At 71.7% G+C, this 55,233-nt stretch carries 58 protein-coding genes and 1 pseudogene (1 of these 59 running past the window's edge); 28 read left to right on the top strand and 31 right to left on the bottom strand.

The window, feature by feature from the left end; all coding sequences use genetic code 11:
• Positions 1-98: 98 nt before the first annotated feature.
• The 3 genes from IT780_RS07535 to IT780_RS07545 all read right to left on the bottom strand — a co-directional run bounded on the left by IT780_RS07535 (position 99) and on the right by IT780_RS07545 (position 2,209).
• Complete coding sequence (locus tag IT780_RS07535; RefSeq protein WP_199510654.1) at positions 99-752, bottom strand: fasciclin domain-containing protein; 654 nt, start codon at positions 750-752, stop codon at positions 99-101.
• A 107-nt stretch (positions 753-859) separates the two neighbouring features.
• Positions 860-1,474, bottom strand: coding sequence for an alpha-ketoglutarate-dependent dioxygenase AlkB (locus tag IT780_RS07540; protein ID WP_199510821.1), 615 nt, complete (start codon positions 1,472-1,474; stop codon positions 860-862).
• A gap of 63 nt (positions 1,475-1,537) precedes the next feature.
• Positions 1,538-2,209: a phosphotransferase family protein gene (locus IT780_RS07545; protein ID WP_199510655.1), complete on the bottom strand. Its 672-nt coding sequence runs from the start codon at positions 2,207-2,209 to the stop codon at positions 1,538-1,540.
• 261 nt (positions 2,210-2,470) lie between these two features.
• Between IT780_RS07545 and IT780_RS07550 the strand changes: the two genes are divergently transcribed.
• A complete protein-coding gene (locus IT780_RS07550; protein ID WP_233412287.1) occupies positions 2,471-2,890 on the top strand; it encodes a GNAT family N-acetyltransferase in 420 nt (139 codons plus the stop codon).
• A gap of 111 nt (positions 2,891-3,001) precedes the next feature.
• On the opposite strand, the gene IT780_RS07555 is transcribed toward IT780_RS07550, so the two are convergent.
• From IT780_RS07555 to IT780_RS07595, 9 genes are all read right to left on the bottom strand, one after another.
• Entirely contained in the window at positions 3,002-4,042 is a 1,041-nt protein-coding gene (locus tag IT780_RS07555) for a succinate dehydrogenase/fumarate reductase iron-sulfur subunit (protein ID WP_199510656.1), read from the bottom strand.
• Positions 4,042-5,952, bottom strand: a complete 1,911-nt coding sequence (locus tag IT780_RS07560) for a fumarate reductase/succinate dehydrogenase flavoprotein subunit (RefSeq protein WP_199510657.1) — start codon at positions 5,950-5,952, stop codon at positions 4,042-4,044. Before IT780_RS07560 ends, IT780_RS07555 begins: the two co-directional genes overlap by 1 nt.
• A 15-nt stretch (positions 5,953-5,967) precedes the next feature.
• Positions 5,968-6,774 carry a succinate dehydrogenase subunit SdhC gene (gene sdhC, locus IT780_RS07565; RefSeq protein ID WP_199510658.1) on the bottom strand — a complete coding sequence of 269 codons (807 nt, stop codon included), beginning with the start codon at positions 6,772-6,774 and terminating at the stop codon, positions 5,968-5,970.
• 221 nt (positions 6,775-6,995) lie between these two features.
• Complete coding sequence (locus IT780_RS07570; protein WP_199510659.1) at positions 6,996-7,469, bottom strand: hypothetical protein; 474 nt, start codon at positions 7,467-7,469, stop codon at positions 6,996-6,998.
• Positions 7,470-8,097: 628 nt separating this feature from the next.
• Positions 8,098-9,474 (bottom strand): TldD/PmbA family protein, encoded by a 1,377-nt coding sequence (locus IT780_RS07575; protein WP_199510660.1) that lies wholly within the window; start codon positions 9,472-9,474, stop codon positions 8,098-8,100.
• 8 nt (positions 9,475-9,482) lie between these two features.
• Positions 9,483-10,919 carry a TldD/PmbA family protein gene (locus tag IT780_RS07580; protein WP_199510823.1) on the bottom strand — a complete coding sequence of 479 codons (1,437 nt, stop codon included), beginning with the start codon at positions 10,917-10,919 and terminating at the stop codon, positions 9,483-9,485.
• A gap of 99 nt (positions 10,920-11,018) precedes the next feature.
• Entirely contained in the window at positions 11,019-11,573 is a 555-nt protein-coding gene (locus IT780_RS07585) for a Uma2 family endonuclease (protein ID WP_199510661.1), read from the bottom strand.
• Between the two features lie 39 nt (positions 11,574-11,612).
• Positions 11,613-12,131, bottom strand: a complete 519-nt coding sequence (locus IT780_RS07590) for a Uma2 family endonuclease (RefSeq protein WP_199510662.1) — start codon at positions 12,129-12,131, stop codon at positions 11,613-11,615.
• Positions 12,128-13,876: a prolyl oligopeptidase family serine peptidase gene (locus IT780_RS07595; RefSeq protein WP_233412289.1), complete on the bottom strand. Its 1,749-nt coding sequence runs from the start codon at positions 13,874-13,876 to the stop codon at positions 12,128-12,130. The genes IT780_RS07590 and IT780_RS07595 overlap by 4 nt, the downstream gene beginning before the upstream one ends.
• Before the next feature lie 105 nt (positions 13,877-13,981).
• Here IT780_RS07595 and mshB point away from each other — a divergent pair, with 105 nt between their 5' ends.
• The 5 genes from mshB (at position 13,982) to IT780_RS07620 (ending at position 19,049) form a co-directional block, all read left to right on the top strand.
• Positions 13,982-14,830 (top strand): N-acetyl-1-D-myo-inositol-2-amino-2-deoxy-alpha-D-glucopyranoside deacetylase, encoded by an 849-nt coding sequence (gene mshB / locus IT780_RS07600; protein ID WP_199510824.1) that lies wholly within the window; start codon positions 13,982-13,984, stop codon positions 14,828-14,830.
• Positions 14,827-15,270: a hypothetical protein gene (locus IT780_RS07605; protein WP_199510664.1), complete on the top strand. Its 444-nt coding sequence runs from the start codon at positions 14,827-14,829 to the stop codon at positions 15,268-15,270. Before mshB ends, IT780_RS07605 begins: the two co-directional genes overlap by 4 nt.
• Before the next feature lie 83 nt (positions 15,271-15,353).
• Entirely contained in the window at positions 15,354-17,090 is a 1,737-nt protein-coding gene (locus IT780_RS07610; protein ID WP_199510665.1) for a VanW family protein, read from the top strand.
• Between the two features lie 18 nt (positions 17,091-17,108).
• Positions 17,109-17,573 (top strand): hypothetical protein, encoded by a 465-nt coding sequence (locus tag IT780_RS07615; RefSeq protein ID WP_199510666.1) that lies wholly within the window; start codon positions 17,109-17,111, stop codon positions 17,571-17,573.
• A 498-nt stretch (positions 17,574-18,071) separates the two neighbouring features.
• The gene (locus IT780_RS07620) at positions 18,072-19,049 is read left to right on the top strand and encodes a hypothetical protein (RefSeq protein ID WP_199510667.1); all 978 of its coding nucleotides are present in this window, start codon (positions 18,072-18,074) and stop codon (positions 19,047-19,049) included.
• A 1-nt stretch (position 19,050) separates the two neighbouring features.
• Here IT780_RS07620 and IT780_RS07625 read toward each other — a convergent pair whose 3' ends face one another.
• From IT780_RS07625 to IT780_RS07645, 5 genes are all read right to left on the bottom strand, one after another.
• Positions 19,051-20,664 carry an FAD-dependent oxidoreductase gene (locus IT780_RS07625; protein WP_233412477.1) on the bottom strand — a complete coding sequence of 538 codons (1,614 nt, stop codon included), beginning with the start codon at positions 20,662-20,664 and terminating at the stop codon, positions 19,051-19,053.
• A 51-nt stretch (positions 20,665-20,715) separates the two neighbouring features.
• Positions 20,716-21,477, bottom strand: a complete 762-nt coding sequence (locus IT780_RS07630) for a sulfite exporter TauE/SafE family protein (protein WP_199510669.1) — start codon at positions 21,475-21,477, stop codon at positions 20,716-20,718.
• Between the two features lie 31 nt (positions 21,478-21,508).
• Complete coding sequence (locus tag IT780_RS07635) at positions 21,509-22,066, bottom strand: rhodanese-like domain-containing protein (RefSeq protein WP_199510670.1); 558 nt, start codon at positions 22,064-22,066, stop codon at positions 21,509-21,511.
• Between the two features lie 17 nt (positions 22,067-22,083).
• Entirely contained in the window at positions 22,084-23,478 is a 1,395-nt protein-coding gene (locus tag IT780_RS07640) for an MBL fold metallo-hydrolase (RefSeq protein ID WP_307831081.1), read from the bottom strand.
• 107 nt (positions 23,479-23,585) lie between these two features.
• Positions 23,586-23,849, bottom strand: coding sequence for a metal-sensitive transcriptional regulator (locus IT780_RS07645; RefSeq protein WP_199510826.1), 264 nt, complete (start codon positions 23,847-23,849; stop codon positions 23,586-23,588).
• Positions 23,850-23,960: 111 nt separating this feature from the next.
• Between IT780_RS07645 and IT780_RS07650 the strand changes: the two genes are divergently transcribed.
• Both IT780_RS07650 and IT780_RS07655 read left to right on the top strand, forming a co-directional pair.
• Positions 23,961-24,587: an RNA polymerase sigma factor gene (locus IT780_RS07650; protein ID WP_199510671.1), complete on the top strand. Its 627-nt coding sequence runs from the start codon at positions 23,961-23,963 to the stop codon at positions 24,585-24,587.
• Positions 24,584-25,582 carry a CU044_5270 family protein gene (locus tag IT780_RS07655; protein ID WP_199510672.1) on the top strand — a complete coding sequence of 333 codons (999 nt, stop codon included), beginning with the start codon at positions 24,584-24,586 and terminating at the stop codon, positions 25,580-25,582. Before IT780_RS07650 ends, IT780_RS07655 begins: the two co-directional genes overlap by 4 nt.
• Positions 25,583-25,588: 6 nt before the next feature.
• On the opposite strand, the gene IT780_RS07660 is transcribed toward IT780_RS07655, so the two are convergent.
• On the bottom strand, positions 25,589-26,551 hold the full coding sequence (locus IT780_RS07660) for a GNAT family N-acetyltransferase (protein ID WP_199510673.1): 963 nt from the start codon (positions 26,549-26,551) through the stop codon (positions 25,589-25,591).
• A gap of 154 nt (positions 26,552-26,705) precedes the next feature.
• Between IT780_RS07660 and fdxA the strand changes: the two genes are divergently transcribed.
• The 6 genes from fdxA to IT780_RS07685 all read left to right on the top strand — a co-directional run bounded on the left by fdxA (position 26,706) and on the right by IT780_RS07685 (position 32,764).
• Positions 26,706-27,032, top strand: coding sequence for a ferredoxin (gene fdxA, locus IT780_RS41680; protein ID WP_106127678.1), 327 nt, complete (start codon positions 26,706-26,708; stop codon positions 27,030-27,032).
• Positions 27,033-27,034: 2 nt separating this feature from the next.
• On the top strand, positions 27,035-28,123 hold the full coding sequence (gene dapC, locus IT780_RS07665) for a succinyldiaminopimelate transaminase (RefSeq protein ID WP_372443628.1): 1,089 nt from the start codon (positions 27,035-27,037) through the stop codon (positions 28,121-28,123).
• A 99-nt stretch (positions 28,124-28,222) separates the two neighbouring features.
• A complete protein-coding gene (locus IT780_RS07670; protein WP_199510675.1) occupies positions 28,223-28,648 on the top strand; it encodes a hypothetical protein in 426 nt (141 codons plus the stop codon).
• The gene (locus IT780_RS07675) at positions 28,645-30,177 is read left to right on the top strand and encodes a hypothetical protein (protein ID WP_199510676.1); all 1,533 of its coding nucleotides are present in this window, start codon (positions 28,645-28,647) and stop codon (positions 30,175-30,177) included. Before IT780_RS07670 ends, IT780_RS07675 begins: the two co-directional genes overlap by 4 nt.
• 620 nt (positions 30,178-30,797) lie before the next feature.
• Positions 30,798-31,862: a type VII secretion-associated serine protease mycosin gene (gene mycP, locus IT780_RS07680; protein ID WP_199510677.1), complete on the top strand. Its 1,065-nt coding sequence runs from the start codon at positions 30,798-30,800 to the stop codon at positions 31,860-31,862.
• Between the two features lie 302 nt (positions 31,863-32,164).
• The gene (locus IT780_RS07685; RefSeq protein WP_199510678.1) at positions 32,165-32,764 is read left to right on the top strand and encodes a DUF5753 domain-containing protein; all 600 of its coding nucleotides are present in this window, start codon (positions 32,165-32,167) and stop codon (positions 32,762-32,764) included.
• Between the two features lie 8 nt (positions 32,765-32,772).
• Here the strand turns inward: IT780_RS07685 and IT780_RS07690 are convergent, their stop codons facing one another.
• Complete coding sequence (locus tag IT780_RS07690; RefSeq protein WP_199510679.1) at positions 32,773-33,015, bottom strand: DUF397 domain-containing protein; 243 nt, start codon at positions 33,013-33,015, stop codon at positions 32,773-32,775.
• A gap of 237 nt (positions 33,016-33,252) precedes the next feature.
• Here IT780_RS07690 and IT780_RS07695 point away from each other — a divergent pair, with 237 nt between their 5' ends.
• Positions 33,253-34,161 (top strand): helix-turn-helix domain-containing protein, encoded by a 909-nt coding sequence (locus tag IT780_RS07695; protein WP_199510680.1) that lies wholly within the window; start codon positions 33,253-33,255, stop codon positions 34,159-34,161.
• 46 nt (positions 34,162-34,207) lie between these two features.
• Here the strand turns inward: IT780_RS07695 and IT780_RS07700 are convergent, their stop codons facing one another.
• The 5 genes from IT780_RS07700 to IT780_RS07720 all read right to left on the bottom strand — a co-directional run bounded on the left by IT780_RS07700 (position 34,208) and on the right by IT780_RS07720 (position 37,955).
• On the bottom strand, positions 34,208-34,654 hold the full coding sequence (locus IT780_RS07700; RefSeq protein ID WP_199510681.1) for a DUF6232 family protein: 447 nt from the start codon (positions 34,652-34,654) through the stop codon (positions 34,208-34,210).
• A 212-nt stretch (positions 34,655-34,866) separates the two neighbouring features.
• Positions 34,867-35,655: a hypothetical protein gene (locus IT780_RS07705; RefSeq protein WP_199510682.1), complete on the bottom strand. Its 789-nt coding sequence runs from the start codon at positions 35,653-35,655 to the stop codon at positions 34,867-34,869.
• Positions 35,652-36,224, bottom strand: coding sequence for an RNA polymerase sigma factor (locus IT780_RS07710; protein WP_199510683.1), 573 nt, complete (start codon positions 36,222-36,224; stop codon positions 35,652-35,654). Before IT780_RS07710 ends, IT780_RS07705 begins: the two co-directional genes overlap by 4 nt.
• On the bottom strand, positions 36,221-37,330 hold the full coding sequence (locus IT780_RS07715) for an acyltransferase family protein (RefSeq protein ID WP_199510684.1): 1,110 nt from the start codon (positions 37,328-37,330) through the stop codon (positions 36,221-36,223). The genes IT780_RS07710 and IT780_RS07715 overlap by 4 nt, the downstream gene beginning before the upstream one ends.
• A 70-nt stretch (positions 37,331-37,400) precedes the next feature.
• Entirely contained in the window at positions 37,401-37,955 is a 555-nt protein-coding gene (locus IT780_RS07720) for a DUF2087 domain-containing protein (protein WP_199510685.1), read from the bottom strand.
• 193 nt (positions 37,956-38,148) lie between these two features.
• On the opposite strand from IT780_RS07720, the gene IT780_RS07725 reads away from it, so the two are divergent.
• From IT780_RS07725 to IT780_RS07750, 6 genes and pseudogenes are all read left to right on the top strand, one after another.
• Positions 38,149-38,295 (top strand): hypothetical protein, encoded by a 147-nt coding sequence (locus IT780_RS07725; protein WP_199510686.1) that lies wholly within the window; start codon positions 38,149-38,151, stop codon positions 38,293-38,295.
• Between the two features lie 219 nt (positions 38,296-38,514).
• Positions 38,515-38,670, top strand: a pseudogene (locus IT780_RS07730) (ArsR family transcriptional regulator); the annotation flags it as partial.
• Between the two features lie 73 nt (positions 38,671-38,743).
• A complete protein-coding gene (locus IT780_RS07735; protein ID WP_199510687.1) occupies positions 38,744-40,771 on the top strand; it encodes a M6 family metalloprotease domain-containing protein in 2,028 nt (675 codons plus the stop codon).
• A 60-nt stretch (positions 40,772-40,831) separates the two neighbouring features.
• Positions 40,832-41,350 (top strand): SigE family RNA polymerase sigma factor, encoded by a 519-nt coding sequence (locus tag IT780_RS07740; protein ID WP_199510688.1) that lies wholly within the window; start codon positions 40,832-40,834, stop codon positions 41,348-41,350.
• The gene (locus tag IT780_RS07745; RefSeq protein WP_199510689.1) at positions 41,347-42,036 is read left to right on the top strand and encodes a hypothetical protein; all 690 of its coding nucleotides are present in this window, start codon (positions 41,347-41,349) and stop codon (positions 42,034-42,036) included. Before IT780_RS07740 ends, IT780_RS07745 begins: the two co-directional genes overlap by 4 nt.
• Complete coding sequence (locus IT780_RS07750) at positions 42,033-43,115, top strand: amidoligase family protein (RefSeq protein ID WP_199510690.1); 1,083 nt, start codon at positions 42,033-42,035, stop codon at positions 43,113-43,115. Before IT780_RS07745 ends, IT780_RS07750 begins: the two co-directional genes overlap by 4 nt.
• On the opposite strand, the gene IT780_RS07755 is transcribed toward IT780_RS07750, so the two are convergent.
• Entirely contained in the window at positions 43,105-43,710 is a 606-nt protein-coding gene (locus IT780_RS07755) for a class I SAM-dependent methyltransferase (protein ID WP_199510691.1), read from the bottom strand. The genes IT780_RS07750 and IT780_RS07755 overlap by 11 nt on opposite strands.
• Before the next feature lie 135 nt (positions 43,711-43,845).
• On the opposite strand from IT780_RS07755, the gene IT780_RS07760 reads away from it, so the two are divergent.
• On the top strand, positions 43,846-45,288 hold the full coding sequence (locus IT780_RS07760) for an Ig-like domain-containing protein (protein WP_199510692.1): 1,443 nt from the start codon (positions 43,846-43,848) through the stop codon (positions 45,286-45,288).
• Here IT780_RS07760 and IT780_RS07765 read toward each other — a convergent pair.
• Positions 45,258-46,043 carry a hypothetical protein gene (locus IT780_RS07765; protein ID WP_199510693.1) on the bottom strand — a complete coding sequence of 262 codons (786 nt, stop codon included), beginning with the start codon at positions 46,041-46,043 and terminating at the stop codon, positions 45,258-45,260. The two genes, IT780_RS07760 and IT780_RS07765, sit on opposite strands and share 31 nt — an antisense overlap.
• 64 nt (positions 46,044-46,107) lie before the next feature.
• Positions 46,108-47,712, bottom strand: coding sequence for a serine/threonine protein kinase (locus tag IT780_RS07770; RefSeq protein ID WP_199510694.1), 1,605 nt, complete (start codon positions 47,710-47,712; stop codon positions 46,108-46,110).
• 186 nt (positions 47,713-47,898) lie between these two features.
• On the opposite strand from IT780_RS07770, the gene IT780_RS07775 reads away from it, so the two are divergent.
• Positions 47,899-48,675, top strand: coding sequence for a pectate lyase (locus tag IT780_RS07775; protein WP_307831082.1), 777 nt, complete (start codon positions 47,899-47,901; stop codon positions 48,673-48,675).
• Here the strand turns inward: IT780_RS07775 and IT780_RS07780 are convergent.
• Positions 48,668-49,546, bottom strand: a complete 879-nt coding sequence (locus IT780_RS07780) for an NmrA family NAD(P)-binding protein (RefSeq protein WP_199510696.1) — start codon at positions 49,544-49,546, stop codon at positions 48,668-48,670. The genes IT780_RS07775 and IT780_RS07780 overlap by 8 nt on opposite strands.
• Positions 49,547-49,615: 69 nt before the next feature.
• Here IT780_RS07780 and IT780_RS07785 point away from each other — a divergent pair, with 69 nt between their 5' ends.
• A complete protein-coding gene (locus IT780_RS07785; protein WP_199510697.1) occupies positions 49,616-50,509 on the top strand; it encodes a LysR family transcriptional regulator in 894 nt (297 codons plus the stop codon).
• Here the strand turns inward: IT780_RS07785 and IT780_RS07790 are convergent.
• The gene (locus IT780_RS07790; RefSeq protein WP_199510698.1) at positions 50,486-51,415 is read right to left on the bottom strand and encodes a TPM domain-containing protein; all 930 of its coding nucleotides are present in this window, start codon (positions 51,413-51,415) and stop codon (positions 50,486-50,488) included. The genes IT780_RS07785 and IT780_RS07790 overlap by 24 nt on opposite strands.
• Positions 51,416-51,465: 50 nt before the next feature.
• On the opposite strand from IT780_RS07790, the gene IT780_RS07795 reads away from it, so the two are divergent.
• Positions 51,466-52,455, top strand: a complete 990-nt coding sequence (locus tag IT780_RS07795) for a phosphotransferase (protein ID WP_199510699.1) — start codon at positions 51,466-51,468, stop codon at positions 52,453-52,455.
• 9 nt (positions 52,456-52,464) lie between these two features.
• On the opposite strand, the gene IT780_RS07800 is transcribed toward IT780_RS07795, so the two are convergent.
• Both IT780_RS07800 and IT780_RS07805 read right to left on the bottom strand, forming a co-directional pair.
• Positions 52,465-53,055, bottom strand: a complete 591-nt coding sequence (locus IT780_RS07800; RefSeq protein ID WP_199510700.1) for a GNAT family N-acetyltransferase — start codon at positions 53,053-53,055, stop codon at positions 52,465-52,467.
• Complete coding sequence (locus IT780_RS07805; protein ID WP_199510701.1) at positions 53,052-54,086, bottom strand: Glu/Leu/Phe/Val dehydrogenase dimerization domain-containing protein; 1,035 nt, start codon at positions 54,084-54,086, stop codon at positions 53,052-53,054. Before IT780_RS07805 ends, IT780_RS07800 begins: the two co-directional genes overlap by 4 nt.
• Before the next feature lie 69 nt (positions 54,087-54,155).
• On the opposite strand from IT780_RS07805, the gene IT780_RS07810 reads away from it, so the two are divergent.
• The 3 genes from IT780_RS07810 to IT780_RS07820 form a co-directional block, all read left to right on the top strand.
• Positions 54,156-54,623 (top strand): Lrp/AsnC family transcriptional regulator, encoded by a 468-nt coding sequence (locus tag IT780_RS07810; RefSeq protein WP_233412291.1) that lies wholly within the window; start codon positions 54,156-54,158, stop codon positions 54,621-54,623.
• Positions 54,624-54,688: 65 nt separating this feature from the next.
• Entirely contained in the window at positions 54,689-55,207 is a 519-nt protein-coding gene (locus IT780_RS07815) for a SigE family RNA polymerase sigma factor (RefSeq protein WP_199510702.1), read from the top strand.
• Between the two features lies 1 nt (position 55,208).
• Positions 55,209-55,233, top strand: the start of a protein-coding gene (locus IT780_RS07820) for a LytR C-terminal domain-containing protein (RefSeq protein WP_199510703.1). It continues 578 nt past the right edge of the window; the window shows 25 of its 603 coding nt (coding positions 1-25); its start codon is at positions 55,209-55,211; the stop codon falls past the right edge of the window.

Raw genomic sequence — 55,233 nt, forward strand, 5'->3', positions numbered from 1 at the left:
GGGGGCGCGGGGGGGGGCCCCCCCGGGGGGGGGGGGGGGGGCGGGGGCGGGGGGGGGGCCCCCCCCCCCGCCCCCCCCCACCACGAAGGAAGCGCTCGTTACGGCAGGTCGGAGGGGCGCAGCACCCGGTCGATGGCGTGCGCGATCTGCTTGTTGCCCTTGTTGATGTCGTACTTCACCACGCGCGGGTCGCGGTCCGAGCGGTCCGCGTCCACCAGGCGGATGTACCGGGGGCCGTACCAGCAGCGGGTGACGTCCACAGTGACCTTGCCGCCGCCGGCCGTGGTCAGCTTCGCGCCGTCGGACTTCAGGGCCGCCTTGCGGTCGATCGTCGCGCCCGGCACCACGTGGTAGAGCAGCACCGCCTCGACCGTGTCGATGCCCAGGCCCGCGACGGCCGTGAAGGCCTGCTTCTCGCTCGGCAGCTTGCGGCTGTTCGTGATGTCGGCGACGAGCTTCTGGAAGGCCGCGTCGGTCGGCACGAACGCGGTCAGCGCCACCTTGCCGTCGGTGAGCACCTTGACCGGGCTGGCGGGCTTGGCGTCCAGCACGGCGAGCACCGCGGCGGTGAGGACGTCGAAGTCGCGGCTGTTGCGGTCGAAGCCGCTCGTGTCCTTGGTCAGGACCGCGGCCAGCGACCGCGTGCCGGTCTTGCCGGAGGCGGAGGCGCCGGCGGCGCCCACCGCGGTGACCGCCAGCACGGCAGCGGTGGCGGTGGCGGCGGTACGAGCGAGCAGTCTTGCCACGTTCATCTGCGCACATCCTTCGTCGGTGAAGTCGTGGACCCGTGATCGGCGGGGTGCCGTCACCCGGGTCTTCGCTACGACCGGCCGGGATGGATGCAGCTTTCTCCAAGCTTCTACGCGACGTTGATCGGGCGGAACTGCACGCTCACCCGCGGGCCCACCGGCTTGGCCGTCTTCGGGATCGCGTGCTCCCATGTGCGCTGGCAGGAACCGCCCATCACGATCAGATCCCCGTGGCCCTGCGGGAACCGCAGCGTCTCCGCGCCGCCCGCCCGCGGCCGGAGCATCAGGTTGCGAGGCGAGCCGAACGACACGATCGCCACCATGGTGTCCTCGCGCGACGAGCGGCCCAGGGTGTCGCCGTGCCACGCGACGCTGTCACGGCCGTCACGATACAGGCACATGCCGGCGGTCACGAACGGCTCGCCCAGCTCGGCGCGGTAGTGGGCGGACAGGGCCTCGCGCGCCTCGGTGAGCGCCGGATGCGGCAGCTGCTCGTCGCGCCCGTACCAGCGCAGCAGCCGCGGGACATCGACCACCCCGTCGTACATCTGGCGGCGCTCGGCACGCCAGTCGACCTCGGTCAGCAGCGTCCGGAAGACGTCGTCGGAGCCGTGCACCCAGCCGGGCAGCACGTCCACCCACGCGCCGGCGGTCAACCGGTGCCGGACCAGGCGGCCGGGCAGCGGATCGACGGTCGGGCCGGCCCCGCCCATGAGGTCGAGCATCGACGGCTGATAAGCACCCACGGCGGCCACTCTACGCCGGCTTTAGAACTCGTGTACGACAGCTCAGGCCGCCAACGCCCGATCGAGCTCGGGGAGGACGGACTGCAGCCATCGCAACTCGCGGGCGTGGTGCTCCAGGACATCGGCGGCCTGCGAGGGCGTCACGGGCGCGTGCTGCACACGTCCGGCCGCGAGCACCCGGCACCGCTGCAGGGCGGGAAGGACGGCCGGTGGACCGGTCAGCCCGTACGCGTCCACGAACAGCCGGAGCCGGGCCGCGATGTCCGGTACGGGATCGAATCCCGCCTCCCGTAACTGCGCGGGCGGGGCCAACGGAACGAACTCCCATGCCGCCGCAGCGAGGTCCACCACGGGGTCGACCGGGCCGGCCGCATCCCAGTCGATGAACGCCACCGGCACACCACCCTGATAGACCGTGTTCCAGGGGCCGAGATCACCGTGCGAGACGATCTCCCCGACGCGAGGCGGGCAGGGGTGGAACCGGTACCCGGTGTCGGCCGGCCGGTAACCACGCGCGGCCTCGTGAAGCTGTCGGACCAGCCCCGCGGCCGCAACCAGGGCGGCCTCGGACCGGGCGAAGGGTGGCAGCCGATGCCCACGCCCGGGCTGCCACTGCGGATCGGCCGGCACGTCTCCTTCGAGGAACGTGAGAACCTCGCGGCTCCCATCAACGCCGAGGAACCGGGGCGCACCGGCGAATCCGGCGGCCTCCAAGTGCCGTAGATACTCATGAACGGCCCCGGACCACGAACCCATCGGCCGCAGGAGTTGCCCACCGCGGCGGACGATGCCCTGCGTCATCCTTCCCGCGGGAAGCGGAGTCTCCGCATGCACCCACCAAGTATGGGCGGGTTGGGATCGACCGCGGCTCACGCGCTTGTCCGTGGCCGGACGCCGCTCTGGCGTGCCGCTATCAGGCCTGGGGGCCGAACACCTACGAGCAGACGATCCTCGCCGACGACGGAGAATCCTTCCATGATCGTGCGAAGGGGCGGGGAGGCCGACATGGCGGCGCTCGCCGGACTACGTGACATCGGCGAGGGCGGGCTCGCGGCGTTCGCCGGCTGGGTGGCGGCCCATGCGGAGACGCACCTGCCGTTCGTCGCCGAGGTCGACGGGCAGGTGATCGGTGCGGCCTGGCTGCTCGTCGCCGAACGGGTGCCCGGTGGCGCGGCGACGAGCCGCTGGTACGGCGACATCCAGTCGGTCATGGTGCGTGAGGGGCACCGCAACCGCGGCGTCGGTGCCGCGCTGATGGCGGCGATCCTGAACGAGGCGAGGGCCCGCGGGCTGGAGCATGTGACTGTCCACTCGGGGCGTCGCGCGGTGGATTTCTACCTGCGGAACGGCTTCGGTCAGCACCGCCAGATGCTGATCTGGGAGCCAGGGGAGTAGGCGCGCCCGGGTGCCGCATGCCGCGAGTCGCCGACGGGGTGATGCGGTTGTCGGCGGGTGGATCCGTACCGGAAAAGGAGAGGGACCCGCCGGAAAGCGGGTCCCTCGCGATCAGTCCTTGCCCGGTTCGGGGTGGTTGTAGGTCACGTTGGGCAGCGGGAACTGCTGGTCGTCGCCGAAGGGCGACGGGCCACCCGGCCGTTCCGCGAGCAGCTCGGCGACGTCGAGCCTGCCGTCCGGGTTGAGCGCCGGCGCGGTGGGCAGCGGGGCGCCCGACTTGCCGAGCCCGGCCGCGACGCCCGTGACGCCTTCCGACGTGCTCGGCGCCATCGACTGCCCGGATCCGCCGGTGCTGTTGCCGTGCGAGCCGTGGCCGTGCGAGCCGTGGCCGTTGGAGTCGTCCAGCTGGTCGCGCCGGAAGATCTTGCGGCCGAGCCAGACCAGCGGGTCGTAGCGGCGGTCCACCACCCGTTCCTTCATCGGGATGATGGCGTTGTCCGTGATCTTGATGTGCTCCGGGCAGACCTCGGTGCAGCACTTGGTGATGTTGCAGTAGCCGAGGCCCTGGCTGGCCTGCGCGTACTCCTTGCGGTCCGTACGGTCGTCCAGCGGGTGCATGTCCAGCTCGGCCGCGCGGATGAAGAAGCGCGGGCCGCTGAACGCCTTCTTGTTCTCCTCGTGGTCACGCACGACGTGGCAGGTGTTCTGGCAGAGGAAGCACTCGATGCACTTGCGGAACTCCTGCGAGCGCTCGACGTCCACCTGCTTCATCCGGTAGTCGCCGGGCGCGACGCCCTTCGGCGGCGCGAACGCGGGCGTCTCGCGGGCCTTCTCGTAGTTGAAGGACACGTCGGTCACCAGGTCGCGGATCACCGGGAAGGTGCGCAGCGGCGTGATGGTGACGGTCTCGTTCTCCTCGAACGTCGACATCCGCGTCATGCAGCTCAGCCGCGGCTTGCCGTTGATCTCCATCGAGCAGGAGCCGCACTTGCCGGCCTTGCAGTTCCAGCGGCACGCCAGGTCCGGCGCCTCGGTGGCCTGCAGCCGGTGGATGGCGTCGAGCACGACCTCGCCCTCGTTGACCTCCACCTGGAAGTCGCGGATCTCGCCGCCGGACGAGTCGCCCCGCCAGATCCGGAAGTGGCGCTTCATCAGTTGGCCTCCGTCGTGATCGCGTCGAACTCGGCGAGCTCCTCATCGGTCAGGTACTTGCTGAGCTCACTGCGCTTGAAGAGCCCGAGGAGCTCGTCGCGCATCTTCGGCAGCGGCTTGCGCTCCAGATGCACGTCGCCCGCCTCGTCCAGCGAGCAGACCAGGTTCACCTTGCGCCACTCCGGGCTCATCTTCGGGAAGTCCTCGCGGGTGTGACCGCCGCGGGACTCCTCGCGCTCGAGCGCGGCCTTCGCCGTGCACTCCGAGACGACGAGCATGTTGCGCAGGTCCAGGGCCAGGTGCCAGCCCGGGTTGTACTGCCGGCCGCCGGCCGCGCCGACGTTCGCCACGCGCACCTTCAGCTCCTGCAGCCGCTTCAGCGCGTCGGTCAGCTCCGCCTCGCGGCGGATGATGCCGACCAGGTCACCCATGACGGCCTGCAGGTCCTGCTGCAACGTGTACGGGTTCTCGCCGTTCTCCCGGCTCAGCGGCGCGAGCGCGGTGTCGACCGCGGCCTCCACGTCCGCGGTGGCCACCTTCGGGCGCTTGGGCAGCGCGTCGGTGTACGCGGCCGCGTGCTCACCCGCGCGCTTGCCGAACACCAGCAGGTCGGACAGCGAGTTGCCGCCCAGCCGGTTGGAGCCGTGCATGCCGCCGGACACCTCGCCGGCCGCGAACAGGCCCTCGACGTGGCCGAACGCGGCACCCGAGTCGGGGTCCACCTCGACGCCGCCCATCACGTAGTGACAGGTCGGTCCGACCTCCATCGGCTCCTTGGTGATGTCGACGTCGGCCAGCTCCTTGAACTGGTGGTACATCGACGGGAGCCGCCGGGTGATCGTCTCGGCCGGCATGCGCGTGGAGACGTCGAGGAACACGCCGCCGGACTTCGTGCCGCGGCCGGCCTTGACCTCGCTGTTGATGGCGCGGGCCACCTCGTCGCGGGGCAGCAGCTCGGGCGGGCGCCGGTTGTTGTCCGGGTCGGTGTACCAGCGGTCCGCCTCCTCCTCGGTGTCGGCGTACTGGTGCCGGAACACGTCGGGGACGTAGTCGAACATGAACCGCTTGCCGTCGGAGTTGCGCAGCACACCACCGTCGCCGCGGACCGACTCGGTGACCAGGATGCCCTTGACGGACGGCGGCCAGACCATGCCGGTCGGGTGGAACTGCAGGAACTCCATGTTGATCAGCGTCGCCCCGGCGCGCAGCGCCAGCGCGTGCCCGTCACCGGTGTACTCCCAGGAGTTGGAGGTCACCTTGTACGACCGCCCGACGCCGCCGGTGGCCAGCACGACCGCGGGCGCCTCCAGCAGGATGAACTCGCCGGTCTCGCGGTAGTAGCCGAACGCGCCGGCGATGCGGTCGCCCTCGAGCAGCAGCTCCGTGATCGTCGTCTCGGCGAACACCCGGATCCGCGAGTCGTAGCTCCCGGTCTCGGCGAAGTCCTCCTGCTGCAGCGACACGATCTTCTGCTGCAGCGTACGGATCAGCTCCAGGCCCGTACGGTCGCCGACGTGCGCGAGGCGGGGGTACTCATGGCCGCCGAAGTTGCGCTGAGAGATCTTGCCGTCCTTCGTACGGTCGAACAGCGCCCCGTACGTCTCCAGCTCCCAGATCCGCTCCGGGGCCTCCTTGGCGTGCAGCTCCGCCATCCGGAAGTTGTTCAGGAACTTGCCGCCGCGCATGGTGTCACCGAAGTGCACCATCCAGTTGTCGCGGCTGTTCACGTTGCCCATCGCCGCCGCGGCGCCGCCCTCGGCCATGACCGTGTGCGCCTTGCCGAACAGCGACTTCGAGATGATCGCGGTCTTCTTGCCGGCCAGCCGGGCCTCGATGGCGGCCCGCAGCCCGGCGCCGCCCGCGCCGATGACGACGACGTCGTAGTGGTGTCGTTCGATTCGCGTAGTCATGTGTCTGGGGGCCCTCTAGTTGATGAAGCGCAGGTCGGAGAACCAGCCGGCCGACACCGCCATGACGTAGAAGTCGGTCAGGGCGAGCGTGCCGAGGGTGATCCAGGCGAGCTGCATGTGCTTTGCGTTCAACTTCGACACGAAGACCCAGAAGCGGTAGCGCACCGGGTGCTTGGAGAAGTGCTTCAGCCGCCCGGCGACGATGTGCCGGCACGAGTGGCAGGACACCGTGTACGCCCACAGCATCACCACGTTGATCACCAGCACGATGTTGCCCAGCCCGAACCCGAACTTCTCCCCGGACTGGAACGCCACGACCGCGTCCCAGGTGTTGATCACGGAGATGATCGCGGCGGCGTAGAACGCGTACCGGTGGACGTTCTGGAAGATCAGCGGGAACCGCGTCTCACCGGTGTACTTCTTGTGCCCGTCCGGCACGGCGCAGGCCGGCGGCGACAGCCAGAAGGCGCGGTAGTACGCCTTCCGGTAGTAGTAACAGGTGAGCCGGAAGAGCAAGAGGAACGGAAGGGTCAACGCGGCTTCCGGGATGAGCCAGAAGGACGGCAGCGGCGTGCCGAACTCCGCGGACCCCTCGACGCACCGGTCGGTGAGACAGGGCGAGTAGAACGGGGTCAGATAGTGATACTGGTCGACGTAGTACCACTTGTGCATGAACACGCGGACAGTGGCGTAGATCACCCACGCACTGAGCCCTACGAAGGTCACCAGCGGCGGAATCCACCACCGGTCCGTCCGCAACGTCCTCGCCGCGATGGCGGCGCGAGCACGCCCCGCATCCGGCCTCGTTGCCGTCGTCGTCATTGACTGCTCTCCCTGACAGTGCTGTTGGACCTGCTCTGCCGGCGGGCGCCCGTGAACGTGATTGCTCCGGGGATGCGCGTCCGCAATGTGTGGCACACGTTACAACGAAGGTCAGGTCGATGCCGCGTAAGGGAAGGCTTAGGGCCTGAGGTCCGTTTCCGGGCGGTGACCGGGCCTGCTCACGGGTGTGGCCCGGCCGGTGGCCGGGCCCGGCTTCCCGGTTACAGGTCGGGTGCGGCCAGGCGGCGGAGCGGTCCGGCGCAGGCTTCCGGGGAACTGCGGGCCAGCTCGTCGGCCACGGCCCGGCCGTCGCCGGTCCGGGGAGCGACGAAGAACGCGGGGGTACGCGACTTCGCCTGCGCATCCAACCCTTCGGCATACGCGGTACGCGCATCCACCAACTCTCGCCACCCGTCGGCGGCCCGGCGGTCCCGCACCTGCGTCACGTAGATCCGAGCGGCGGCATTCTCGTCCCGTACGGCCGTTGCCCGGGCCTGCGGCGACGTGGTGGCACCGGGCGGGGTGAGCCGGTTGAGGCGCTGCTCCAGCTCCAGGCAGGCGGCGTCGCGGAGGCTGCGGTCCTCATGGGCCTCGGCGGCATCGTCGCGCAGGTCGGCGACCGTCGAGAGGACGGCGAGCCCACCGGCGCAGAACGCGATGACGAGCAGGGCGGCACCGACCGAGATCCCCGCCACCAGCCAGCGACGGCGGCGACGTTTGCGGGCGTCGGTCTCGGGCCCGGCGGGCGAGAGGCGTGCGGCGCGGGTACGGCCGGGGGTCGCCTTCCCGGCGCGGAATCTGGGGGCAGTGGTGCCGGGCGGGGTGGTGGGCTGCTCTTGCGTGCTCGTGTCAGCTCCTGCGCCGGGCGCTGCTCCTGCGTTGGCTGCTGCTCCTGCGTTGGCTGCTGCTCGTGCGCCCGGCGTTGCTCCTGTGCCAGCTGGCGAGCTGGCGCCGGGCCGCGTGCCGGCCGTGGAACCGCCGCCCCGCCGCGGGCCGGCTTTCGAGCCGGTGCTGGTGTCCGGGGCTGCGGGTGAGGTCGCCTTGGCCGGGACTCCGCCGCCGCTCGGGACCGCTCCGGCGGCAGCTGCGCCGGCCGGTGGGCCCGTCGTCGGCTCGACGGCGTCGCCGGGCCCGGCTCCCTCGGCGTCCGGGTTCCGTCCCTGCTCATGCGGCGTGTCGCTCACGGCCCCAGTGAAACACGACAGTCAATACGCCGCCGCCGGCGGCACCCGCCCGCCCCGCGCCAGGCAAGCGCCCGCCCCGCCCCCGGCAAGCGCCCGCCCCGCCTCCGGCAAGCACCCGCCATTCGCGACCCCGTTCGCGTCAGCCCGACGCGTTGCCGGTCAGGTTCCAGGACGCCAGGTGCAGCGCCGGGGCCGTGTAGCGCACGCCTGACCAGCGGTCCGGCAGGGATACCGCTTCCGCGCCCACCCCGAGGACCGCGCCCGGCCCGAGTGCCTGCGGGTACGACTGGGTGAAGCGCAGGTTGCCCACCGCCGCGGTGACCTCGCCGTTCTCGACGAGCCAGACGCCGTTGCGGGTGAGGCCGGTGATGACGAGGCTCTTCTGGTCGAGCACGCGGGTGTACCAGAGGTCCGTGATGAGCAGGCCGCGGCGCATGCCGGCGACGAGAGCGCGGGCCGAGGAGGCGGTGGGGCCGGTGCTCGGTTCCGGTACGGCGTTGGCGATCGGTCCCGCCGCGAGGTGGAGGTTCGTGGCGATGGGGCCCCAGGAGCGGGAGGCCGCGGACGCGTGGCCCGTGGACGCCGCGCCCGCCTCGGCCGCGGAGGTGCGGTCGTGGCTGGCCGCGCGCGTGACGCCGTCCTCGACGAGGAGGAGCGCGGCGCGGGGCGTGCCTTCCATGTCGAACGGCAGCGTTGCGCCCAGCGGCTCGTCGGTGATGGTGATGCTGCGGTCGAACTGCTGGGCGCCCAGCTCGGCGAAGGACTGGTGCTGGGCGTACGCCTTGCCGTTGAAGCCGAAGGTCGCCAGGTTGTCGAGCAGGTCGGCCACCGCGGTGGGTTCGAGCACGACCTCGTAACGTCCCGGCGGCAGCTCGACGGGGGATGTGGCAGCGCGCGCCTTCGCGGCGGCCTGGGCGCCCAGGGTGGCGCCGTCGAGCTCGGCCAGGCGTCCCGCGGCGCGCCGGGCTACGCCGTCCGCCCCGGCGAGGCGGGCGATGCCGTCCATGGCGGCCTCGGCGGAGCGGCCGTGCACAGTGTGGCCGGCGGTGTTGGCGAAGGCGCCGGACGCGTACGCGGTGCGGCAGAATCCCGCGGTCTCCAGCCCTTCGGCGGCTTGCACGAAGTCGCGGACCCGGTTCGCTCGTTCCCGCGGTCCCGCCGCCGCGGTGGCTTCGTCGTACCCGGCGTCGGCCGGAAGCGGGGTGGGCGGGGTGAGGCCGGGCCACGTCGGGTCGGGCGGGGACAGCCGGGCCGCGGCGACCGTACGCTCGACCAGCGACCGCAGCCCGTCGGCGTCGGTGACGGTGGTGGAACCGGATGCCGTACGGCCGTCGAGGTGCAGGCGAAGGCTGACGGTCGTGGTGGCGTCGGCGACGTTCTGGTGGATCGCGGAGTTGGCGAACCGGGTCAGCGCCTCGGCCGAGTGCGCGGCGACGACTTCCGCCTCGGCGCCGGCCCCGGCGAGGCTCCGGGTCAGCTCCACGACCCGGCCGGCCAGGTCCACTTCGGACGTCATTGGCGTGCTCATCCCCGGACCCCCACCCGTACGTTCGTGAACCGTGCCGGCGCCGCGGGATGCCCGGTGTGGCCCACCTGGCCGGGCTGCCCCTTGCCGCAGTTGGGCGTGCCCCACGCGACCGTCTCCGAGGAGAGCATGTCCATCGACTGCCAGAACTTGGGCCCGATCCCCGTGTACGTCGGGTTGCGCAGCATCCGGCCGCGCTTGCCGTTCTTCACCTCGTACCCGATCTCGCAGCCGAATTGGAAGTTGAGCCGCCGGTCGTCGATGGACCAGGAGCGGTTGATGTCCATGAGGACGCCGTCGTCGGTGGCCGCGATGATCTCGTCGAGGGTGTGCGGCCCCGGCTCGAGGCCGACGTTGGTCATGCGCACCATCGGCAGCCGTGCCCAGCCGTCCGAGCGCACGCTGCCCGCATAGTCGAGGCCGGCCATCGCTGCCGAGTCGCGCCCGGCGAGCACGCCGACCCAGATGCCGTTGCGTACGGCGTCGCGCGGGGTCGCGGGCGAGCCCTCGTCGTCGTAGCCGAAGCTGCCCAGCGCGCCCGGGATCGTCGGGTCGATGGTGATGTTCATGAGCTCGGAGCCGTAGCGCAGCGTGCCGAGCCGGCTGAGGTCGAGCCAGGACGTGCCCGCGAACGCCGCCTCCCAGCCGAGAATGCGGTCGAGCTCGATCGCGTGGCCGACGGACTCGTGGATCTGCAGGGCGAGCTGCTCGCCGCCGAGGATCAGCGTGGTCTCACCGGAGGGGCACAGCGGCGCCGTCAGCAACGCCCGCGCCTCATCGGCCATCCGAGCGGCGTTGTCGGTCAGCGCCAGCTCGTCGACGAGCTCCCAGCCGCGCGTGCCGTACTGCCCGCGGTGCGACGGCCACGAGCGGCGCTGGATCTCGCCGTCGCCGTACGCGCTCGCGGTGATGCCGGCGCCGCACTCGCGGATGTGCTGGTCGATGCGGTGGCCGTCGCTGGACACGAACCACTTGCGGGTGTCCCAGATCTGGTAGATGCCCTCGGCGAGGTCCGCACCGGCGTCGCGGGCCGCGGCCGTCGCCGCGACCAGCAGATCGCCTTTCGTGGACAGCGGCACGGACAGCGGGTCGATCTCGCACGGGCTGGCCCAGCTGGCCGTCCCGGCGCCGGCCGGGACCAGGTCGATCGCCGGCCCGGGCACGAGAGCGCTGGCGGCGGCGATCTCGGCGGCCCGGCGCCCGGCCGCGCGGGCGGCGGCGTCGGACAGATCGGGTACGGCGTAGAAGCCCCAGCTGGAGCCGACCAGGGCCCGCACCCCCAGCCCGGCGCTCTCGTCGGAGCTGAGGTCCTCGACCTCGCCGTCCCGGGCGCTCATGGTCTCGGTGCGGCGCAGCATGACCCGGGCGTCGGCATAGCGGGCGCCCGCGTCGAGGGCTGCCTGGACCGCCGCACCGGCCTCGTCGAAGTGATCCACGCTCATGAACCAGACCCTAGGGGACGGGTACGACAAAGAAGGGCCCATCTCCCCGCGCGGGGAACCCCGGAAACGGTTCGTGGCTCGCGGCGGTGTGGTTCACCTGGGAGGCAGCAGCTCCGCGGTGGCGATCGCGGCCCTGACCGGCTCTTCCAGGTGAAGAACCTCGCCCCACGGCGTAACCGAGTGCTCGGCGTAATGCTGGCCCTTGAGCCGGTAGAGGTGCAGAGCGCCGGTTTCCTGCTCGACCAGCAGATACCAGGGGATCCCCGCTGCGGCGTAGTAGTGCATCTTCAGCACCTTGTCGGCGGAGGCGTTCGACGGCGAGACGATCTCGCACACGAGCAGCACGGCCTCCGCGTCAACGACGAGCTGATCGAAATCGATCGGTCTCGTGATGACGAGGTCGGGGATCGGGATGCGTCCGTGCTGAAGTCGCACATTCACGGCCTCCAGCACGAAGAGCCCTGCTTCGCGGGCCGCTCGCCTCAGCGCGAACGTCAGCTCAGAGGAGATGTGCTGGTGGCGGGGGGTGGGGGCGGGCGTCACGTACAGGCTCCCGTCGAAGAGTTCGACGCGCTCGCGAGTCTCACCGAGCGCGAAGAAGCGCTCCTCGGTCATCGGCAGTCCATCGCCGAAGATGGCGGACGTCATGAGCGCGATTCTTCCACGTGCCTGAGCTGACTGGCCACGTCAGAGGTTGAGGCCGGTGACGCGGACCAGTTGCATCACCGACTGCTCCACGTACCCCTGTGCCGTCAGCATGTTGCTGTGCAGCAGCCCTCGGTCCGGTTCCGCCACCAGATAGCAGGGAATTCCGGCCTGCGCGTACGCGTGCATCTTCAGCGTCCAGTCCACCGTCGCGCTCGCTGCCGACGTGATCTCGCAGACCAGGCGGACCGACTGCGCCTCCACCAGCGGGATGTCGGGGTCGATCGCGCCCGCGATGATGAGGTCCGGCACCGCGATGCGGCCCGGTGCGAGGCGGACCGGGACGCCGGTGATGACGTTCAGGTCGGAGCGGCCCGCGCGCAGCGCGTTGGCCAGCGCGTTGAGGATCATCTGGTGGCGGGGGGTGTCGCGGGGGCAGGTGAGGACGTTGCCGTCCCAGAGTTCGGAGATGGCCGAGGTCTCGCCGAGCCGGAGGTAGTCGACCTCGGTGGTCGGCAGGGCTTCCATGGGCAGGCTGCGGCCGATCAGCGCTGACGTCATGCACACTCCCCGATTACGAACTGCACTTCTTCTGACAGACCCCCGGAGGGGGAGATCAACAGAGCCCTCGGGTACGGCGGCGCCGCGGCGTGGTGTTCGTACACGTCCGGGTTGTCGGCCTGGCTGCCCAGATAGCGTTCCGCGAACGGCGGCGCCAGGAGCGTCCAGTCGGTGATCGGGTCCCGCGCGACGCCGCAGCGGAAGATGTCCGCGCGCCGTTGCACCGCGAGGGCCGCGAGCCATCCGCCGAGGCCGGTGCCGCGGACCGCCACCCGGTCCAGGTCCAGGTCGGGGTGTTTGCCGGTGAGGGCGTGCAGGGCGTCGACCTGGTCGGTCAGGCTGACGTCGGCGAGCCTGCGGTACACCGCCTTCTCGAAGCTGGGCGCCACTCCGGGCGTACCCCTGGTGTCGACGCTGACCACCGCGAAGCCGGCGTCCGCCCACCATTGCCTTTCCTGCCACCGGGCCGCGTCCTGCACCACCTGCTGATGTCCGGGACCGTCGCCGAACTCCACCAGCACCGGAAGGCGCGTGCCCGTGACGTGACCGTCGGGGTAGAGGACCGCGGCCGGCAGCCGGCGGTCGGTCACCCTTTCAAAAACCGGGTTCGGAGCGTACGGGAGCAGCGCCGCGTCCGACGGCAACGGGACTGCGGCGGTGCCCCGGTGCACCGTCGAGTCGATGACGAGGACGTCGCCGCCCACCTCGGCGGTGTGCCAGCCCGGCTGGTCGGTGAGCGGCCGGGCCTTCCCGCCGCCGCTGCCCAGCGCTGTGCGCACGGCGTACACGTGTTGTTCCGAAGGTTCTCCCTCGGTGCCCTCGACGATCAGTTCCTGGGTGTCGGCGAGCACGCCCACCACGCGGCGCACGTAGAGGCCGGGCGGGGTGAGCAGGCTGCCGTCGGCGAACAGGCAGCGGGCGTCGAATCCGTCGTGGGCGAGTTCGCCGCCGACGAGGACGCGGCTGTCCGGCAGCAGCAACGGGGTGCCCGGCACCGGCTCCACCCAGCGCGCGTCCGCGAGTTCCGCGTGCACCTGGGTCTCTCCCGTACGCGGGTCGACCGACAGCACCAGCCCGTGCTGCTGGCTGCGGCGGAGCACCGCGATGAGGGCGTTCCCGGCGCCGGTCCAGCGCACGTCGACCAGGTACGGGTACGTCTCCCGGTCCCAGTGCACGTCGACCCAGCCGCCGTACAGGTCGAGCAGGTGCAGGCTGATCGACCCGGCGCTGCGTACGGCGAGGATCTGGGTGCCGTCGGGTGACCACCACCATCCGCGGGTGCGCCCGAACTCGGCCGCCACCGGTTCCGGCACGCCCCAGGACACGCCGGTGCCCGGCTCCCCGGCGAGCAACTGGTCGGTGCCGCCCTCGTCGATGACCCGCAGGGTGCCGTCCGGTGTGGTGTAGCCGACGGCGCGCCCGGTCGGGTCCGGCCGTGGCTCGACGACGGTTGCCGCCGCGGACAGTGCCGGGCCGGAGCTGCACAGCCGTCCGTCACGGGCCCACGTGAGGACGCTCAGGTCGGACGAACCGGCGTACGAGCTGATCGGCCCGTCCGCCACCTTGGTCACCGTTCCGGACGCCACCGCGAGGACCCACAGCGCCGCCGCGGGGTCGTACGGCCCCGCGGAGCGCAGGAACGCCACTCGGGCGCCGTCCCCGCCGACCGTCACGGCGTGGGGTGCGCCGAAGCGGAACCGGCCGGTCCGACCGGCGAGTTCGGGATACTCCACGCCGACCAGCATCGCTGATGGGAGCCCCTCCGCGCGGGTCAAACAGCAGACGAACCGGCGCGGCGGGGCGCGCGTAAAGTGGCGCGGGTGACGAACGCCCTGCCCGCACGCCGCCTCATGCTCGTGCACGCCCACCCCGACGACGAGGTCACCGGCACCGGTGCCACCATGGCCCGCTATGCCGCCGAGGGCGCCCACGTGACGCTGGTGACCTGCACGCTGGGCGAGGAGGGTGAGATCCACGTGCCGGCGCTGGCGCAGCTGGAGGCCCGCCAGGCCGACCAGCTCGGCGGCTGGCGCATCGGCGAGCTCGAGCGCGCCTGCGCGGCGCTGGGCGTCACCGACCACCGCTTCCTCGGCGGTGCGGGACGCTACCGCGACTCCGGGATGATGGGGCTGGAGACCAACAACCATCCGCGCGCGTTCTGGCAGGCCGACCTCGAGGAAGCCGCCAAGCTCTGCCTGGAGGTCATGCGTGAGGTGCGCCCCCAGGTGCTGATCACGTACGACGAGAACGGCTTCTACGGCCATCCCGACCACATCCAGGCCCACCGGGTGGCGATGCGCGCGGCGGAGCTGGCCGAGGCCGAGGGCTTCGGGCCCGAGAAGATCTACTGGACCGCCATGCCACGCAGCGTGCTCGAGGGCGGCATGGAGGCGTTCCGTGGCATGGACGACAACCCGTTCGCCGACGTGGAGAACGTCGACGAGCTGCCGTTCGGCCATCCCGACGACGAGATCGCGGCCCGCATCGACGGCACCGACTTCTACGAGCAGAAGGTCGCGGCCATGCGCGCCCACGCCACGCAGATCCCGGACAACTCCTGGCTGTACGGCATCGCCGGCGACTTCGGCGGCGAGTTCATGGGCGTCGAGTACTTCACGCTGGTCAAGGGGGAGCGCGGCGAGGTCAGCGGTCCGCACAAGTGGGAGAGCGACTTGTTCAGCAACGTGGTCGGGCGATGACGCTGGAAGCGCCCGCTCCCGCGCCGCCCACCGACGGGCCGGCGCCGCAGCGTACGGGCCTGGAGCGGCTCATCAAGATCGGCGGCGTGACGGTCTCGGTGCTGGCCACGGTCCTGTCCGCGGTGCTGGAGTTGTTCCTCGCCCCGCTGCGGGCGGGCGGCGTGCTGCTCGGGCTGGCGGTCGTCGTCGCGGTGGCCGGCAACTACGCGATCGCGTGGTTCGCCCTGACCACCGTGGGGCGGCGCTGGGCGCTGGCCCTCCCGTGGGCGATCTGGACCGCGATCATGTTCTTCGCGGCCGGCACCCGTACGGCCGAGGGCGACTTCCTGATCGCCGGCGACAACTGGATCGCGCTCGTGATGATCTTGGCTGGCAGCCTGACCTTCGCCGTCTTCACCTACCGGGCGATCCTCCGCGGGCCAACCGTCACAAAGTCATGACATCGGGTCGTGGCGTTTGTCGCCGCTGATCGTGGGGTTGCAGACTGGCGCGGAGTCCGCCGCCGCCGTCGAAGGGGACCCCGTTGACCTCCGTCTCCGAAGACATCCCTCAGCCCACCGCCCCGGCCGGCGCCCCGGCTCCCGAGGCTGGTGAGCCCGGTCGCGTCAACCGCACCCGGATCGTCGTCGTCGCCACGGTGGCGACCGTCCTGATCGCTGCGGCCGGCGTGGCCGCGTGGGCCTACGGCGGCGATGTCCCCCGCGGGACCAAACTCCTCGGCCTCGACCTCGGCGGCAAGTCACGCACCGAGGCCGAGCGCGCGGTGACCGACACGTTCGGCCCGCGCACCGACGACCCGGTGACCGTCGACCTCGACGGCAAGACCCTGCGGATCGCGCCCGCGGAGATCGGGCTGCGACTCAACGTCGAGCTCACCGTCGGCAAGGCGATGCACGGCAGCCCGAGGCCGTTCGGCGAGCGTGCCGTGCCCCCGGTCATCCAGGTCGACCAGGCGAGGCTCGAGGCCGCGCTGCGCCGCCAGGTGGACCCGAAGAAGCTCACCCTGAAGAAGCCCGGGATCGCCTATGCGGGGCTCACGCCGAAGCCGACGTACCCGGCGGCCGGCCGCGGCCTGGACCCGGCGGCGGCCGCGGCCGAGGTCCGCAAGGCCTGGCTCGTCGGTGGCACCGCGCGCGTGCCGCTGGTCGAGAAGCCGCCCGCGACCAGCCGCGAGCAGGTCGACGCCATGGTGGCCGAGCTCGCGGTGCCCTCGGTGGCCGCGCCCGTCACTGTCGAGGTCGCGGGCAAGTCGTTGATGCTGTCCCGGGCGGCGCTGGCCAAGGGGGTCGTGTTCCGCTCGGACGACAACGGACTGCTCACGCCCGCGATCGACGGTGCGAAGCTGCACGCCGCGGCCGCCAAGGCCTTCGCCGCGGTGGAGAAGGAGCCGAAGCCGGCGCGCGTCGTCCTCAAGGGCGGCAAGCCGTCGATCGTGCCGGGCGCCGCCGGTGACGTGGTCGACCTCGACGCGCTCGGCACGGCGCTGCTCGGCGTGCTGCGCAATCCCGCCCCGCGAACGGTCGAAGCGTCCCTCGCGCGGCAGGAGCCCGACGTCACCGCCGCGGACATCGCGAAGCTCGGTGTGAAGCAGAAGGTCTCCACCTTCACCACGTACTTCACCGGCGGGGCGAGCTCGCCGCGCAGCCAGAACATCATGACGATCGCGCGTCACGTCGACGGTGCCATCGTGCGGCCCGGCGAGACGTTCTCGCTCAACGCGCACACCGGCGAGCGCGACTACGCCTCCGGCTATCAGGACGCGCCCGTCATCGTCGGCGGCAAGCTCGAGCCCGGGGTCGGCGGCGGCGCGTCGCAGTTCACCACCACGCTGTTCAACGCGGCGTACTACGCGGGGCTGGAGGACGTCGAGCACAAGCCGCACTCGTTCTACTTCTCGCGCTATCCGGCGGTGATCGAGTCGACGATCTTCTACCCGACGCTCGACCTCAAGTTCAAGAACACCACGCCGTACGGGATCCTCATCGACACCTCGTACACGAGCAGGTCGGTGACCGTGTCGATGTGGAGCACCAAGGTCTACGACAGCGTCAAGACCGTACGCAGCCCGCGCCGCAACCTCACGTCGCCGCCGACCGTCTACCGCGAGCCCGGCCCGAGGTGCATCTCCAGCAGCGGACTCCCAGGCTTCACTCAGGATGCGTGGCGCATCATCCGCAAGGATGGAAAAGAGGTCGAGCGCGAGAAGTTCACCTGGCGCTACGATCCCGAACCACGATTCATCTGCGGCGAGAAGCCGTAAGTCCGCACGGAGGACGGCATGAGGCAGCGTTGGGTGAGGATCGCGGTGCTGGCCGCGGCGCTGTTCGCGATCAATGTGGTGGCGCGCCTGGTGACGCGCCTGAGCTTCCCTGACAACGACACGGCCGGCAACAGGGTCAGCATCATCATGTTCGCCGTGATCGGCCTGGTGCTGGCGGGCGTCACGTTCGTCCGCTGCCAGCGGGTCCCACCCAGCGTCTGGCTGCCCGACCTGGCAGCCGCGGCGGCCGGCGGCATGCTGCTCACCATCCTGGTGGGCCCGTTCGTCAGCGGCGACTACCCGTTCTCGGGCGGCGCGGGCAACTTCTTCTCGCAGATCTGGCTGTACGGCGGCTTCGCCATCGTCGGCACCCTGCTCGGCTACTGGCTCGCCACGATGCTCGGCCGCGACTACCGCTCGAAGTCGCTCAAGGCATTCGCGACCGCAAAGGTGACCCGCCCACGCCGCGTCGTCCGCCGCTGAGCGGAGGCGCCGGGCCGGGCAGGCCGGGCCAGGGCCGCCTCGGGCCGGGCCCGCCTCGGCTCGGCCGGGCCCGCCTCGGCTCGGCCGGGCCCGCCTCGGCTCGGCCGGGCCCGCCTCGGCTCGGCCGGGCCCGCCTCGGCTCGGCCGGGCCCGCCTCGGCTCGGCCGGGCCCGCCTAGGGCCAAGGCTGCCTGCCGCTTGGTCTGCGTTGCGCCGGCCTGGCGCTTGGTCTGCCCTGTGTCGGCTCAGCGCTTGGCCCGCCCTACGCCCTGACGGTCCCTGCCCTCGGCTCGGCTCGGCGGCGGACGCTGAGCCGGTTCCCGAACGGGCAGATTCGCCGAGACGGCTCCTACCCCGGCGCTACGGGCCGCATCATCGGAGCGTGCGGGTTTCCGGAGCGTTGTCCCTGGCCGGGTGGTTCTTGGTCACGGCCGTGATCCCGCTCGGCCTGGCCGCCTCCGCCCGGCCGGTCGAGGAGGCCCGCTTCGGCGGCCCGGAGATGACCTGGTGGATCGTCGCCGCGGCCGCCCTGCCGGCCGCTATCGCCGCCGCCCGCCCCCCGCGTCCTTTCGTCGCTGCCAGCCTCACGCGGCGCTCCGCCGTTGCGCTTCCCCCACGGCGTTCCGTCGCTGCTCGTCTCGCCCGGCGTTCCGGCGCTGCGCCAGCCCTCCAGTCTCCCGTCGCCGCCGATCTCCGGCCACCTTCCGGCGAAGCACCGCGTTCCGGCGCAGGGCCGTCTTCCGGCGCGGCGCCACTGATCGGCGCGGCGTCGGCGATCGGGGCCGGGCTGGCGGTTGCCGCGGTTTACGTCGCCGCGACGGTGGCCGGGTACCTCCTCGTCTTTCCGATGGAGGCGCATCCCGTCCACGCCGGGGTGCTGCTCGCCGTCCTGCCCGCGCTGGCAGGCGCGACCGCAGGCCACCTGATCGGCCGCAGATCCCGGAGCCGGCCGGGGTTCGGATCGGTGAAGGCCGCCATGACCGGCGCCGCGCTCGCCCTGTTCGGTGCTCTTCTCCTGCCGGGCACGGTGGCGGACGCAGCGCAGTTCAGCGCCGTCGAAGAGTCCGGGCCGGATCTGTACACGCTGGGCCCGGGGCAGATCGCGGTACCTGCGGCGGGCCGCTACACCTTGCTGGGCGACGGCGATCCGCCCCCGGACCCCGGCTGCCGGCTCATCCGGGCGGGGGCCGCCGACGTACGGGCCGAGCCCCTCACCGTGCAACCGGAGGAGGCCGGCTACGACGCCACCGCGGGCTTCAGGACGATCGCGGACGTCGATGTGGCGGTCGCCGGCATCTACGGTCTCACCTGCTCGTCCCCTGGGGACGGCACGGGCTACCGGCTGGTGCGGCGGCAGTCGATCAGCCCGGTCGCCGATTCGCTCATGCGCTGGCCACTGTCACTGATCATGCTGCTGGGCGCGCTGCCCGGCCTCGTCCTTGTGGCCGGGGCCGCGGGTGGGAGCCGGTCCGAGTGAGTCACCCCATGCCGGCGGTACAGGTGCGGTAGCCGCCGTCGAGGTTGCGGACGCCGCGGCCGAGGCCGGACAGCAGGGCGGCGGCGGTGTGGCCGCGCTGGCCGACCTGGCAGTAGACGATCAGCTCCCCGCCGGGCAGGGTGCCCAGCCGGGCGCGGAGGTCGTCGACCGGCACGTTGAGCGAGCCGGGGATGTGCCCGGCGGCGTGTTCGGCCGGCGTGCGTACGTCGACCAGGGTGGCACCCGCGGCGACCGCCTCGGCCAGCTCGTGCCATTGGATGCTGCGTTCGGTGCCGGACAGCTGGTTCTCGGCGATGTAACCGAGCATGTTGACCGGATCCTTGGCCGAGCCGTACGCCGGCGCGTACGCCAGTTCCAGGTCGGCGAGGGTGTCGGCGGTCAGGCCGGCGCGCATGGCGGTGGCGATGACGTCGATGCGTTTGTCGACGCCGGTGCCGCCGACCGCCTGCGCGCCGAGGATCGTGCCGTCGGCGGGGTCGTACAGCAGCTTGAGCGACATGGGTTCGGCGCCGGGGTAGTAGCCGGCGTGCGAAGCCGGATGGGTGTGGATGGCCCGGTGGTCGCGGCCGGTGGCGCGCAGGCGCTTCTCGTTGGCGCCGGTGACCGCCACGGTGAGGTCGAAGACCTGCACGATGGCGGTGCCGAGGCGTCCGCCGAGGGTGACGGGCCGTCCGGCGACCGCGTCGGCGACCAGGCGGCCCTGCCGGTTGGCGGTGTTGGCGAGGGGGATCAGCGCCGTCCCGCCGGCTACGAAGTCGGTCTTCTCGACCGCATCGCCGACGGCGTGAATGCGGGGGTCGCTGGTACGCATGGCCTCGTCGACGAGGATGCCTCCGTGCGGGCCGAGGGCCAGACCGGCGTCGTGGGCCAGGCCGGTCTCCGGGCGTACGCCGATGGCCAGCAGCACCACGTCGGCGTCCAGCAGGCTGCCGTCGGTGAGTTCGACGGCGTCGGGCAGCACCTTGGCCAGGCCCGCGCCGAGGCGCAGGCCGACCCCGTGCCGGCGCAGCCCGGCGTGCACGGCGGCGGCCATCTCCGGGTCGAGCGGTGCCAGGACCTGGGTGCCCAGTTCGACCACGGTCACCGCCAGTCCGCGATGGGACAGGTTCTCGGCTGCTTCGAGGCCGATGAAGCCGCCGCCCACGACGACGGCGGTGCGAGCGCCGGCGTGCAGGGCTGCGACCATCCGGTCCGCGTCGGCGACGGTACGCAGCACGAGCGCACGGTCCACGCCGGGCAGATCCGGCACGATGGGCGCCGCGCCGGGGCTGAGGACGAGCCGGTCGTAGGGCTCCTCGTACTCACGGCCGCTGTCGAGTTCGCGTACCCGTACGCTGCGGCTCTTCCGGTCTATGGCGAGCACCTCCGTGCGCACCCGGACGTCGAGGTCGAAGCGGGCCCGGAGGCTCTGCGGCGTCTGCAGCAGCAGCGCCTCCCGATCGCCGATCACTCCGCCGACGTGATACGGCAGCCCGCAGTTGGCGTACGACACGTGCTCGCCACGCTCGAACACCACGATCTCGGCGTCCGGCAGCAACCGGCGCAACCGGGTCGCCGCGGACATCCCGCCGGCCACTCCACCCACCACGATCATTTTCACGAATCAAAGATACCCCCGGGGGTATGTGCGCAGCAGGGCCGAAGGTCACATCAGCACCTGGATGGCGACGAAGCCTGCGACCGCGAAGACCAGCCACGCGAAGGCGCGTTGCAGGCGCCGGGTGGGCAGGCGGCCCGCGATCCGGCCGGCCACCAGGGAGCCGGCGACGGCGGCGACGGTGAACGCCGCGGCGACGCGGTAGTCCACGGCCGCATCGCCGGCGTGCGCGATGAAGCCGGCTGCGGAGTTGACCACGATGATGACCAGGGAGGTGGCCACCGCGGCGGGCATGGTCAGACCGAGCAGCAGGACGAGGGCGGGGATGATGAGGAAGCCGCCGCCGACGCCGAACAGGCCGGTGAGGAAGCCGACGGCCAGTCCGGCGGCGATGGACTTGGGCAGGCAGCCGCGCCAGTTGACGCCGCCGCCGGGCAGGGCGCAGTCGCCGCCGGAGTCGTCGGTGCCGATCAGCATCCGCCAGCCGGCGACCACCATGAGGGCGGCGAACCCGGCCAGGACCAGGCGGGGGTCGAGGAGCCGGTTGACGGCGGCGCCGGCGAAGGCCGCGGCGGCGCCGGTACCCCCGACGATCCCGGCGATCCGCCATCGCACCAGCCCGGCCCGCAGCCGGGGGATCAGCGCGGTGGCCGACGAGATGCCGACCACCAGCAGTGAGGTGGGTACGGCCGCGGCCAGCGTGAGGCCGGCGCCGTAGACGAGCGCGGGAACGGCGAGGATCGAGCCGCCGCCGCCGAGCAGGCCGAGCAGAATTCCGATGAGCGCGCCGAACCCGATCGCGGCGATCATGTCGGGCTCCGGGTGGGCCGGGGCATGACGTCTACGGCCGGTCGCCGGTCAGGGCGGTGACCACCCGGTCGAGGTCGGTGCGCGGGCCCCGGTTGTACGGCAGCTTGGCCAGCATCATGCCCATCGCACAGGTATTGGTCAGCGCGGCGACCGCCAGGCCCGCGCCGACGAACGCGGCCACCCACTTCGCCGGCTCGACCAGCGTGCTGGCGAGCACGGCGAGCAGCGCGATGCTGCCCGCGACCAGGCGGACCTGCCGTTCCAGCTCCCAGCGCGGGGTGCCGGTGACGACCGGGGCGTGGGCGGCCTGCCAGGCCGCGATGCCGCCGGTGAGCACCCGCAGGTTGGGCAGACCCGCGATGGTGAGAGCCTGCGCGGCGCGTTGCCCGGAGCGGCAGACCAGCACGACGTGCTCGTCGAAGTGGTCACGGAGCTCGTCGCGGTGCTCGCGCAGCAGGTCCAGGGGGACGTTGTAGGAGCCGGGGATGTGGGCGGTCTCGAACTCGGCAGGGGTGCGTACGTCGATCAGCCGGGGTGCGTGGCCGGTGGCGAGCAGGTGCTGCAGGGCGGGGATGTCGAGGGTGGTCATGTAGTTGCTCTCCCGGATCAGTTGTCGCCGACGATGGGCAGGCCGGCGCCGGCGGCTTCCGCGTACGCGTCGTCGATGTGCACGACCTCCCGGCCGGCGCGCTGGAGCAGGCTGGTGGCGGCCGCGGCGCGGTAGCCGGAGCCGCAGTGCACCCACACCGTGCCGGCAGGTACGTCGGCGAGCCGGGCGGGCAGGTCGGGCAGCGGGATGTGGACGGCGCCGTCGACGTGGCCCGAGCGCCATTCGTTGCCCATCCGTACGTCGAGCAGCACGTCGGCACCCGGCAGCCCGTGGGGCGGGGTGCCGGCGCGGGCCGCTGCCAGGTCGGCGAAGGTGGCCGTGATCAGGTGGCCGAGGGCGCCGTCGTCGCCGCCGGCCCACTGCTCCGGGCTGCCGGCGGCCGCTGCGGCGGGCCGGTCGATGCCGATGCGGGCCAGTTCCCGCTGCGCGTCGGCCACCTGCTGCTCGCTGTCGCCGAGGAGGGTGATCGGCGCGCCCCACGGGGCCATCCAGCCCAGCCAGGTGGACATGGGGCCGTCCAGGCCGAAGCTCAGCGTCCCGGTCAGGTGCCGGTGTGCGTACGCCTTCCGTGAGCGAAGGTCGACCACCCACTCGCCGTCCGCGATCCGCCGGGCGAGCTGGGCCGGGTCGGCGACGGCGACCGGGGTCAGGTCGATCAGGCCGGCGCCGGCGGCGTTGCGGGCGCCCATGTGCGCGTAGTACGCCGGGTACGCGTCCAGCCCCGCGAGCGTCTGCTCGACGAAGTCGTCGGACTCCAGGCGCAGCGCCGGGTTGGCGCTGCGTTCCCGGCCGATGGTCGACTCCGGCGCGTCGGACTGGGTCGCGGAGCAGAAACTGCCGAAGCCGTGGGTGGGCCACACCTGCGCGCCGTCGGGCAGCAGGTCCGCCAGCCGCCGCACCGACGCGTGCTGATGCTCGGCGAGCGTGTGGGCGTGCTGCTTCCCGAGCAGGTCGGTGCGCCCGGTGGTGCCGAACAGCAGCGAACCGCCGGTGAACACACCGGCCGGGCCGTCGTCGCCGTCGAGCACGTACGACAGATGGTGGAAGGTGTGCCCGGGCGTGGCCACGACCCGCAGCCGCATCCGCGGCGACACGGTGATCTCGTCGCCGTCGGTCACCGGCCGCCGATCGAAGCGGACCTCGTCGTCCGCGGCGACCAGGTACGCGGCGCCGGTCAGCTTCGCCAGCGCGAGGCCGCCGGAGACGTAGTCGTTGTGCAGGTGGGTCTCGGCGACGTGGGTGATACGTACGCCGAGCCGGCCGGCCAGGGCCAGCATCCGGTCGATGTCACGCTGCGGATCGACCGCGATCGCGACCTGCCCGTCGTGGGCCAGGTAGCTGCGGTCACCCAGGGACGAGGTCTGGACGACCTCCACGCTCAACTCAGTCACTGTTGCATCTCCTTCCGTACATACCCCCGGGGGTATGTTGCGAACACGCTGCGGCCATGGTGGTGCCGGAGTCGTCGCCCCTTGCGGGGCGATGACCTCCGGGTGGATCAGGAAAGGGACAGGAAAAGCTTCTCGAGTTCTTCGTCGCTCATCGGCGGTTCCTCGCCACGCTCCCGGGCAGCCTGGCACTGCCGCATGCCGGTCGCGATGATTTTGAAGCCCGCGCGGTCGACGGCGCTGGACACCGCGGCCAGCTGAGTAAGGACGCGCCTGCAGTCCTCGCCGTTCTCGATCATTGAGATCACCGCGCCGAGCTGGCCCTGTGCCCGCTTCAGCCGGGTCAAGGCGTCCTTCAGTTGCACCGGACTCATCTCCACCAGCGCCCACCTCCTCGGCCCAATATACCCCCGGGGGTACCGCGCAGGTCATGCTGGTGTGATGACTGCTGGGGAACTCGTCGCCGTGGGCGGACAGGACAGGGTGTGAATCTCTCTCAGCGAGCTCGGATCCGCGCCGGCGACGCCGCGACGTTCGGGCAGCTCTTCGAAGACCACGCGCACGAGGTGTACCGGCACGTCGTCCGCAGCACCGGCAATTGGAGCGCCGCCGAGGACATCGTCTCGCTGACCTTTCTGGAGGCGTGGCGGCTGCGCGAGAAACTGCGTCCGGAGGGCGACAGCGTGCTGCCGTGGCTCCTCGGCATCGCCGTCAACGTGCTGCGCAACACCCGCCGCGCCGCCCGCCGGCACGCCGCCGCGCTCATCCGGCTGCCACCGGCCGAGGCGATGCCCGATTTCGCCGACGAGATCGTCAACCGGATGCACGACAGCGAGCAGCTCACCGCGGCGGCCGAGGCGCTCGACAGCCTGCGGCCGGCCGAGCGGGAGGTGTTCACGCTGTGCGTCTGGTCGGGGCTCGACTACGCGCAGGCTGCGGAGGCGCTCGGCGTACCGATCGGCACGGTCCGGTCCCGGCTGTCGCGGGCCCGCAGCAAACTGCGCGAGTTGACCGCACAGGTCCCCCGGCATCAGGAACCCGGCTCGGCCTACGGACAGGTACTGGGTGGCCGCACCGATGCGGCCCGGTCGAATCAGGAGCGCAACCGATGAACCACTCACCCGAGCTCGATTCTGCCGAGCGCGCCGAGCTTGCCCGGCTGCTGCCGCCGCCGGGGGACCCGGAGCTGCCGGCCGGTCGTCACCTCCTGCTGAAAGACGCCTTCCTGCAACAGATCAGCGAACCCCGCGTCACAGCGCCTCGCCGGCGGCTCGCCCTGGTCGCCGCGCCGGCCGCAGCAGTGGTGCTGTTCGCGGCGATCGTCGCGGTGACGGTGCATGCCCGGCGTGCGCAGTCCGGAGATGAATTCACCACCAGTCCGATCGTGGCGGTCGCGGCCGGCGATGCCCGTGGAGCGTCCCCGTTGCTCGAGCGGATGGCGTTGGTCGTGGGCAAGAAGCCGCAGGTGCCGGTAGGTCAGGACGAGTACGTCTACATCAAGAGCAAGGTCGCCTGGCTGGTCTTCGCCGATGACGATGACTCCCGCCCCCAGGCGGCCGGCGTCGACCCCCAGGTCCTCGATGAGGTGCACAGCCGCGAGATCTGGGTGCCCGAGTCGCAGGGTGACGAGGGTCTGATCCGCGAGCGCGGCGAGACGTTCGGCCTGAGCGGCGCCTTCCCGAACAGCCGCTACGCCGACCTGCCGACTGATCCCGCCGTCCTCCTCCGGCAGATCTACGCCGACACCCGCGGGCAGGGCACCAGCGCGGACGGCGCAGCCTTCGACTTCATCGGTGAGGCGCTACGGGAATCACTGCTGCCCCCGCAGGTGGCCGCCGCCCTCTACAGGGCCGCCGCGAAGATCCCGGGTGTGGTCCTGGTCACCGACTCCGTCGACGCGGCCGGCCGCCACGGCATCGCGGTCGCCCGCACCGACGAGTTCGGCGAACGGCGCGAATGGATCTTCGACGCGACCACGTTCGACTATCTCGGCGAACGCTCGTACCTGGTCCGCGACACCGCCACCGGCAAGGCCGGCACGCTCACCGCCACGACTGCCGTTCTGGAGCGCGGCGTCGTGCCCCGCAAGGGCGACCGTCCGCAGTGATGCGGATCACCGGGGCGCCTCCCGCGTCAGGTAGGTGTGGTGCGTGCTGAAGCCCATCTTCTGGTAGAGGGTCACCGCCGCGGTGTTCCGCTCCTCGACCTGCAGATATGCCCGCGACGACCGCTGCTGCACGGCCCACTGCGCGAGCGCCCGCAGCACATGGGCGCCCAGACCCTGCCGCCGCGCGGCCGGAGCGGTCTGCAGCAGCGACACACCGAGCCAGCGGTCGGGCCCGCTGACCGCACCGCGGGCCACCGCGAGCAGCTCACCGTCGGCGTCGTGCACATGAGCGAAAACAGCATCGGGTACGCCGGTGAGAATACGTTTCGCCGTCGCGGGCAGGGTGCCCTTGTGCTCGGCCACCATCGCGAACCAGGCGTCCGTGGGGGAGTCGGCTAGCTCGACCGTCGGCAGGTCGTTCCGCGCCGGCAACGCGTCCACCAGCGCCGCGACCCGCGCCGTCTGCACGAGGGTGAGGGGGCGGGCCGTCCACCCGCGGGCGTCCAGGGCGGCGTTGACCGGGGCGGCGAGCGGCATCGGCGTATTGATCAGCGGTTGCTGGCCGCGGGCCGCGTACCACTGCTCGACCGCGTCGATCGCGGCCTCCAGCGTGCGGTCGGGGTCGCCGACGGCCAGGGCCGAGTTGGCTCGGCCGGTCCAGTTGTCGGCGGCGCGCAGGATCCAGGCACCGAGCCTGGCCTGCACCGGCGCCGGCCAGCCGTCGTTGGCCGCCAGCTCCAGGGCGACCACGTCCGCCGCGGGCGGGCGCCGGGCGGGCGGCACCCGCTTGGCGCGGTGCACCTCTGTGAGGGGTACGCGAACCGAGCCCTTGGCCGTCGCGAGAGTGAGATCCGTCTCCGTCAGCTCCACCAGTTCCCCGAGCGCGTCGGTGAAAAGCGGACGATCCTGGGAAACACCTACAATTCGGCGAACCACCACCCGGTGTCCCACATCCTGCCGTCGGAGCACGTCCCACCTCCTCCCGGCGAGATACTAGGCTCTGCCCGTACCGCCGTGCTTCCCGCGGCTGGGCTCTGTGAGGACAGCAAGGCTCTGTACAGCAAGGCTCTGAGTTAGGCACAGCAAGGCTCTGGGCTAGCCAGGCTCTGGAAGGGAAAGACCCGTGACTTACATCATCGCCGAGCCGTGCGTCGATGTGCTCGACAAGGCATGCATCGAGGAGTGCCCGGTCGACTGCATCTACGAGGGCAACCGGATGCTCTACATCCACCCCGATGAGTGCGTCGACTGCGGGGCCTGTGAGCCGGTCTGCCCGGTCGAGGCGATCTTCTACGAGGACGACGTCCCGGAGCAGTGGAAGGACTACACGAACGCCAACTACGAGTTCTTCGAGGACCTCGGCTCGCCCGGCGGCGCGTCCAAGGTCGGCAAGATCGAGAAGGACGCGACGTTCGTGGCGGCCCAGCCGCCGCGCGGGGATGCGCACTGACCGTGGTCTCGGCGTCGCTGCCTGATTTTCCCTGGGACCTGTTGGAACCGGCCAAGGCGGTCGCCGCCGCCCACCCCGGCGGCATCGTCGACCTGTCGGTCGGCACGCCCGTCGACCCGGTTCCGGCCTCCATCCGGGCCGCGCTGGCGGACGCCTCCGACGCGCCGGGTTACCCGCTCACCGCGGGGACCCCGGCGCTGCGGTCGGCGATCGCCGGGTGGGTGGCCCGGGCCTGCAACGCCTCGGGTACGCCCGCGGTCCTGCCCACCATCGGCTCCAAGGAGCTGGTGGCGTGGCTGCCCACGCTGCTCGGCATCGGACCCGGTGACGTGGTCGTCATCCCGCAGGTCTGCTACCCGACGTACGAGGTGGGCGTACGCCTCTCCGGCGCCGAGGTGGTCCGCTCCGACTCGCTGACCGCCCTCGGCCCGGACCCCCGGGTGAAGCTGGTCTGGGTCAACTCGCCGTCCAACCCGACCGGCCGCGTTCTGCCCCGCGAGCACCTGCGCAAGGTGGTCGACTGGGCCCGGGAGCGCGGCGCCGTCGTGGCCAGCGACGAGTGCTACCTGACGCTGGGCTGGGACGACACCCCGGTCTCCGTGCTGTCCGACGAGGTCTGCGACGGCGACTACACCGGCGTCATCGCCGTGCACTCGCTGTCCAAGCGCTCCAACCTGGCGGGCTACCGCGCGGGCTTCGTCGCCGGCGACCCTGCTCTCATCGGCGAGTTGCTCGCGGTCCGCAAGCACGCCGGCATGATCGTCCCGGCGCCGGTCCAGGCAGCGATGATCGCGGCGCTCGAGGACGAGACCCACGTGACCGGCCAGCGCGCCCGGTACGCATCCCGCCGCGAGGCCCTCCGTGACGCGCTGACGGCGGCGGGCTTCCGCATCGAGCACTCGGGCGCGGGCCTGTACCTGTGGTCCACCCGCGGTGAGGACTGCTGGAAGACCGTCGACTGGCTGGCGGAGCGGGGCATCCTGGCGGCACCGGGCGCCTTCTACGGCCCGGCCGCGGCCCAGTACGTCCGCATCGCACTGACGGCCACCGATGAGCGGGTCGCCGCCGCGGTGGCCCGGCTCGCCGCCTGACCATCCTCTGACAAGCTGTCCACAGGGGGTGCACGCGGATCGCTCGCGGTCGCTACTCTCGATGCGATGCTGTGACGGCGTGGCAACGGGGAGGTCGTCGTGGGCGAACCAGGGATCAATGTCGAGACGGGCGGACTGAACAAGTTCGCCACTGACGTGCACGTGGACACCGACAGTGTCCTCGGGCCGGCCACCGAGAGAGCGCAGGTTCAGCTCTCCGACGGTGTGCGCTTCGGCGCCAAGAACGCGAGCGGCGCGGTGCACGCGGCCAAGCAGCGCTATGCGCAGAGCCTCGTCGCGTCCACCGAGAACCTGAAGCAGTACGTGGCAGCGGCCAAACTGCTCGCCGCCGCGGCGCAGAAGGTCGCGGCCGAGCTCGACGCCTCGGACGCGCGGGCCGCCAAGTCCACCGCGCCGGCCGAGCAGGCGCTGTGGGCGGCCGCGGAGGAGGCCCGCAAGGCCCGGCTCGCCGCGGAGGCCGCCGAGCGCGCATCGCACCACGGTGGACGGGCGGAGGCGGTATGAGCGACGAGGTGTTGAGCAGCAGCTGGTGCACGGCGTGGCAGTCGTACAACACGCCCCGCCTGTGGGCGATGGTCGCCGACGAGGACGACCCTGAGGCGTGGCGGCAGGTCGCCGCGTGGGATGACATCTCCGGCTCGGTGAAGGACCAGCGGGCCATGCTGGTCAAGGCCAAGGAGGACCTCGTCGCGGCGTGGCCGCCGGAGCAGAACAAGTCGTCCGCGGCGTTCGTCCAGGAGCTGGACACGCTGATCGCCCGCATGGACGCCGCCCGCGTCGACGCCGACCAGACCGCCACCGGCCTGGCGAACATCCTCGAGGCGCTGCGCCAGGCGAAGAACAACATCCAGCCCCTGTACGAGCAGTACAAGGAGAAGAACGACGACATCTGGCCGTCCTGGTGGGACAACGCCGAGGACGAGATCGACGAGCAGGCCCGTAAGCACATGATCACGGCGGAGGGCATCGTCCAGGAGAACGTCGCCCGCCTCAAGGTGCCGGACCCGTACGAGCTCAAGCCGCAGGAACCCAAGTTCGAGAAGACCCCGCCCGGCGGCGATCCCCGGCAACCGCACACGCGGAGCGGCTCCGACACCGGCAGCTCGTCTGACGGGCACTCGCGCGCCAGCGGCCCGGTCTCTGTGCCGCACGATCCGCCGCCGCCGATGCCTGGCCGTGACGAGACGACCCAGGACGGCGTGACCGGCCCCGGCGCGACCCAGCCCGGCGGTGGCCCGTCCGGCGGTGGCTCCGGCTCCGTGGTGACCCCGTCCGGCCCCGGACTGGCCGGAGTCATCACCCCGCCCGGCGTGACCCCGGCCGACACGCTGCCCCCTGGCGGCGGACCGTTCCCCGGCACGGGCGGCGGCGCGGGCCCGGTGACCGGCGGCGGCTCCGGAGTCCTCCCGCCCGGCGTGGTCCCCCCGGGCCAGATCGGCTCCGGCGGAGGCAGCGCGGGCGTCTCCGGCGTCGGCCGTGGCGTCTCGGGCGCCGGCCGCGGCGGCGTACGCGTGCCCACCGGCGCGGGCAGGGCCCTGCCCTCCGGCGCGGTGATCGGTGAGTCGGTCGCAGGCGGTGCCCGCGGCCCCATGGGAGGCGTCGGCGGAGTGTCCGGCCGCGGCGCGGGAGCCGGTCGCGTCGGCGGCCCCGGCGGAATGGCAGGCCGCGGCGGCGCAGCCGGCTCCGTCGGTGGTGTCGCCGGCCGAGGCGGCGCCGCAGGTCGCGGTGCTGTCGCAGGCCGCGGAGGGATGACAGGTCGCGCCGGCGCCGTCAGAGGCGCAGCCGAGCCGGCTCGCCCACCCCGCCCGTCCTGGCTACCGGAGGAACCGGCAGGCACCACCCGCCCCGGCACCGGCCCGACGGGCATGTCCGGCGCGGCCCGCGGCGCCCGGCGCTCGGGCGACGGCAGCCAGCCCGAGTTCGACCCGGACAACCCGTGGCAGGTGGCGGAGGGCGTCGACCCGGTCATCGCCCCGTCCACCGAGGAGGCGACCCACGACCCCGGCCCCAACGTGATCGGCTGGCGCGGGTGACCCCGTCCACCCACCCGGGGCCCACCGGCCGGTGGGCCCCGCCGCCCGACCACCAACACGCCCCTGGCCGCGGCCCAGCGGTGCTCGTCCACCCGCACGCCCCCGGCCGCGACCCAGCCGTGCTCGGCCACCCGCACGCCCCCGGCCGCGACCCAGCCGTGCCCGGCCACCCGCGCCCTCGCGCCCGCAGCCGAGGTCCGGCCGTGCCCGACCAGCTCCGCCCTCGCGCCGCCGGCAGCGGTTCGGCTGTGCCCGACCAGTCCCACCCCTGCGGCCGCGGTGCGGCCGCGCCCGACCACCTCGGCGCCCTCGGCCGCGGTCTGGCCGCGCCTGACCACCGCCGCGCCCCCGGCCCGGCTGCGCCCCACCACCCTTGCGCCCCCGGCCCGGCTGCGCCCCACCACCCTTGCGCCCCCGGCCCGGCTGCGCCCCACCACCCTTGCGCCCCCGGCCCGGCTGCGCCCCACCACCCTTGCGCCCCCGGCCCGGCTGCGTTTGACGTCGCCCGCCTCGCCGCCTCGGCGGCGTTTGACGTCGCCCGCCACCCCGACTCGGCCGCGTTTGACGGCGCCCGTCACCCGGGCCGGCGGCTGGCCGCTGCGGCACGCCAGGCCGGGGCGGTGCTCACCGCCCTGCTCATCGTCGCGGGGTCGGCGGTCCCCGCGCGCGCCGACTCCATCAGGGACAAGCAGTGGTACTGGTCCCCGATGAAGGTCTCCGAAGCGCAGAAGATAACCAAGGGCGAGGGCGTCGTCGTCGCGGTCCTCGACACCGGGGTCGACGCCGGCCATCCCGACCTGCGGGGTGCCGTGCTGCCGGGCCGCCAGATCGTGCAGAACAAGCCGGCCGGCAACGACGACAGCGTCGGCCACGGCACTGGCATGGCCGGCATCATCGCGGGCCGCGGCCACGGTTCGGGGGACGGCATCCGCGGCATCGCCCCGCAGGCGAAGATTCTGCCGATCCGCCCGGTGAACGACACGTTCTTCGTCGCCCAGGGCATCCGCTGGGCCGTCGACCACGGAGCCAAGGTCATCACCCTCGCGTTCCAGATCGACCCCTCCGAGAACCTGCAGTCCGCTCTCAAGGAGGCCGCAGCCGCCGACGTCGTCCTCATCGGGGCTGCCGGCAACGAGGCCGACAAGGGCAACGCCCTCGAATACCCGGGCGCGTACCCCCAGGTCCTGACGGTCGGAGCCGTCGACCGCCGCAACAAGGTCGCCGCGTTCTCCAACCACGGCCCCCAGGTCGACCTGGCAGCCCCGGGCGTCGACATCACCGTCCCGGCCCCCGGCAACACGTACGCCGAGGTCGAAGGCAGCAGCGTCTCAGCCGCCCTGGTAGCCGGCGCGGCGGCCCTGATCCGAGCCGAACACCCCGACCTCACGGCCGCCCAGGTTGTGGACCGCCTGACCAGCACAGCAATCGACCGAGGCGCCAAGGGGCGCGACGACTACTACGGCGAGGGCCAGCTCGACCTGATGGCCGCCCTGACCGCCCCCGAGCCGAAGGCAACCACCGCCGACCCGGCGACGACGAACGCACCGGCGGCAGCTCCGCCCACAACCCCAGCCGATGGCGACGACGACGGCATCCCGCCGCTGCTTATCGTGGCGGCCGGCGTGCTCCTCTTGGCGGTCGCGGCACTCGCAGTCTTCCTCCTGGCCCGCCGCCGGGCCCGGTGACCTGAGGCTCCGTACCAGTCGTCAACGACCGGGGTTCGACCCGTCCTTTCGATCCGATCAGGACCGGGCGCATCGATCGGGTACGTCCGTTGAGCCAGGTGCGTTTCGCCCGGACGGTCGTTGGCCCAGCGCTGCCCACGTCTGCTCCGCGGGTGACAGTGCGCCCATGACGAGGATGTCCATGCGGGGCGTTGGAGGTTCACCCGTACATGTGTAATCTGCAACCCGCGCTGCGAAATCTGCAAGAAGCTGATTGCGTCGCGCAAACCTCGCTAGGATTACGCCATATGGAGAGCTTGACGATGACGAAGTTGTTCGACGTCCGCGCCTCGAAGCCCTTCCATCGGCTTCTCGACACGGAGAAGACCTCCGAGAGCATCTTCTACAACGCGCCTCTCCACGTGCCCGGTCTTCTCCAGGAGCCGGCCTATGTCGAGGAGATGATCTGCGGCATCACCGGCCTGGTGTCGGCTGATCCGGAGGCGGTCGAGCGCGTGCGGGTCCGCAACGAGCGGCACGCCGCGTTCCTGGAGCGGCTGGAGCAGGACAACGCGCCCCAGGTGCAGGTGGTTCTGGACGAGTCTGTTCTGCGACGCGGACGGCCGGATTCGGCTGCGATGCGCAGGCAGATCGAGCATCTGATCGAGGTGTCGCGCAGGCCCACCGTCCGCATCGGGGTGATGCCCCTGGAGAGCGGCCCGCATCCCAACCTGGTCGGATCCTTCGAGCTCCACGATTCAGTGAACGGCAGCCTGGTGTTCTTCGAAGGGGCGGAGGGCGACCGGATTCTGGAGGACGTGGATCGCGTCGCCATGTATTGGGAGTTCGCGAGCTCGTTGATGGATATCGCCGTGCATGGTGAGCAAGCGCGGACGCTGATGTCCAAACTCATCGGCGGGTGAGCCGGCGGTCAATCGCCGGGAAGGTCGCCTGCCTTGAGGTCCGCAATGAAGGCGCGGAACGCGTCGAGGTCGAAGGCGAGAACCGGGCCCGAACGATCCTTTGAGTCGCGCATGAGCACCCGATCGCTTTCTTTCTTGATCTCCACGCATGATCCACTGGCGCTTCGGGTGCTCTTGTGCCATTCAGGTTGTTTGTGGTCGTGCACTGTGCCTCCTGCGAACGGCCCACGGAGCCGAAAAGGCCACGTCATATGGGCGGCATGTCGGCGTATCTGAACGCTTGAGCTGCGCCGGCGGCGGGCTGCCTCGTCGGAGCCGACCAGTCACCCAGCGTACCGGATATTCAGTGACTTGGATCTGCCAATGGGAGGCCAATGGAGCCCGACTCGGGGGCGCACGACCAGACATCGACGATGCGGTAGGCTCTTGCGAGTGGGCGTCAGCCACCTGACTTTTGCAGACTGCTGATGACGGCGGGAGGAGCGGACGTGCCCGAAACGTCGGACAGTCCCGGTCTGCGCACCATGGTGGGTCCTAAGATCGCCAAGGTCAACGTAGCTCAGCAGTTGAAGATGCTGCGCGAAGAAGCAGGCCTCAGCGTCACGTCCGTCGCTGACGCCATGGAATGGTCCGTCTCGAAATTGACTCGAATTGAAAAGGGTGAAGTATCGATTCAGCCCTTGGAAGTTCGAGCGCTGCTGGACCACTATGCCGTAACGGACGCCAATGTAGTCACCGAGCTGGCCCGGCTGGCCCGGACCTCTCGGTCGAGGCAATGGTACAGCCGGCATCGCCTTGCCGGAGCGTACGCCGATTTCGTGGCTTACGAGAATGAGGCTTCCGTCATTCAGGCCTGGCAGATGCTGTTCGTCCCAGGGCTGTTGCAGACCAGCGACTACGCTCGAGCGGTTACGGCCCGCACGCTGCGTGCCGACCCGAACGACGAGCAAGTGAAGGCGCGGGTCGAGCTGCGGCTGGATCGGCAGAAAGCGCTGTTCGAGCGCATGGAAGGGGCTGAGGCTCCCCGTGTGGTGGCAATCCTCGACGAGTCGGTGCTGAGGCGGCCGATCGGGGGACGGGCCGTCATGGCCCGCCAGCTCGACCACCTTCTCGCATTGGCCGAGGATGACACGAAGTTCGCTCTCGGCGTGGCGCCACTCGATCTCGAGCATCACTCCGGTCTGGGTGGCTCATTCGAGCTTCTCAAATTCTCCGACAAGAGTCATACGGATGTGTTGTTCGTGGAAGGTGCCGCGGGACGCGACTTCCTGCTCGCGGACAAGGGCTCGACCGATCGGCACAACGCGCTGTTTAAGGATCTGCTTGATTACGGCCGGACGGGGGATCGGGCGCTGCAGATGATCCGTTCGATCCGGGACGGCATGCAGGGCGACTAGAGCGCGACGGCGACCCGGCCCCGGCCGGCGGTGGGCCGGGGGCGGGTCATGGTCGTGGCGGGCGGTTGGCTTCGATGGCGCGGACCACCGCTCGGTGCACCTGGCCGAAGATGCGCTGGTCGTCCGAGGCGAACAGGACGACCAGGCGTCCCTCGTACCAGGCCGTCAGTTCCATCCATCGCGGGTTGCGGCGGTTGTCGACCAGTACCGCTCCGGCCATGCCGCCGCCCGCGAGGACCCCGGCCGTGCAGAGCAGCGCCTGCGCCGAGCCGTACAGCACGGCGACGCTGAAGGCGAGCAGCAGCTCCACGCCTCCGCAGTACAACGCCACGATGAGGCCTGGATGGGTGTAGATCTGCTCGGGATCCAGGATGGCCAGCCGGCGTACCGGGTAGCGGGCCGAGGGCGTCTCGATGTAGACGTCCGTTACTACGATGTCCGGGCCGGGGTAGAGGATCCGGTGGTTCGATGAGGTGACTGATTCCGCAGACATGGCGACCCCTCCTCAAGCCATCGTCAGTCGTGAGCCAGCCGTCAGCAAGCTTCACTCATGACTAGGCGGTCCGCTCACCGCAGTCTGCAGAACGCAGATTAGAAGATTCGTCCCCTTCATGCCATTTTAGAACGCCGGATTTGAGAAGTAGGCGTGCTTCACCCGTTCCCGCACTGAACGAACGCTCAGGTGATCTCCGGAGCGAAGGCGGGTCACTTGAGCCTGGGTGCCTCGTACAGGTCGCTGGCCAGCAGGCCCTCCACCGTCTTCCCGTCGCTCAGTCGCAACGCCAGCTGGGTGCCCACGCTCTGCGGCCCGTCCGGCTCCGGGTACCAGGCCAGGAAGAAGCCGTCCTTGACCGTCGCGTGCACCGCCGGGCTCTTCGGGACCGTGATGGTGACTCCGGTGACGTCCGAGCCGAGGTGCCCGGCGATCAACCGGCAATAGTCTTCTTCGGTACGCAGCTGGCCGTACGCCTGCAGTTCGACGCCCTCGCGGCCGAGCTGCGCGTCGTTGACCGGGGCCGCGAAGATGCTGGCGCCGTGGACCGCGCCGTCGCGGTCGCGGAAGCAGGTGGCGGTCCAGGTTTTCGTGGTGATGCTCAGGTACGCGTACGCGCCGCGCTGTTCGCCGAGGATGAGGCGGGGGGTGCGGGCCTCCGCCGCGGTGGCCGGTTCGCCGACGTCCGGAACGCAGCGGTTGACGATGGCGGTCGCCTGGGTCGCGGGCAGGGGCCGGGCGTCGGGGGTCCAGGAGGCGTACGCGCGATCCGCGCCGAGGTTGGGCAGGGCGAGCGCGGCGGCGCTGACCGCGAGGGCCGCCGCGGCGACGGTGATCAGTCGGCGGCGGCGTGCCGGGGAGCCCGCCTTCGCGAGGACCGGGGAAGGGTCGGAGGCGACGATGCGGTCGACGAGCGCCTGGGCGGGCGCTTGTCCGACGCGGGCGGGCACCGGTTCGGCGGCGGCGCGCAGGGCCTGGTCGAGGTCGAGGTGGCGGCTCATAACGGGGCTCCCGTCTCGGAGATCGGGGTGGAGGTGGGGTGGCGGTGACCGGCGGTGGCTTCCTGCTGCAGCAGGCGTCGCCGCAGGCGGCGGCGGGCCCGCAGGAGCCGGACGCTGAACGCGGCCCGGGAGATGCCTAGGACGCGGGCGGCCTGCGCGCCGGTGAGGTTCTCGAAGACCGTCAGGGTGAGCGCCTGCTGGTCGTCGGGACTCAGGTGCTGCCAGGCGCGGACCAGGTCGACGCGGGCGGCCACGCCGTCGGCCTCGGCGGCGGTGGCGGTGTCGTTCGGCTCGCGCAGGATCCGCAGCGCGAGGCTGCGTTGCCGCTGGTCGCTGCGCTGACGGTTGCGCAGGGTGTGCTGGGCGGTGACGAAGAGCCAGGCGCGGGCGTCGTCGAGCGTTTCGGGTACGTCGGCGAAGCGGCGCCAGGCGGTGAGGAACACCTCCGCGACCACGTCGTCGGCGATCGCCAGGTGGGTGCGGCGCTCGACGAAGCAGACCAGGTCGTCGTACGTGGCCTGGAACAGGGCGCGGAAGGCGGTCTCGGCATCCGCCGTGGGTTGGCTCACGACCTCACATGTTCGGCAGGGGCTTCGGTGCTACCGACTTTTTTCGGCGACGGGCTCGCGAGGGTAGCAAGCACCGGCGCGAGCGGCCGTTCCACGAACCGGTGCACCAGCCACGCGACCGTCAGCAGGACGGTGACCGCAGCCGTGATCAGGACCGGGGCGGGCAGGCCGGTGTGGGCGTACGCGGTGCGGATCAGGCTGTATCCGATGCGCTGGTGCAGCAGATAGAACGGGTACGTGAGCGCGCCGGCGGTGGCGAGCCAGCGCCACGTGAGGCGGTCGGTGTACCCGAGGGCTATGGCGAGCAGCACCCCGTACGCGATGGTCAGCAGGAGGTAGGCCGGCCAGGCCGGGACCGCGAAGCCGGGTTTGAGGTCGAGGACGCGCACGTGCACCCGTTGCAGGCTGACCAACCAGCAGCCGGCCAGCAGCAGGCCGAGGCGGCGGTCGGGACCGAAGCGGCGCATGAGGGACATGGTCACGCCGGCGATGAAGTACGGCGCGAAGTCGGGCATGACCAGGTCGGTCACGAGCGAGCGCGGGTGGGCGGGGATCACGACGGCAGCGACGAGCCAACACGTGGCGAAGGTGGCGACGCGCTTGCGGGAGAGCCCGGCGCCGACGAGGCAGGCGAACAGCAGGTAGAACCGGATCTCGCACCAGAGGGTCCAGTACACCGTGTCGACGAGGGGCGTGCCGAGCGGCTCGGCGAGCATGGTGAGGTTGATGACGATGTCGCTCACGGCCGGCTGCCCGCTCACGGGCACCCCGTAGGTCACCGGAAGCGCCGTCACCACGGCGGCCGTCAGCAGAACGCCGACCCAGAACGCCGGGTACAGGCGTACGGCGCGGGAGACGGCGAAGCCGCGCACGGTCCGGCCCCACCCGCTCGTGGCGATGACGAAGCCGCTGATCAGGAAGAACACCTCGACGCCGAGGAAACCGTAGATCAGTACGGGCGCCGCGTCCGGCAGGAAGTGCTTCGGGGGCCGTACGCCGTCCAGCCGCCACGAGTCGCCGAAGTGGTACCCGGCCACGCCCAGCGCGCAGATCAGCCGTAACCCGTCGAGGGCGTACATGCGTCCGGTCCGGGTAGCCGTCGTCATCGCCGCCTCCTGCGGGTCCCGGATGCGGGGGTCGCATCCGGGACCTACATGTGCGGCACAGGGGTGATCGTTACAGCCGGGAGCGGCCGGGCCCGTACGTGGTGCCGGCCCGGTCGCGTTCGAGCCAGCCGGTGTCGACGAGCATCCGGCGTACGGCGGCCACGTCGTCGGTGACCTCGGCCAGCCGCTTGTTGATCTCGTCCTCGTCGTACAGGCCGTCTAGCGCGAGGAACCGGGACAGCAGCTCGCCGAGAACCTCGTACCGGTCGCTCAGGGTCGGCGGCATGCTGGTCAGCCGGCCGTGCGAGAAGTTGCCGCGCAGCTGCGGATAGTCGGCGAGCAGCCCGGCGATGGGTTGCGAGCGTTCGACCGCGGCGGCCGCCTCGCGCAGGCCTTCGAGCCGGGCCCGGTAGAAGCCGTTGCCGGAGCCGATGGCCACCCCCAGCGCGACGAGCCGGGCGCAGGCGTCGCCGACCTTGGGCAGCGGCAGATCCAGCCGGTAGCTCAGCTCGCCGAGGCTGGCGCCGTCCTTGCCGCAGCGGACCAGCTCGGCCAGGGCCAGCAGGCGGGTCTCGCCGGAGAGCTGGGTGAGGACGTCGGCGGCGCGGGCGGCTTCCAGAGACATCCCGCCACCGTACGAACGGCAGTCGGTAGTCGCACCCGAATTCTGAGCGGCACCGTGACTTGTGAACTGCTCATTCACTCACTGTGTGCAACGGACGGGTAGACGTACCGTATTTGTCTAGTCACCCATTCCGAATCTCGCGTCCTCGTCCCACAGGCCTGGGGACGAGGAGGCCCCGGGGTGAGGAGGAAATGTGGGTGGCGAGCAGGAGGTCCGCCGGGCCGGACGCAAGCCGAGTCTTCCGTGGCGGACTGCCGGTGAGGTGGCGCTGCTGGCAGTGAAGATCATGGCAGCGGTCGCTGCGCTCTACGGGGCGCTGAAGGGAGGCGGTCTCGCCTGAAGGGCGAGACCGCGGCGGTCGGACGTCCTCCGTTGCTGGCAGGCATCACGAGGGCGTCCTTCCGTTTGTGGAGAGTCTGACACAGCGCGGTGGCCGGCGGCCGATTCATTCGCCCGAGCCGAACTCTGCACTATTCGGACTAATTCGGTGAACCGGTGGTTGGTGCGGGGCGCACCCTATTTCGGTGGGGCCTAGCGCCAAACCGCGGCCGAGGCGTGGCACCTGAGCGCCCCGGAGGTCTCGCGGCACCTGGCCGTCCTGAAGAAGGCCGGCCTGATCCGGACGGCCCGCCGCGGCCGGTACGTCAGTCACGAGCTCGACCTGTCGGCCACGGCGGCCCTCGGCGCCGACCTGGTGGCCGTCCTGCTGCGCTGAGCCGGTGATTGATCCGCGTCGCCCCGGCGTGCCAGGATCGATCGACTGTCCTCTATCGACGGGTGGCGCGGCGATGACGGTACGGCGTTCGGCCTCGATGATCTGCGCGATGCTGCTGGCGGTGACCGGAGCCGTGGCGACCCCGGCGCAGGCGGCTCCCGCTCCGCCCGGACCGGACACCCCGTGGCGGATGCGCCACTGGCCGCAGACGCAACCCTGGCAGCGGGACCAGCCCGCGCCGGGAAAGGGCGCGCTGCAGCCGATCGATCCGCAGAACTACGAGCTGCCGGACACCATGACCTGGGACGATTACCGGCCGGTTCCGCGTACGGACTGGGCCGATCCCGCGACCCCCGGCTCGGTCCGCACCTTCCAGGGCGCGTTGGTCCTGGTCGACTTCCCGAATCAGCCGTTCGTCGTGACGCAGCCGGCGAACTCCACCATCTACGGCAACCCGTTCTCCGTGCACGACCTGGCGCGTTCCGACGTACCCGGGTTCTATCGCGACTTCCTGAACCGGCCCGGAGAGCTGAACCGCGGCCACACCATCCACGAATACTGGATGGAGGATTCCGGCGGCCGCTTCGGCATCGAGCTGGGCGCGTTCGGGGTCTATCAAATGCCGTCCAAGAGCCATGAGTACGGCATCGAGAACTCGATGCAGCGCGGTCGTGGCTGCCCCGCCGGGGACACCTGTGGCCGGGATCTGCGCACCGACGCGCGGGCGGCCTGGATCGCGGACGTCGGTGACGCCGTGGCCGCCCGGTACGACTTCGTGTTCTTCCTCGCCGCGGGGCAGGACGAGTCGTCCACGTGGCAGGAGTTCGGCGAGATGAAGTTCCCCGGCAAGGACGCGGTGAGCGACGCGTTCGGGCCGCCGGACGACGCGCTGCCCAACTGGAACGCGACCCGGTACGTCGAGTGGACGTCGTGGCAGGCCTCGTCGAACATCTGGCCCAACGCCACCGCCGGGAGCTCGCTGCAGGCCGAGAGCTCGGGCATGTCGACGTACGCCCACGAGTTCAGCCACATCCTCGGCGTCGGCGACAACTACAACAATCCGTACTCCGTACCGCCGCGCCGGGATTACAGCGGGCCGTGGGAGATGCTCAGCCGCGGGACGTTCAACGGGCCCGGCGGTCCGCACAGCCGGTGGCTCATTCCCGCGACCGCCGGGGCGTCCATGGGTGCTCAGCACATGCTGCGCAACAAACTGAAGCTCGGCATCGTCGATGACGCGTCCGTGCTGCGCCTTTCCCGGAGCGCCTTGGCCGCGTCCGGTGTCGTGGTCGCCCGGGTGACCGCCCGCGAGGCCGAGCCGGGCAAGCGGGGAATCGCCGGCATCAACGTTGCCCTGGACGGCGGCGACGCGAGCCCGGCCTGCGACGCCGCGGCCGATCCGTACTGCGACGGCGGCGGGTACGACAACTACACGCTCGAGGTGGTCGACCGGATGGGCTTCGACTCGTTCACGCCCGACTCCGGCGTGCTGCTGGCGAAGACCAAGAACGAGGACGCCGCACCGTTCATCTGGACCATCGACGCCAACCCCCAGGACATCGACAAGGTGGATTTCGTACGGCCGGACGGCACCCCGCAGAAGATGACCGTCGGCGATTACCGGCAGCTGTCCGACGCCCTGTTCCACGCCGGCACCGGTTCGGGCAGCGAGTACGAGTACGCCGACACCGCCAACCGGCTCCACTTCTACGTGCTCGATCCGCACCGGGACGCCTCCGGCGTGCTCTCGTACACGGTGGCCGTACGGTCGCTGGACGGCGCCGGCCCGCAGCCCCGCGGCGTGGCGGTCGCACCCACCGCGGCCGTCGTGTCGTCCTCGGGCTGGGCGCGCTGCCGGGTCCCGGTCCGCAACCCGGCCGGCGCCACCGACGTGTACCGCATCTCCGCCGCGCCGGCCGCCGGCTGGACGACCTGGCTGCCGAAGGAGATCACCGAGGTGGCGGCCGGGCGGACGAAGGCCGTGGACGTGTACGTCGAACGGGACGGCGCGGGACGGCGGGGCACGAAGGTGCCGGTCACCGTCACGTCGGAGAGTGATCCGGCCGCCACCGCCACCGCCTCGTGCCGCATCCTGGGGTAGTGGCCGAAAAAATCTGATCTCGAGTGCACACGCGAGGGCCCGGCAGACGTCCTACTGGGTGTGACCTTCGAGCAGTTCGCGGTGGCCCGGCTCCCGAGCCTGCTGCGGTACGCGGTCGTCCTCACCGGCGACCGCGACCTCGCGCAGGACGTCGTCCAGGAGGTTCTGGCGCGGGCACAGGTGAAATGGCGGCGGATCAGCGATGCCGACTCGCCCGAGGCGTACGTGCGCCGAATGGTGCTCAACGAGTACCTGTCCTGGCGGCGTAGCTGGGCGGTGCGCAACGTCCACGCGGTGGGTGAGCGGCTCGTCGACCTCGACGACGCGCGGGGCGGGGTGAACGACCCGGCCCAGGGTGTCGTGGAAGCCGACGCGTTGTGGAACCGGCTGGCCACGCTGGGCCGCAAGCAGCGGGCGGTGCTGGTGCTGCGGTACTACGAGCAGCTGGACGACGAGGCGATCGCCGACCTGGTCGGCTGTTCGCCGGCGACCGTCCGCAGCCATGCCTCGAGGGCGCTGAAGACGCTCCGGCTGTCACCGGAGTTCGCGCACAGGATTCACGCCAAGGAGGCGTCGTGATCGACAATGAGGACCGGCTTCGCGAAGCCTTCGAGAGCCACGAGCACCTGGCTCCCGACGCGGAGCAGGTTTACGCCCGCGTGCGGGAGCTGTCCCGCTCGTACCAGTGGCGTCGCCGTGGCCTGCAGGTCGCCGGCGGCACCGTGCTCGGCGCCGGGCTCGTGGCCGGGGTGCTGAACCTGCCGTCGATCCTGCCCGCCGGCCAGGGCGGCAACGACGGGGCCATGGTGGCGCCGGCCGCCGCGCCGCAGACGCCCTCGCCGTCCCCGTCGGTGCGCGCGCCGCGCAGCTCGGAGCTGCCGGACGAGCCGAACCCGATGGACGCGCACCAGAAGCAGTACGACGCCTACTTCAACGCCGGCTACGACTATGACGACGCCGTGAAGCTGGCCAAGAAGTGGAAGCTGAAGTCGGACGACGACCACATCGACGCCGTGAAGATCCGCGCCGGCCAGTGGCTGCTCGACGGCAAGAAGCTGCCGGTCAGGCCGAGCAACGACCCGGATTCCGCGGACGTCACCACGCCGAAGGAAGAGCAGCAGGTCAACGCGTTCTTCCGCGCGGGCTACGACTACGACGACGCGGTGCGGCTGGCCAAGATGTGGAAGAAGGCCACGCCGTACGAGGCGAAGATCGCGGGCGGGAAGAAGCTCATCGCCGGAGAGAGCCTGCCGTTCCAGCCGTGACCCCCCGTCTGCTCCGGCGTACCGGATTCGAGATCGAGCTGATGGCCCCGCCAGGCCTCAGCCGGCGCACCCTGGCCGTGGACCTGGCCGCCCGCTGCGGCGGCCGGGTCCACCCGGTGTGGCATCGCGACAGCGAACCGTCCCTGGTCCCCGGCCTGGGACGGTTCCTGCACCTCACCCAGGGTTTCGAGGTCCGCCGGGCGGACGGCGCCCTGCTGTGCACGCTGGTCGACGACGTGACGCTGCTCGCCGACCTCGACCCGCGGGCCCCGGCGGCGCCCGGCTGGTTCCGCATCCTTACCGACGACGGGCGGCTCCTGCACCTGCTCGCCGCGCACAGCGACCCTGGCGGCACGCTGGGGGCCGCGCTCGACGGGCCGGCCCAGCTGTGGGGCACGAGGGTGCAACGGCACGACGACGACGTGTACGTGCTCGAGGACCCGGGCGGGGCGACGATCGCCCTGGCCGCGGCTCAGGGCGCGGGGCGGGAACGGCCGTGCGAGATCGTCACCCCGCCGCTGGCCGACGACCACGGTGCGAGGCTCGAGGAGCTGCTCGGCCCGGCCCGCGAGCTGGGCTTCACCGTGCCCCGCGAGGCGGCCGTGCACCTGCACCTCGACGGTGCGCCGTTCCGGGAGGCGTACGCGCTGGCCAACGTCGTACGGCTCTTCGCGTCGTGGCGTGAGCCCCTGCGCACCCTGCTGCAGACCAACCCGGCGTGCCGGCGCCTCGCCCCGTTGCCGGAGCCGCTCGTGGAGGCGGCGCGGGGCGTGCCCTCGTACGAGGACCTGCGGAAGGCGGCCGAGGAGGGCGAGCTGACGAAGTTCTTCGACGTCAACCTGACCCAGCTGCTCACGGACACGCCGCTGCGCGACACCATCGAGATCCGCATCCTGCCCGGCGCCATCGAGACCGCCGACGTCCTGCACCGTGCCGCGCTGGTCGAGTTGCTGCTGGACCGTTGCCTGCGGCCCGAGCCGTTCCCCGAGGCGCCGGCGGACCCGCAGGCCGCGCTGCAGGCGCTGCTCGAGGTGGCCGCGGACGTGCTCGCCGGCCGCGACGAGGTGGCTATCCCCTGACGCGGAAGACGTCCAGGACGAACCACTCGTCCTCGTGGCGGACGACGCGGTCCAGCTCCGGCCGCCCGGCCAGCGCCTGGTGCACGTTGAAGCCGTCGTAGTTGCCGCCGTCCTGCCGGTCCCGGAAGTGCACGGCGGCCAGGTCGCCGCCCGGCTCCAGCCGCTGGATCAGCCCGTCGAGCAGGGCGGTCAGGTCGTCGCCGGACAGGTAGTAGAGCAGGTCACCGATCACCACCAGGTCGAACGTGCCCTCGGGCAGCTCCGCGGGCAGCATCGCCGTCGCCACCCGGACGTTCGCCAGGTCGCGGTTCACCTCGGCGGCCTGCTGCACCGCCGACTCGACGCAGTCGACCGCGAGCACCTCGTCGCAGCGTTCCGCGAGCATCCGGGTGAGCAGGCCGATCGAGCAGCCCGGCTCGTAGCAGCGCCGGTACCGCTCGCGGGGCAGGCTGGCCATGGTGACCGCGTACTTGCGCTGGTCGTGCCACTTCGTCGCGACGTCCCAGGGGTCGTCCTTGGCGAGGTAGAGGTTGACGAAGTGGTCCTCGGAGATCGACGCCTGCGGCGGCTGGGCGTCACCCTGTGCTCGTGTCACCCGGTGATTCTGCCCGATCGCCCGTGGTGGAGTGGCCGGCGCCTGCGGCGAGTGACGTACGTGAATTGATTCGCGTATGCTGCCCGGCGGCACGAGATCATGGGGGCAGCGGTGGTACGGCGGTTGTGTGCGGTGATGACGGCTGTGGTGGCCGTCCTGGCGGTCGGCGGGGCGCCGGCTCAGGCGGACGCGGGGCAGGACGTGACCCCGCCGGTGATTCAGGACGTGGGTATCGCCGCCGGTACGCGGGTGAACAAGACCGTGGTGCTGGATCCGGTGGTCTCCGACGACGTCGCCGTGACCGAGGTGTCGCTGTTCGTCAACGGCACGTTCGTGGTCTCGGACCGTTCCGCGCCGTGGTCACTGCGTTGGGACAGCGGACTGCTGCATGATGTGCCCGCGAGGGTAGAGGTGACCGCCTACGACGCCGCCCGCAACAGCACCCGCTCCTTTGTCGACGTCCACGCGGACAACTACGGGCCCTTTCTGTATTTCCCGTGGTTCTGGAGCGACTCCGCCCACCAGGTGCCGACCATGAGCTTCACCGGTGTCGTGCCCATCGATTTCCGGAAGTACGGCGTGCCCGCGGACACCGCGCGTATCGAACTGTCCGTGGGAGACACGGTGATCGGGTCCGCCGACGCCGATCCCTGGACGATCCCGTGGGACACCAGCGGATACGCGGGCAAGGTCGAGCTGAGGGCACGGTCGTGGGACACCTCCGGCAACGAGGGCCTGGCTGTCACCCACGCGTGGGCCGATCACGTCGGCCCGAGCATCGACGTGCGCTTCGACTCCACCGACGGGTACGTGCGAGCCAAGGGCGGCATCGATGTGACCGCGAAGGACCCGGCCTGGGCGAACCAGGTCGAACTCCTGGTCGACGGCCGGCTCATCGGCAGCTCGGCCACCGACGAGGGGTGGGCGCGCCTGGCCTGGGACCGCGCCGCGAAGAACGGCCGGTCGACGATGACCGTGCGCGCGTACGACAGCATCGGCAACGTCGGCACCCTCACCCGGACGGTGACCGTTGACAACGACGCGCCTGGCGTCACCGTCACGCCCCAGGCGAACGCCAAGGTGCGCGGGACCGTCGCCGCCACGGTCACCGGCGTCAGGGACGCGACCGGCCCGGCGTACTTCATCGCCTCCCTGTCGTGCGTGTCCACCGTGCCCCGGTTCGGCGCGCCCTGGAAGGTCACGATCGACACTCGCCGGTGCCGCGACGGCAAGCACACCCTGACCTTCGACGTGCGCGACAAGGCCGGCAACCAGACCGTGGTCAAGCGCTCGATCACCGTGGACAACACCAAGCCGACGGTGAAGCTCAGCTCGGCACCGAGGAACAAGTCCACGCTTCGCAAGAGCACCAAGATCACCGCTTCTGCGCGGGACACGTACGGCGTCAACCGGGTCGAGCTGCTGGTCAACGGCAAGGTCGTGGCCGTCGACCGCAAGGCCGGCTACGCGTTCACCGTCAACCCGAAGAAGTACGGGCGGACGTTCACGGTGCAGCTGCGCGCGTACGACCAGGCCGGCAACGCCGCCTACAGTTCCAAGCGCTCGTACCGCCGCTGAGGCAGCCGGTGCCGGGCCGACGCGGCCAGCTCGACCGTGTGGCCGTGCCGGGCGGCGATGTCGCGTACGTCGTCCACGTGCAGGGAGCCGTGGCGTTCCACCGTCAGGACGCCCGGCGCGCGATGGAACGACGCGAGCGTCACCGACATCGGTAGGTGGCGGGGGTGGCGGTCGCGGGCGGCCTGCTCGTCGTCGTGGGCGAGCACGGTGAAGCCGTCCAGGTGGGCGAAGTCGGCGGCGATCCCGTCGGCCGTCCAGTGTGCCGGCTCCTCGTCGCGGCCGGTGCTGTGCCGGGAGTGGTTGGCCGACGTGATGTACAGGTGATCCGTGCCCAGCGCGTTCATCGCTTCGGCGAAGAAGGCGTTGGACGGGCAGCGGGTGCCGGGGACGACGACCTGGGCGGTGGACGCCTCGGTCAGGTGCGGCGGCAGCGTGCCGGCGGCGGGTCCTCGGAAGCCGATCGGGCCCAGCGCGGTCAGCTCGGCCATCAGCGCGTGCAGGGCCGCGGGGTCGGCGCCGGGTGGCAGGCGCTGCCAGTCGAACATCAGGCTCAGCCGCTCCGGCGTCGTGGTGGCGCTGCCGACCTGGTCGGCGGGGCGGCCCTTGGCCCGGTTCACCCGCCGTAGCGAGTCCCGCGAGGGCTCGGCCACGAGGGCGTAGAAGTTGCCGAAGGCGGTGGCGAGCATGGCGCCCGCGGCGATCCGGCGGGCTGCCTCGGCACGGTCGCCGGGGCGGTCGATGCGCAGGTGTCTCACCGGTGGTCACCGTACGGGCCGGGGCGCCGGGGCCGCCGGTCTGCCGCTCAGCCGAACGGGCAGTTCAGCGCGGCAGCCGCCACCGCTGGCCGGCCTTGCCGGTGCAGGGCAGGATCGCGAGCGCCGGGCCACCCTCGGACTTCGGCAGGATGCTGAGGCACCGGCCCGACCCGGCGTTGAACAGCGCGCCGTCGGTCTGCGGCACCCAGAGCTGGGCGCCGCCGAAGTTGCAGTCCCAGAGCTGGATGCGGTATTCGATGTCGGCGCCCGCGTTCCCGCCGATGTCCAGGCATTTCGTCGCGGTGGCCGGCATGAGCGCGCCCTCGCGGGTGAACGTCCAGCGCTGCGCCTTGGCGCCGGTGCACTTCGCGGCGCTGAGCTTGACGCCGTTGGTGGTCTCGGCGGGCGTCTGGATGCAGCGCCCGTCGAGGCTGGTCACCGTGGTGACGGGCGGCAGGGTGCTCGGCTTCGGCGACGGGCTCGCTGTGCTGCGGGTGGTCTTGACGGGTACGGGCGCCTTGCTGGTCGGCCGCTTCGACGGGGACTTGCGCACGGACGGCCGTACGGACGGGGTGGCGGAGGGCACAGGTGAGGCCTGCGCGGCGGGGGCGGCCGGCGCGTCCTCGGCGGTCGCGGTGAACTTGACGGCCGCGCCCACCCCACCGGCGAACAGCAGCGTGGCGGCGGCGACCGCACCCAGCGCCAGCCCCAGCCGCCTGCCCCGCCGCCGCGGCACGCCGGTCGTCGGTGGCGGGGTGTCCACCTGCGCGACCGGGCCGGACAGGCTCGAACGGTCGATCGCCACGGACGCGCCGGACCAGCTCACCGGAGGCGGCATGGCGGCCGCGTGCGGGTCGGTGTCGCCGAGCCGGGGGTGGTGGCAGCGGCTGACGATCTGCTCGGGCGTGGGGCGCCTTTCCGGGTCACCGGCCACACAGGACCGGATGAGCCCGGCGAGGCGCGCGTCGACGCCGTCGAGGTCGATCTCCTCGCGCAGCAGGCGCTGGCAGATGGCCTGGGCGCTGCCGGCGCCGTACGGGCGTCGCCCGGTGGCCGCGTGCGCGACCGTGGCGCCGAGCGCGAACACGTCCGCGGCGGGGGAGAGCCGGTCGTCGGTGAGCAGCTCGGGAGCGATGTAGCCGGGGGTGCCGACGATGATGCCGCTCTGCGTGAGGCCGGTGTCGCTGGGGTCCCGGGCCAGGCCGAAGTCGATGAGCTGCGGGCCGGTCGTGGACAGGATGACGTTCTGCGGCTTGATGTCGCGGTGGCAGATGCCCTGGGCGTGGACCTCCGCGAGGCCCTCGGCCAGACTCGCCATCAGCCGCAGGCACTCCCCGGTGGTCATCGGGCCCTCGGCCTCGACCGCGTCGGCCAGCGTGGCGCCCGGGATGAACTCGGTGGCCATCCAGTACGGCGGGTCGGTCAGCTCGCAGTCGATCAGCGCCGCCGTGTACGCGCTGCGCACCTTCCGCAGCGTCTCCGCCTCCCGCCGGAACCGGACGAGCGTGTCGGGGTGGGCCAGCAGGAACGGGTCGAGCATCTTCACGGCGGCCAGGCGGCCACCGGGCGAGCGCCCGAGATAGACCGTGCCCATGCCGCCGGTGCCCAGCCGGCCCTCGAGCTCGTACCGCCCGGCTCGGCGGGGATCGGCGGGCAGGAGGGGATCCACGGGTTCGAAGGGTACTGCAAGGTCAGCGTGCGGCAGGGCAGCGTCGGTGCCCTGTCGCACTGACTTTCCTCGATGCAGCGGGCAACCTCCGCGGCGGCGCGGCCCACCTGCACATGACCAACCACGATCGGGAGGCAGACGATGAGGGTACGAACCGTCCGAGCGGGCCACAGGCGACGTGCCGCGGTGTTCACCGGTTTCGCCGCGGTGCTGGTCGCGGCCGCGGGGATCACGACGTCCGCGTTCGCGGGCACGCCCACCGTTGCGCCCGCACCGCAGCCGGCCGCGAAGACCCTGGCCGCGTCCTGGCCGACCCCCGTACGCACCGAGACGCTCACCGCCACCCGGAAGATCAGCGGCAGCTTCGACGGCGGCAACGTCCGGTTCGTCGGCGGTGGCGCGCTCGGCGACGGCGGTCAGGACGAGGGCCAGGACCCGCTGTTCCAGCTCGCCGACGGCGCCACGCTGGCCAACGTGATCATCGGCAGCCCGGCGGCCGACGGCGTGCACTGCTCCGGCACCTGCACGCTGCGCAACGTGTGGTGGCAGGACGTGGGCGAGGACGCCGCCACGTTCAAGGGCACCTCGGCCGCTCAGACCATGACGATCGTCGGCGGCGGCGCGATGCACGCGGCCGACAAGGTGTTCCAGCACAACGGCCCGGGCACGACGGTGATCCGCGACTTCCAGGCCGCCGACATCGGCAAGCTCTACCGCTCGTGCGGCAACTGCAGCAAGCAGTTCGCGCGCCACGTGCAGGTGTCGAACGTGACGGTCACCGTACCCCTGAAGATCCTGGTCGGGATCAACCCCAACTTCGGTGACACGGCGACGATCTCGGGCGCGACGCTGGTCGGTGACGCGAGCAAGTCGGCGCTGTGCGGGCTGTTCCAGGGCGTCACCAGCGGCGAGCCGAAGCTGATCAGCACCAAGCCGGACGGGGTGTCCTGCAAGGTCAGCTGAGTCGCGGCCGGAGCACCTCCGCGCACCACTGGCGGAACGTCGTGGGGGTGCTCCCGGCCGGCGTCCGCGGCTCGGCGTCGTCCAGGCCGTTCTCCTTGGCCACCGCCATGTCCACCATGGCCTGCGCCATGGCCTCGGACATGCCGGCCGCCAGCAGGCGCGCCTTGAACGCGTCGACCGGGACCTGCTGGAAGCGCACCGGCCACCCCAGCACCTCGGACATGATCTGCGCCATCTCGTCGAACGACAGGTCCTCCGGCCCGAGCACCGGAACGCTGCCCACGCCGCTCCACGAGTCGTCGAGCAGCAGGCGGGCGGCCACGTCGGCGATGTCGCGGGTCGCGCAGGTCGGAGACTTGTGGGCGCCGGAGATCGGCTGGAAGAACACCCCGTCCCGGATCGAGTCGGTCTGGCGCAGGAGGTTGTCCATGAAGGACGGCATGGTGAGCGCGCGGTAGCTGACGCCCGTACCGGCGATCAGGTCGTCCAGGGCCAGCGTGGCGGCCACGTGCCCGGAATTCGCGGCCACCGGGGTGCCGCGGCCCAGCGCCGAGATGCCGACCACGCGCAGGTCGGGCCGGCGGGCGAAGGCTGCGCAGGCTGGTCGGCTGAATCCTGAGTACGCGGCGTCGACACTCTCGGCACGCGGGTTCGGCGGCACCAGCCAGAACACCGCATCGGCGCCGGCGAGGGCCCGGTCGACGACGTCCGCGTCGCCGTGCGAGCCGGGTACGACGCCGACGCGCTCGCGGACCTCGGGGGCGAGCCGGTCCGGATCGCGGACGATGACCCGTACCGGCGCGTGCGCGTCGAGGAGATGGCGGACGACCTGCCGTCCGATGGCGCCCGTGGGCGTGCTGACAACGATCATGACCTCAGTGAACGCGCGCCTGCCGCGGAGCTGAAGGACCGATCCGATCCGCATTGATACCGTACGGATATGAGTGACCTCGAGGTCCGCCAGCTGCGGTACTTCGTGGCGGTCGCCGAGGAACTGCACTTCGGCCGCGCCGCCGAACGCCTCGGCATGGCCCAGCCCCCGCTGTCCCGCGCGATCCGCGACCTGGAACGGCACCTCGGCGTCGGGCTGCTCGAGCGCACCACGCGGCAGGTCCGCCTCACGCCGGCGGGCGAGGTGCTGCTGCGCGACGCGCGTACGGCCCTGGACGCCGTCTCCGCGGCCGAGCGGCGGGCGCGGCATGCGGGGCAGCCGGTGCGTACGCTGCGGCTGGCGCTCAAGGCCGATCACGACGCCGGGATGCTGCCACGGATGCTGGCGGCGTACGAGCGTGAGGAAGCGGCGCTGCCGGTGGAACTGCAGCTCGGCGGCCGTGGCGAACAAGTCGCGGCCCTGCGCGACGGGCGGGCCGACGTCGCGTTGCTGCCGACGCCGTTCGACGACCGCGGGCTCGACGTCGAGCCGCTGCTCACCGAACCCCGCCTGGTGGCCCTGCCCGCGGCCGATCCGCTCGCCGCGCGGACCGAGCTGCGGCCCGCCGACCTCGCCGGGCGCCTGCTGCCGGACGGTACGGCGGCCGACGGCAGCGACGCCCCGCCCGCCTGGCCGCCGCGGTCGCTGGACCTCGCCCAGATCTTCAACCTCGTCGAGGTCGGCAGCATCGTGTGGTTCCTGCCCGAGTCGCTGGCCCGGCGGCATCCACGGCCGGAGATCGCGTACCGTCCGGTCGCCGATCTCGCGCCGTCGACGCTGGTGGTGGCGTGGCCGCGGGAGTCCCGGTCGCCGGCGGTCGCGGCGTTCGTCCGGGTCGCCCGGTCCGTGTTCGCCGATGCCGGGCTCAGCTCGCCGGCTTCACCAGCTTCCGGACGCTCCTGATCCGCCGTCGGAGCTGCCGCCGCCGAAGCTGGAGCCCGTGTCGGGTGACGAGCTGAAGGACGGCGCCGACGTGTCGGTGCTCCCGCCCATCCACGCGGTGTGGTGGTGATGGTGCGGGGACCGCAGCCCGGCCGCCGGGCGCACCCAGCCCGGGGAGCTGCCGCGAGATCCGCCGGAACCGGCACCGGTGGCGCGCGAGACGAGCGCGGCGACCACGCCGATGCCGGCCAGCACGACGAACAGCACGAGCCATCCCGACCCCGACCCGTCGTCGTCGCCGGACTCGTCGGGGAAGGCGAAGTCGCCGTCGGGCATGTAACCGGACCCCGACCCACCGCCGGACACGTAGTCGGAATCCGGCTCGTCGTCGGCGGGCTCGGCCAGGGACTCGAGCCGGGCGTTCGCCGGGAGGGCATGGCCCAGCTCGCGGCGTACCTCGTCGAGGCCGGCGAGGATCCCCAGCTGGTAGTTCCCTTCGGCGAAGCGCGGAGTGACGACACCGTCCACGATGGCCTCGGCCTCACCGTCGGTCAGCCGCTTCGTCACGCCCCGGCCGGTCTCCAGGCGTACCCGATGGTCGTCGACGGCGACGACCAGCAGGACCCCGTTGTTCTTGTCCTTCTTGCCCACGCCCCAGCTGTTGAAGAGGCCGGTCGTCCAGGCCTCGATGCTCTCGTCGCCGGTGGTGGGCACGACCGCGACGGCGATCTCGTCGGAGGTCGCCTTCTCGTCCCGCTTCAGGATCGTGGTCACCTTCGCGCACAGCGCGCTGCCCAGCACGTCGGTCCGGTCGACACACCGGCCCGGCTTCGGGTACGCGGGTGCCGCGGCGGCCGGAGTCGTCCAACCCATCAGTGCCGCGCCCACCAGCAGGGACGCCGCCACTACCCTCGTACGGGATCTCATGCGCTCAATATGAGGTACGCGCACAACAGGTTGATCACGGGGGAGAAGTCATGGCGCCCAGAACGGTCACCAGGGACGATCTCGCCGCCGTGGCGGGTGCCGCGCTGGGCGGAGGGCGCCGGCTCGAGGCGGTGCAGCGGCTCGCCGGCGGCACGAGCAAGGGCGTGTACCGGCTGACGATGGACGACGCCACGACAGCGATCGTCTATCTGTGGGAGGCCTCGGAGAACTACTGGCCGGCGCGGGAGAACGACGACGACCCGGCCGACCCGTTCGCGGCCGGCGTCGGTCTGGACCTGTTCGAGGCCGCGTACGCCCGGCTGGATTCCCTCGGCCTGCGGGTTCCCGAGGTGTACGTGATCGACCGGAGCCGCACCCGCTACCCGGCCGATCACGTGGTGCTGGAGGACTTCCCGGGCGAGAACCTCATGGACCGGCTCGCCCGCGACCCCGTTGCGGCCGAGCCGACGATGGCACAGCTCGCCGAGGGGCTGGCTGCGATGCGGGCACATCGCGCTCGCGCGTACGGGAAAGTGGCCGTGATCGACGGCGGCGGCGCCTCCCACTGGCCCACATGTGAGCAGGCGGCCCTGGATTTCGCGCTGCGCTGCCTCGCCGAGGCGGCCGGGCGTGACCGGCGGATCGCCGACGCGCGGGACCGGCTGGAGGAGCGGCTGCGCGAGCTGGCCGCCGCGGTCCGGCCACGCAGCGAGTACGCAGTCGTGCACGGCGAGCTCGGCCTCGACCATGTGCTCGTCGACCGCGACGGCCGTCCGGTGCTCATCGACGTCGAGGACCTGCTGTACTTCGACGTCGAGTGGGAGCACGTGTTCCTGCGGATCCGCCTCGGCCGCGACTATCCGCGGCTGGCGGTGGACGGGCTCGACGAGGACCGGCTCGCGCTGTACATGCTGACCCAGCGGCTGTCGCTGACCGCGGGCCCGCTGCGGCTGCTCGACACCGACTTCCCCGACCGTGCGTTCATGGCGCACATCGCCGAGCACAACCTGACCGAGGCGCTGGCCCTGCTGCCGCGGTAGCAGGCGGGGTCAGCGGTGCGCCGGCCACTCCGAGGCGAGCATCGCGAAGTCCAGCTCCGTGGTCCACTCGCCCTTGAACATTTCGTTCTCCACGAGGCGTGCTTCCTGGCGCATCCCGAGCCGGCGCAGGACCGCTGCGGATGCGTCGTTGCGCTCGTCGATGCGGGCGGTGATGCGGTGCAGGCCCAGGTCCTCGAAGCCCAGCCGGAGCATGGCTCGCGCCGCCTCGGTGGCGTACCCGTGTCCGGCGTGGCCCGGGTGGAACACGTAGCCGATCTCGCCGCTGAGGTGCTCGCGGCTGATCCAGTACAGCAGCACGTCGCCGACGAGCTCCCCGGTCTCCGCGTGCTCGACGCCCAGCGTGATGCCCTGCCCCGCGTCGGTGAGCACGGTGGCCGCCCAGTACGTGGCGAGCCGTTCCGAGATCGTCCTGGCGTCCATCGGCTCGAACGGCACGTACCGGCAGACGTCGGGCCGGCTGCGGTAGTCGAGGAGCGCACCGGCGTCGCCGGCGGTCAGCGGGCGCAGGAGCAGGCGCTCGGTGCGGATCGGGTACGAGGGACGCAGCTCGAGCTGCCGGGGAGCCACCACGGCGCTCATCGTGCCAGCTCGCCTCGTCCTCGCGCGACGACGTTCCGGGCCCGGGCGCGGGCCGCCTCCGCCGGGGTGGTGCCCGTGGCCCGGGCCGTACGCAGAATCTCCGCCAGCGTGCCGCCGATGGCCCGGACCCGGGCGGTCGCCTCAGCGGACGTCTCGTGGTGCAGTTCGACGGCGGTGGCGTGCACGATCCCGCCGGCGCTGACCACGATGTCGGGTGCCCACAGAATGCCGCGATCGTGCAGCAGGCCGGCCGTGGCGGGCTGGTCGAGCTGGTTGTTGGCCGGCCCGGCGATGGCCGCGCAGCGCAGGGTGGGCACCGAGTCGGGCGTGAGCAGACCGCCCGTCGCGGCGGGGATCAGCACGTCGACGTCCGCGGTCAGGCACGCCTGCGGGGTGGTCCAGGTGGCGCCGTACTTGTCCGCGACCGCCCGCCTGGTCTCGTCGACGTCGCTGACAACCACCTGCTGCGCACCGGCCTCGTGCAGCAGGCCGAGCAGGTGCGCGCCGACGCGGCCCAGGCCGAGGATCGCGAAGGTGCGGTTTGACAGGTCGCTCTCCGCGCAGAGCGTCTGCAGGCAGGCCAGGACACCCACGGCGGTGGCCTCGGAGGAGTCGCCGCTCCCGCCGGACGTGACCGGGCGGCAGAACGCGTACGGGGTGCGCTCGGCGATCGTGGCCATGTCGTCGGGGCCCGTACCCATGTCCGGGCCGGTGGCGTAGGTGCCGCCGAGCGACGCGATCACGTCGGCGACGTCGTGCAGGGCGTCGCGCCGATCCCGGCCGTCGAGGGTCCGGCCGGGTGCGAGCGCGACCACGGTCTTGCCGCCGCCGTTCGGCAGCCCGGCGAGCGCGCACTTGTCGGTCATCGCGGCGGACAGCCGCAGCGCGTCGGTCAGGCCGTCACGCCAATCCGCGTACGCGGCCAGCCGGCACCCGCCGATGGCCTGACCCAGCGCGGTGGAGTGCACCGCCACGATGATCGGCAGCCCGGAGCGCTTCCCGCGCTCGATGATGATTCGTTCGTGTTCCATGCGAGGAACGTAGAGATGTGCTGGCCCGTTGGGCCGCCGTACCGAATGTCGTTCGGAAGATGGCCCATAATGCCGGTCGTGGACGAACTTGATTCGGCGCTGGTGGAGCATCTCCAGACGGACGCCCGGCAGACCAACCGCGACCTCGCCCGCAAGCTGGGCATCGCCCCGTCGACCTGCCTCGAACGGGTCCGGGCGCTGCGCGAGCGTGGGGTGATCACCGGTTACCACGCCGAGGTCAGCCTGGCCGCCCTCAACCGGCCGGTCCAGGCGCTGCTGCACGTCCAGGTCCGGCCGCTGAGCCGTACGGTGATAGACGGCTTCAAGGCGTACGCGATGGCCCTGCCCGAGGTGCTGTCCGTGTTCGTCGTGGCCGGCGGCGACGACTTCCTCGTGCACGTCGCCGTGCCGGACGTCGACGCCCTGCACGCGTTCCTGATGGACAAGTTCAGCGGCCGGCGGGAGATCGTCGGGTTCCGCAGCTCGGTGATCTACCAGCACGCCCGCAAACAGGTCGTCGAACAACTCGACGTTTGAGGCAACCGGCCCGGCGGCTCCGGGGTGTATACGTCTGTGCGGATCTCACAAGGGACACCATCGCCATGACCCGCGGCGGCACCGAGGACTTCGACGCGTTCTACGCGGCCACCGCGCGACGCGTCGTGCTGCACGTGTACGCCGTCTGCGGCGACCTGGGCGACGCTCAGGACATCACGCAGGAGGCGTACGCGCGCGCGTGGCAGCACTGGCCGAAGGTGTCGGCGTACGACAACCCGGAGCAGTGGGTGCGGACCGTGGCGTGGCGGCTGGCGGCCAACCGCTGGCGCGGCTTCAAGCGGTGGCTCGCGGCGCAGGCCCGGCTGGGCGGTCAGCCCTCCACCACGGCCAGCCCGTCGCCCGACCGGGTCGCTGTGATCGCCGCCTTGCAACGGCTGCCCGAGGCGCAACGGCAGACCGTGGTCCTGCACTACCTGCTCGACATGTCGGTTGGCGACATCGCGACCGGCACCGGGGTCCCGGCCGGAACGGTGAAGGCCCGGCTCGCCCGCGCCCGCGCCGCGCTGGCGGACCTGCTCAGCGACGAAACACCGGAGGTCAACGATGCCGCGTCCCGTTCGTGACATGCTCCTGGACCTGGCGGAGGACG

Source organism: Nucisporomicrobium flavum (genome assembly GCF_016464385.1).
Taxonomy (GTDB): domain Bacteria; phylum Actinomycetota; class Actinomycetes; order Mycobacteriales; family Micromonosporaceae; genus Actinoplanes; species Actinoplanes flavus_A.

Bases quoted from the DNA above. Each gene is read 5' to 3' on its own strand.
- IT780_RS07535 (WP_199510654.1), bottom strand. From the start codon at position 752: ATGAACGTGGCAAGACTGCTCGCTCGTACCGCCGCCACCGCCACCGCT.
- IT780_RS07540 (WP_199510821.1), bottom strand. From the start codon at position 1,474: ATGCTCGACCTCATGGGCGGGGCCGGCCCGACCGTCGATCCGCTGCCC.
- IT780_RS07550 (WP_233412287.1), top strand. From the start codon at position 2,471: ATGATCGTGCGAAGGGGCGGGGAGGCCGACATGGCGGCGCTCGCCGGA.
- IT780_RS07555 (WP_199510656.1), bottom strand. From the start codon at position 4,042: ATGAAGCGCCACTTCCGGATCTGGCGGGGCGACTCGTCCGGCGGCGAG.
- IT780_RS07560 (WP_199510657.1), bottom strand. From the start codon at position 5,952: ATGACTACGCGAATCGAACGACACCACTACGACGTCGTCGTCATCGGC.
- sdhC (WP_199510658.1), bottom strand. From the start codon at position 6,774: ATGACGACGACGGCAACGAGGCCGGATGCGGGGCGTGCTCGCGCCGCC.
- IT780_RS07575 (WP_199510660.1), bottom strand. From the start codon at position 9,474: ATGACGTCCGAAGTGGACCTGGCCGGCCGGGTCGTGGAGCTGACCCGG.
- IT780_RS07585 (WP_199510661.1), bottom strand. From the start codon at position 11,573: ATGACGTCCGCCATCTTCGGCGATGGACTGCCGATGACCGAGGAGCGC.
- IT780_RS07590 (WP_199510662.1), bottom strand. From the start codon at position 12,131: ATGACGTCAGCGCTGATCGGCCGCAGCCTGCCCATGGAAGCCCTGCCG.
- IT780_RS07595 (WP_233412289.1), bottom strand. From the start codon at position 13,876: ATGCTGGTCGGCGTGGAGTATCCCGAACTCGCCGGTCGGACCGGCCGG.
- mshB (WP_199510824.1), top strand. From the start codon at position 13,982: ATGCTCGTGCACGCCCACCCCGACGACGAGGTCACCGGCACCGGTGCC.
- IT780_RS07605 (WP_199510664.1), top strand. From the start codon at position 14,827: ATGACGCTGGAAGCGCCCGCTCCCGCGCCGCCCACCGACGGGCCGGCG.
- IT780_RS07615 (WP_199510666.1), top strand. From the start codon at position 17,109: ATGAGGCAGCGTTGGGTGAGGATCGCGGTGCTGGCCGCGGCGCTGTTC.
- IT780_RS07620 (WP_199510667.1), top strand. From the start codon at position 18,072: ATGACCTGGTGGATCGTCGCCGCGGCCGCCCTGCCGGCCGCTATCGCC.
- IT780_RS07625 (WP_233412477.1), bottom strand. From the start codon at position 20,664: ATGATCGTGGTGGGTGGAGTGGCCGGCGGGATGTCCGCGGCGACCCGG.
- IT780_RS07630 (WP_199510669.1), bottom strand. From the start codon at position 21,477: ATGATCGCCGCGATCGGGTTCGGCGCGCTCATCGGAATTCTGCTCGGC.
- IT780_RS07635 (WP_199510670.1), bottom strand. From the start codon at position 22,066: ATGACCACCCTCGACATCCCCGCCCTGCAGCACCTGCTCGCCACCGGC.
- IT780_RS07645 (WP_199510826.1), bottom strand. From the start codon at position 23,849: ATGAGTCCGGTGCAACTGAAGGACGCCTTGACCCGGCTGAAGCGGGCA.
- IT780_RS07655 (WP_199510672.1), top strand. From the start codon at position 24,584: ATGAACCACTCACCCGAGCTCGATTCTGCCGAGCGCGCCGAGCTTGCC.
- IT780_RS07675 (WP_199510676.1), top strand. From the start codon at position 28,645: ATGAGCGACGAGGTGTTGAGCAGCAGCTGGTGCACGGCGTGGCAGTCG.
- IT780_RS07685 (WP_199510678.1), top strand. From the start codon at position 32,165: ATGACGAAGTTGTTCGACGTCCGCGCCTCGAAGCCCTTCCATCGGCTT.
- IT780_RS07690 (WP_199510679.1), bottom strand. From the start codon at position 33,015: ATGACGTGGCCTTTTCGGCTCCGTGGGCCGTTCGCAGGAGGCACAGTG.
- IT780_RS07700 (WP_199510681.1), bottom strand. From the start codon at position 34,654: ATGTCTGCGGAATCAGTCACCTCATCGAACCACCGGATCCTCTACCCC.
- IT780_RS07705 (WP_199510682.1), bottom strand. From the start codon at position 35,655: ATGAGCCGCCACCTCGACCTCGACCAGGCCCTGCGCGCCGCCGCCGAA.
- IT780_RS07715 (WP_199510684.1), bottom strand. From the start codon at position 37,330: ATGACGACGGCTACCCGGACCGGACGCATGTACGCCCTCGACGGGTTA.
- IT780_RS07720 (WP_199510685.1), bottom strand. From the start codon at position 37,955: ATGTCTCTGGAAGCCGCCCGCGCCGCCGACGTCCTCACCCAGCTCTCC.
- IT780_RS07735 (WP_199510687.1), top strand. From the start codon at position 38,744: ATGACGGTACGGCGTTCGGCCTCGATGATCTGCGCGATGCTGCTGGCG.
- IT780_RS07760 (WP_199510692.1), top strand. From the start codon at position 43,846: ATGACGGCTGTGGTGGCCGTCCTGGCGGTCGGCGGGGCGCCGGCTCAG.
- IT780_RS07780 (WP_199510696.1), bottom strand. From the start codon at position 49,546: ATGATCGTTGTCAGCACGCCCACGGGCGCCATCGGACGGCAGGTCGTC.
- IT780_RS07785 (WP_199510697.1), top strand. From the start codon at position 49,616: ATGAGTGACCTCGAGGTCCGCCAGCTGCGGTACTTCGTGGCGGTCGCC.
- IT780_RS07790 (WP_199510698.1), bottom strand. From the start codon at position 51,415: ATGAGATCCCGTACGAGGGTAGTGGCGGCGTCCCTGCTGGTGGGCGCG.
- IT780_RS07795 (WP_199510699.1), top strand. From the start codon at position 51,466: ATGGCGCCCAGAACGGTCACCAGGGACGATCTCGCCGCCGTGGCGGGT.
- IT780_RS07800 (WP_199510700.1), bottom strand. From the start codon at position 53,055: ATGAGCGCCGTGGTGGCTCCCCGGCAGCTCGAGCTGCGTCCCTCGTAC.
- IT780_RS07805 (WP_199510701.1), bottom strand. From the start codon at position 54,086: ATGGAACACGAACGAATCATCATCGAGCGCGGGAAGCGCTCCGGGCTG.
- IT780_RS07810 (WP_233412291.1), top strand. From the start codon at position 54,156: ATGCCGGTCGTGGACGAACTTGATTCGGCGCTGGTGGAGCATCTCCAG.
- IT780_RS07815 (WP_199510702.1), top strand. From the start codon at position 54,689: ATGACCCGCGGCGGCACCGAGGACTTCGACGCGTTCTACGCGGCCACC.